56 protein-coding genes and 2 tRNA genes (1 of these 58 cut by a window edge) are annotated in these 55,354 nt (G+C 67.7%); 23 read left to right on the top strand and 35 right to left on the bottom strand.

Going from position 1 to position 55,354, the window contains the following annotated elements; genetic code table 11:
- The 3 genes in view from CON77_RS00585 to CON77_RS00575 are tightly spaced (at most 15 nt apart) and all read left to right on the top strand, a layout consistent with a single transcriptional unit that may run on beyond the window.
- On the top strand, positions 1-606 hold the 3' portion of the coding sequence (locus CON77_RS00585) for an energy-coupling factor ABC transporter permease (RefSeq protein ID WP_101046765.1). It extends 33 nt beyond the left edge of the window; only the last 606 of its 639 coding nucleotides appear in the window; the start codon falls outside the window, past its left edge; the stop codon is at positions 604-606.
- An 8-nt stretch (positions 607-614) separates the two neighbouring features.
- Positions 615-1,340, top strand: a complete 726-nt coding sequence (gene serB / locus CON77_RS00580) for a phosphoserine phosphatase SerB (RefSeq protein ID WP_101046763.1) — start codon at positions 615-617, stop codon at positions 1,338-1,340.
- Positions 1,341-1,355: 15 nt separating this feature from the next.
- Positions 1,356-2,642: a DEAD/DEAH box helicase gene (locus CON77_RS00575; RefSeq protein ID WP_101046761.1), complete on the top strand. Its 1,287-nt coding sequence runs from the start codon at positions 1,356-1,358 to the stop codon at positions 2,640-2,642.
- A 66-nt stretch (positions 2,643-2,708) separates the two neighbouring features.
- On the opposite strand, the gene CON77_RS00570 is transcribed toward CON77_RS00575, so the two are convergent.
- Positions 2,709-3,038 carry a DUF6172 family protein gene (locus CON77_RS00570; protein ID WP_101046759.1) on the bottom strand — a complete coding sequence of 110 codons (330 nt, stop codon included), beginning with the start codon at positions 3,036-3,038 and terminating at the stop codon, positions 2,709-2,711.
- A 99-nt stretch (positions 3,039-3,137) separates the two neighbouring features.
- Here CON77_RS00570 and CON77_RS00565 point away from each other — a divergent pair, with 99 nt between their 5' ends.
- On the top strand, positions 3,138-3,737 hold the full coding sequence (locus CON77_RS00565; protein ID WP_101046818.1) for a 3'-5' exonuclease: 600 nt from the start codon (positions 3,138-3,140) through the stop codon (positions 3,735-3,737).
- A 9-nt stretch (positions 3,738-3,746) separates the two neighbouring features.
- Here the strand turns inward: CON77_RS00565 and CON77_RS15310 are convergent, their stop codons facing one another.
- Positions 3,747-3,914, bottom strand: coding sequence for a LiaI-LiaF-like domain-containing protein (locus tag CON77_RS15310; RefSeq protein WP_198552226.1), 168 nt, complete (start codon positions 3,912-3,914; stop codon positions 3,747-3,749).
- Positions 3,915-3,932: 18 nt separating this feature from the next.
- Positions 3,933-5,123: an aminotransferase-like domain-containing protein gene (locus CON77_RS00560; RefSeq protein ID WP_101046816.1), complete on the bottom strand. Its 1,191-nt coding sequence runs from the start codon at positions 5,121-5,123 to the stop codon at positions 3,933-3,935.
- A gap of 34 nt (positions 5,124-5,157) precedes the next feature.
- Here CON77_RS00560 and nth point away from each other — a divergent pair, with 34 nt between their 5' ends.
- From nth to CON77_RS00540, 4 genes are all read left to right on the top strand, one after another.
- Positions 5,158-5,790: an endonuclease III gene (gene nth, locus CON77_RS00555; protein WP_101046757.1), complete on the top strand. Its 633-nt coding sequence runs from the start codon at positions 5,158-5,160 to the stop codon at positions 5,788-5,790.
- 18 nt (positions 5,791-5,808) lie between these two features.
- On the top strand, positions 5,809-6,573 hold the full coding sequence (gene aat, locus CON77_RS00550; protein ID WP_101046755.1) for a leucyl/phenylalanyl-tRNA--protein transferase: 765 nt from the start codon (positions 5,809-5,811) through the stop codon (positions 6,571-6,573).
- On the top strand, positions 6,570-7,313 hold the full coding sequence (locus CON77_RS00545; RefSeq protein WP_101046753.1) for an arginyltransferase: 744 nt from the start codon (positions 6,570-6,572) through the stop codon (positions 7,311-7,313). The genes aat and CON77_RS00545 overlap by 4 nt, the downstream gene beginning before the upstream one ends.
- A 63-nt stretch (positions 7,314-7,376) precedes the next feature.
- Positions 7,377-8,165, top strand: coding sequence for an IclR family transcriptional regulator (locus CON77_RS00540; protein WP_101046751.1), 789 nt, complete (start codon positions 7,377-7,379; stop codon positions 8,163-8,165).
- A gap of 69 nt (positions 8,166-8,234) precedes the next feature.
- Here CON77_RS00540 and CON77_RS00535 read toward each other — a convergent pair whose 3' ends face one another.
- From CON77_RS00535 to CON77_RS00510, 6 genes are all read right to left on the bottom strand, one after another.
- A complete protein-coding gene (locus CON77_RS00535; RefSeq protein ID WP_101046749.1) occupies positions 8,235-9,350 on the bottom strand; it encodes a serine hydrolase in 1,116 nt (371 codons plus the stop codon).
- Between the two features lie 138 nt (positions 9,351-9,488).
- Complete coding sequence (locus CON77_RS00530; RefSeq protein ID WP_101046747.1) at positions 9,489-11,030, bottom strand: 2-isopropylmalate synthase; 1,542 nt, start codon at positions 11,028-11,030, stop codon at positions 9,489-9,491.
- 253 nt (positions 11,031-11,283) lie between these two features.
- Positions 11,284-12,093, bottom strand: coding sequence for a CDP-diacylglycerol--serine O-phosphatidyltransferase (gene pssA, locus CON77_RS00525; RefSeq protein WP_101046745.1), 810 nt, complete (start codon positions 12,091-12,093; stop codon positions 11,284-11,286).
- 114 nt (positions 12,094-12,207) lie between these two features.
- Positions 12,208-13,224, bottom strand: a complete 1,017-nt coding sequence (gene ilvC, locus CON77_RS00520) for a ketol-acid reductoisomerase (RefSeq protein WP_101046743.1) — start codon at positions 13,222-13,224, stop codon at positions 12,208-12,210.
- 111 nt (positions 13,225-13,335) lie between these two features.
- Positions 13,336-13,827: an acetolactate synthase small subunit gene (gene ilvN / locus CON77_RS00515; protein ID WP_101046741.1), complete on the bottom strand. Its 492-nt coding sequence runs from the start codon at positions 13,825-13,827 to the stop codon at positions 13,336-13,338.
- A gap of 110 nt (positions 13,828-13,937) precedes the next feature.
- Positions 13,938-15,719, bottom strand: a complete 1,782-nt coding sequence (locus CON77_RS00510; protein WP_101046739.1) for an acetolactate synthase 3 catalytic subunit — start codon at positions 15,717-15,719, stop codon at positions 13,938-13,940.
- A 262-nt stretch (positions 15,720-15,981) separates the two neighbouring features.
- Between CON77_RS00510 and CON77_RS00505 the strand changes: the two genes are divergently transcribed.
- From CON77_RS00505 to CON77_RS00495, 3 genes are read left to right on the top strand one after another with little or no spacing between them, the layout of a single operon-like run.
- Positions 15,982-16,503: an RDD family protein gene (locus tag CON77_RS00505; protein WP_101046737.1), complete on the top strand. Its 522-nt coding sequence runs from the start codon at positions 15,982-15,984 to the stop codon at positions 16,501-16,503.
- Positions 16,504-16,506: 3 nt separating this feature from the next.
- Positions 16,507-16,899 (top strand): diacylglycerol kinase, encoded by a 393-nt coding sequence (locus tag CON77_RS00500; protein ID WP_101046735.1) that lies wholly within the window; start codon positions 16,507-16,509, stop codon positions 16,897-16,899.
- A gap of 31 nt (positions 16,900-16,930) precedes the next feature.
- Positions 16,931-17,524, top strand: a complete 594-nt coding sequence (locus tag CON77_RS00495; RefSeq protein WP_101046733.1) for an LOG family protein — start codon at positions 16,931-16,933, stop codon at positions 17,522-17,524.
- A 53-nt stretch (positions 17,525-17,577) separates the two neighbouring features.
- On the opposite strand, the gene CON77_RS00490 is transcribed toward CON77_RS00495, so the two are convergent.
- Entirely contained in the window at positions 17,578-17,916 is a 339-nt protein-coding gene (locus CON77_RS00490; protein ID WP_101046731.1) for a P-II family nitrogen regulator, read from the bottom strand.
- A gap of 87 nt (positions 17,917-18,003) precedes the next feature.
- A complete protein-coding gene (locus CON77_RS00485) occupies positions 18,004-19,701 on the bottom strand; it encodes an NAD+ synthase (protein ID WP_101046729.1) in 1,698 nt (565 codons plus the stop codon).
- On the opposite strand from CON77_RS00485, the gene CON77_RS00480 reads away from it, so the two are divergent.
- Positions 19,700-20,899, top strand: coding sequence for a GNAT family N-acetyltransferase (locus CON77_RS00480; protein WP_439650493.1), 1,200 nt, complete (start codon positions 19,700-19,702; stop codon positions 20,897-20,899). The two genes, CON77_RS00485 and CON77_RS00480, sit on opposite strands and share 2 nt — an antisense overlap.
- A gap of 43 nt (positions 20,900-20,942) precedes the next feature.
- On the opposite strand, the gene ppa is transcribed toward CON77_RS00480, so the two are convergent.
- Positions 20,943-21,482, bottom strand: a complete 540-nt coding sequence (gene ppa / locus CON77_RS00475) for an inorganic diphosphatase (protein WP_101046727.1) — start codon at positions 21,480-21,482, stop codon at positions 20,943-20,945.
- Between the two features lie 314 nt (positions 21,483-21,796).
- Between ppa and CON77_RS00470 the strand changes: the two genes are divergently transcribed.
- The 4 genes from CON77_RS00470 (at position 21,797) to moeA (ending at position 26,989) form a co-directional block, all read left to right on the top strand.
- Positions 21,797-23,854: a sodium-translocating pyrophosphatase gene (locus CON77_RS00470; protein ID WP_101046725.1), complete on the top strand. Its 2,058-nt coding sequence runs from the start codon at positions 21,797-21,799 to the stop codon at positions 23,852-23,854.
- Positions 23,855-23,926: 72 nt separating this feature from the next.
- Positions 23,927-25,066: a GTP 3',8-cyclase MoaA gene (moaA, locus tag CON77_RS00465; RefSeq protein ID WP_101046723.1), complete on the top strand. Its 1,140-nt coding sequence runs from the start codon at positions 23,927-23,929 to the stop codon at positions 25,064-25,066.
- Positions 25,063-25,686, top strand: coding sequence for a molybdenum cofactor guanylyltransferase MobA (gene mobA / locus CON77_RS00460; RefSeq protein ID WP_101046721.1), 624 nt, complete (start codon positions 25,063-25,065; stop codon positions 25,684-25,686). The genes moaA and mobA overlap by 4 nt, the downstream gene beginning before the upstream one ends.
- A 25-nt stretch (positions 25,687-25,711) precedes the next feature.
- A complete protein-coding gene (gene moeA / locus CON77_RS00455; protein WP_101046719.1) occupies positions 25,712-26,989 on the top strand; it encodes a molybdopterin molybdotransferase MoeA in 1,278 nt (425 codons plus the stop codon).
- Between the two features lie 61 nt (positions 26,990-27,050).
- On the opposite strand, the gene CON77_RS00450 is transcribed toward moeA, so the two are convergent.
- Both CON77_RS00450 and rnr read right to left on the bottom strand, forming a co-directional pair.
- The gene (locus tag CON77_RS00450) at positions 27,051-27,599 is read right to left on the bottom strand and encodes a YggT family protein (RefSeq protein ID WP_101046717.1); all 549 of its coding nucleotides are present in this window, start codon (positions 27,597-27,599) and stop codon (positions 27,051-27,053) included.
- A 1-nt stretch (position 27,600) separates the two neighbouring features.
- Positions 27,601-29,871, bottom strand: coding sequence for a ribonuclease R (gene rnr / locus CON77_RS00445; protein ID WP_232788349.1), 2,271 nt, complete (start codon positions 29,869-29,871; stop codon positions 27,601-27,603).
- 79 nt (positions 29,872-29,950) lie between these two features.
- Between rnr and CON77_RS00440 the strand changes: the two genes are divergently transcribed.
- A tRNA-Leu gene (locus CON77_RS00440) sits at positions 29,951-30,035 on the top strand.
- Positions 30,036-30,192: 157 nt separating this feature from the next.
- A tRNA-Leu gene (locus CON77_RS00435) sits at positions 30,193-30,277 on the top strand.
- A gap of 127 nt (positions 30,278-30,404) precedes the next feature.
- On the opposite strand, the gene rimO is transcribed toward CON77_RS00435, so the two are convergent.
- Positions 30,405-31,826, bottom strand: coding sequence for a 30S ribosomal protein S12 methylthiotransferase RimO (gene rimO / locus CON77_RS00430; RefSeq protein ID WP_101046713.1), 1,422 nt, complete (start codon positions 31,824-31,826; stop codon positions 30,405-30,407).
- 61 nt (positions 31,827-31,887) lie between these two features.
- Positions 31,888-32,400, bottom strand: coding sequence for a polyhydroxyalkanoate synthesis repressor PhaR (gene phaR / locus CON77_RS00425; RefSeq protein ID WP_232788348.1), 513 nt, complete (start codon positions 32,398-32,400; stop codon positions 31,888-31,890).
- A 219-nt stretch (positions 32,401-32,619) separates the two neighbouring features.
- Between phaR and fabG the strand changes: the two genes are divergently transcribed.
- From fabG to CON77_RS00410, 3 genes are read left to right on the top strand one after another with little or no spacing between them, the layout of a single operon-like run.
- Positions 32,620-33,363, top strand: a complete 744-nt coding sequence (fabG, locus tag CON77_RS00420) for a 3-oxoacyl-ACP reductase FabG (RefSeq protein WP_101046709.1) — start codon at positions 32,620-32,622, stop codon at positions 33,361-33,363.
- Positions 33,360-33,932: a chromate transporter gene (locus CON77_RS00415; RefSeq protein ID WP_101046707.1), complete on the top strand. Its 573-nt coding sequence runs from the start codon at positions 33,360-33,362 to the stop codon at positions 33,930-33,932. The genes fabG and CON77_RS00415 overlap by 4 nt, the downstream gene beginning before the upstream one ends.
- 13 nt (positions 33,933-33,945) lie before the next feature.
- Entirely contained in the window at positions 33,946-34,542 is a 597-nt protein-coding gene (locus CON77_RS00410) for a chromate transporter (protein WP_101046705.1), read from the top strand.
- Between the two features lie 6 nt (positions 34,543-34,548).
- On the opposite strand, the gene rlmB is transcribed toward CON77_RS00410, so the two are convergent.
- Together rlmB and CON77_RS00400 are read right to left on the bottom strand one after the other, a co-directional pair.
- The gene (rlmB, locus tag CON77_RS00405) at positions 34,549-35,295 is read right to left on the bottom strand and encodes a 23S rRNA (guanosine(2251)-2'-O)-methyltransferase RlmB (RefSeq protein ID WP_101046703.1); all 747 of its coding nucleotides are present in this window, start codon (positions 35,293-35,295) and stop codon (positions 34,549-34,551) included.
- A gap of 28 nt (positions 35,296-35,323) precedes the next feature.
- Positions 35,324-36,022 carry an ABC transporter ATP-binding protein gene (locus tag CON77_RS00400; RefSeq protein ID WP_101046812.1) on the bottom strand — a complete coding sequence of 233 codons (699 nt, stop codon included), beginning with the start codon at positions 36,020-36,022 and terminating at the stop codon, positions 35,324-35,326.
- Positions 36,023-36,082: 60 nt separating this feature from the next.
- Between CON77_RS00400 and CON77_RS00395 the strand changes: the two genes are divergently transcribed.
- Complete coding sequence (locus CON77_RS00395; protein WP_232788347.1) at positions 36,083-36,679, top strand: arylesterase; 597 nt, start codon at positions 36,083-36,085, stop codon at positions 36,677-36,679.
- Positions 36,680-36,690: 11 nt separating this feature from the next.
- Entirely contained in the window at positions 36,691-37,770 is a 1,080-nt protein-coding gene (mnmH, locus tag CON77_RS00390) for a tRNA 2-selenouridine(34) synthase MnmH (protein WP_101046701.1), read from the top strand.
- Here mnmH and CON77_RS00385 read toward each other — a convergent pair.
- From CON77_RS00385 to ndk, 17 genes are all read right to left on the bottom strand, one after another.
- Positions 37,746-38,942: a PLP-dependent transferase gene (locus CON77_RS00385; protein ID WP_198552224.1), complete on the bottom strand. Its 1,197-nt coding sequence runs from the start codon at positions 38,940-38,942 to the stop codon at positions 37,746-37,748. The two genes, mnmH and CON77_RS00385, sit on opposite strands and share 25 nt — an antisense overlap.
- Before the next feature lie 23 nt (positions 38,943-38,965).
- Positions 38,966-39,490, bottom strand: coding sequence for a phosphoribosyltransferase (locus tag CON77_RS00380; protein WP_101046699.1), 525 nt, complete (start codon positions 39,488-39,490; stop codon positions 38,966-38,968).
- Positions 39,491-39,524: 34 nt separating this feature from the next.
- Positions 39,525-40,913, bottom strand: a complete 1,389-nt coding sequence (locus CON77_RS00375; protein WP_101046697.1) for an adenylosuccinate synthase — start codon at positions 40,911-40,913, stop codon at positions 39,525-39,527.
- Between the two features lie 36 nt (positions 40,914-40,949).
- Entirely contained in the window at positions 40,950-42,116 is a 1,167-nt protein-coding gene (locus tag CON77_RS00370) for an ATP phosphoribosyltransferase regulatory subunit (protein WP_101046695.1), read from the bottom strand.
- Between the two features lie 89 nt (positions 42,117-42,205).
- Complete coding sequence (gene hflC, locus CON77_RS00365; protein WP_101046693.1) at positions 42,206-43,096, bottom strand: protease modulator HflC; 891 nt, start codon at positions 43,094-43,096, stop codon at positions 42,206-42,208.
- 21 nt (positions 43,097-43,117) lie between these two features.
- Positions 43,118-44,491 (bottom strand): FtsH protease activity modulator HflK, encoded by a 1,374-nt coding sequence (gene hflK, locus CON77_RS00360; protein ID WP_101046692.1) that lies wholly within the window; start codon positions 44,489-44,491, stop codon positions 43,118-43,120.
- 44 nt (positions 44,492-44,535) lie between these two features.
- On the bottom strand, positions 44,536-45,705 hold the full coding sequence (gene hflX, locus CON77_RS00355) for a GTPase HflX (RefSeq protein ID WP_101046690.1): 1,170 nt from the start codon (positions 45,703-45,705) through the stop codon (positions 44,536-44,538).
- A gap of 50 nt (positions 45,706-45,755) precedes the next feature.
- Positions 45,756-46,001, bottom strand: coding sequence for an RNA chaperone Hfq (gene hfq / locus CON77_RS00350; protein ID WP_407061938.1), 246 nt, complete (start codon positions 45,999-46,001; stop codon positions 45,756-45,758).
- Positions 46,002-46,084: 83 nt separating this feature from the next.
- A complete protein-coding gene (gene der / locus CON77_RS00345; RefSeq protein WP_101046687.1) occupies positions 46,085-47,416 on the bottom strand; it encodes a ribosome biogenesis GTPase Der in 1,332 nt (443 codons plus the stop codon).
- Positions 47,413-48,561 carry an outer membrane protein assembly factor BamB gene (gene bamB, locus CON77_RS00340; protein WP_232788346.1) on the bottom strand — a complete coding sequence of 383 codons (1,149 nt, stop codon included), beginning with the start codon at positions 48,559-48,561 and terminating at the stop codon, positions 47,413-47,415. The genes der and bamB overlap by 4 nt, the downstream gene beginning before the upstream one ends.
- Positions 48,558-49,235 carry a YfgM family protein gene (locus CON77_RS00335; RefSeq protein ID WP_101046685.1) on the bottom strand — a complete coding sequence of 226 codons (678 nt, stop codon included), beginning with the start codon at positions 49,233-49,235 and terminating at the stop codon, positions 48,558-48,560. Before CON77_RS00335 ends, bamB begins: the two co-directional genes overlap by 4 nt.
- Before the next feature lie 59 nt (positions 49,236-49,294).
- Positions 49,295-50,590 (bottom strand): histidine--tRNA ligase, encoded by a 1,296-nt coding sequence (gene hisS, locus CON77_RS00330; protein WP_101046683.1) that lies wholly within the window; start codon positions 50,588-50,590, stop codon positions 49,295-49,297.
- Between the two features lie 35 nt (positions 50,591-50,625).
- Positions 50,626-51,897, bottom strand: a complete 1,272-nt coding sequence (ispG, locus tag CON77_RS00325; protein ID WP_101046805.1) for a flavodoxin-dependent (E)-4-hydroxy-3-methylbut-2-enyl-diphosphate synthase — start codon at positions 51,895-51,897, stop codon at positions 50,626-50,628.
- A gap of 13 nt (positions 51,898-51,910) precedes the next feature.
- A complete protein-coding gene (locus CON77_RS00320) occupies positions 51,911-52,801 on the bottom strand; it encodes a helix-turn-helix domain-containing protein (RefSeq protein WP_101046681.1) in 891 nt (296 codons plus the stop codon).
- Positions 52,794-53,585, bottom strand: a complete 792-nt coding sequence (pilW, locus tag CON77_RS00315; protein WP_101046679.1) for a type IV pilus biogenesis/stability protein PilW — start codon at positions 53,583-53,585, stop codon at positions 52,794-52,796. The genes CON77_RS00320 and pilW overlap by 8 nt, the downstream gene beginning before the upstream one ends.
- Positions 53,582-54,730 carry a dual-specificity RNA methyltransferase RlmN gene (gene rlmN, locus CON77_RS00310; RefSeq protein WP_101046677.1) on the bottom strand — a complete coding sequence of 383 codons (1,149 nt, stop codon included), beginning with the start codon at positions 54,728-54,730 and terminating at the stop codon, positions 53,582-53,584. The genes pilW and rlmN overlap by 4 nt, the downstream gene beginning before the upstream one ends.
- Before the next feature lie 7 nt (positions 54,731-54,737).
- On the bottom strand, positions 54,738-55,163 hold the full coding sequence (gene ndk, locus CON77_RS00305) for a nucleoside-diphosphate kinase (RefSeq protein WP_101046675.1): 426 nt from the start codon (positions 55,161-55,163) through the stop codon (positions 54,738-54,740).
- Positions 55,164-55,354 lie beyond the last annotated feature (191 nt).

The following is a 55,354-nucleotide window of genomic DNA, read 5'->3' as shown; positions in this document are numbered from 1 at the left end:
CTGCTGGTCGCGCTGTGGCTGCGCCCCTGGCGTCTGCTGGGCGATGGCGTGCTGCTGTCCCCACTGCTGGCCCAGCTGTCCCTGCTGTCCGTCTTGTGGAGCCTGCCGTTCTGGCACCACATGCCCTTGCAGGTGCATTGGTCGGGCGCCCCATTGCTGACCCTGATGCTGGGCTGGCCCCTGGCCGTGCCCGCCCTGGTGGCCGTCGGGCTGGTGGTCTGGGGCCTGTCCCCGGCCGATTTCGCCCAGGCGCTCGGCCTGGTGGTGTGGAAAGGGTTGGCCCCCGCCACCTTCACCCTGCTGCTGGGGGCCGCGCTGCGCCGCTGGTTGCCCCAGCACCCCTTTGTCTACGTGCTGGGCCGCGGCTTTCTGGGCTCGGTGGTCTGCGTGTTCGCGGGCAGCCTGCTGGGGCAATGGCTGGGGCACGGGCTGCCCCACGTGCCCGCCGGCCTGTCCTCCGTCGCCCACTGGCTCATGGCCTGGGGCGACGCCTTCATCACGGGCATGTTGTGTGCCATCTTCGTCGCCTTCCGGCCCCAGTGGCTGGCCACCTGGTCGGACCGGCTCTACCTGCAGCCCGGCACCCCACCCGAACGCCCCCGATAATCCCCACCATGACTTCCGCTTTCGAATTCGCCCCCGGCCTCGTCGTCCAAGGCTTCACCGCCCCGCTGCAACTGAGCAACTTCAAGCTCATCGCCTTTGACATGGACTCCACCCTCATCAGCATCGAGTGCGTGGACGAGATCGCCGACGCGGTGGGCCGCAAGGCCGAGGTGGCCGCCATCACCGAAGCCGCCATGCGCGGCGAAATCACCGATTTCAAAGACAGCCTGCGCCGCCGCGTGGCGCTGCTCAAAGGCGTGACCGTGGCCGACATGGAGCGCGTCTACACCGAGCGCCTGAAGGTCAACCCCGGCGCCGCCGAACTCATCGCCGCCTGCCAAGCCGCGGGCATGAAGGTGCTGCTGGTGTCCGGCGGCTTCACCTACTTCGCCGACCGGGTCAAGGCGCGGCTGGGCATCGACTTCGCCCGCTCCAACATTTTAGAAATCGAGAGTGGCCCGCATTGCGGCGCGCTCACCGGTCGCCTGGTGGACCAGTGCTGGGGCGACATTTGCGACGGCACCGAAAAACGCCGCACGCTGCTGGAAGTGGCCTCGCTGCTGGGCATCGAGCCCCAGCAATGCATTGCCATGGGCGACGGCGCCAACGACCTGCCCATGATGGCCGCGGCCGGCCTGTCCGTGGCCTACCACGCCAAGCCCAAGGTGCGCGAGCAGGCCATGGTCGCCATCAACGACGGTGGCCTGGACCGCCTGCTCGAAGTGCTGCGCTGAAGCGCCCGGACCGCCATGCCCTTTGCCACCCTCGGCCTGCACCCGGCCTTCTTTGAAGCCATCCAAGCCCTCGGCTACGCCGCGCCCACCCCGGTCCAGACCGAGGCCATCCCCGCCGTGCTGCGCGGCACCGACGTGCTGGCCCAGGCGCAAACCGGCTCCGGCAAAACCGCCGCCTACGCCCTGCCGCTGCTGCAGCGCCTGTGGGAACACCCCATGGCCCGCGGCCCGCACCCGGTGCGCACCCTGGTGCTGGTGCCCACGCGCGAACTGGCCCAGCAGGTGGGCGACCTGCTGCGCGAGGTGCTGCGGCACCTGCCACGCAGCACCACCGACGGCCCGCCCCCGCTGAAAGTGGCGGTGGTGTTCGGCGGCGTGTCCATCAACCCCCAGATGATGGGCCTGCGCGGCGGCGCCGACCTGGTGGTGGCCACCCCCGGGCGCCTGCTGGACCTGGTGGACAGCGGCGCCCTGTGGCTGAACAAAGTCCAGCATCTGGTGCTGGACGAAGCCGACCGCCTGCTCGACCTGGGCTTTGCCGACGAACTGCGCGCCGTGCTGGCCCTGCTGCCCGCGCGGCGCCAGAACCTGCTGCTCTCGGCCACCTTCCCGGCCGAGGTGCAAGGCCTGGCCGATGCCTTGCTGCGCGCACCCCAACGCATCCAGGTGCCCGAAACCGCCGCCGACCTCAGCCGCATCGAGCAGCACGCCTACCGGGTCGACACCGCGCGCCGCGCCACCCTGCTGCGCCACCTGATCGACGCCCGCGGCTGGAGGCAAACCCTGGTGTTCGTGGCCAGCCAGTACGCCGCCGAACACCTGGCCTTCAAACTCAACCGAGGTGGCTTGAGCGCCACCGCCTTCCACGGCGGCCTGACCCAGGGCGCCCGGCGCGAGGTGTTGGCCGGCTTCAAACACGGCGAGGCGGACGTGCTGGTCACCACCGACTTGGCCGCCCGCGGCATCGACATCGCCCAGTTGCCGGTGGTGGTCAACTTCGACCTGCCGCGCTCGGCGGTGGATTACGTGCACCGCATCGGCCGCACCGGGCGCGCGGGCGCCTCGGGCCTGGCCGTCAGCCTGGTGACCGCGGCCAGGCTGGCGCACTGGCAGCTGATCCAGAAGCGCCAGCAACTGGCGCTGCCGCTGGAGGTGGTGCCGGGCTTTGAACCCACCGAGGCCGATGTGCCCGCGGCCCAGGACGGCGACGGCAACGGTGGCGTCAAAGGCAAGCGGCCCAGCAAGAAAGACAAATTGCGCGCAGCGGCCGCGCTGGCGGCCCACTCAAACGGCCCGCGCTGAACCGACCCAGCGCCGGCCTCACGCCCACCCAAGCCAGGCGCCCCAGGCCGCCCCTGGACGGCCGCGTCAGTCGTCTTCGGCGTCGGCAGGGGCGTCGCCCGCGTCCGGCCGCGCCTGGAACTGGCGCACCCCGGCCCGGGCTGCAATGGCCACATACACCTGCTGGGCACCGCCCTGCGCCAGTTCGTCCAGGCGCGCGCTCAGGGCCTTGACGTGCACCGCTTCGGCGCTGTCGGCGTCCGCGCCCAAGGTGCAATCGAAGTCCCAATAGTCCACGCCCGCGGGCAAGGCCTTGCGGCGTTCGCGCTTCACGTATTTGTGGAGTTCGTGCTTGACCGCGTCCAGCACGCGGTCCGGGTGTTTGCCCTCGATCTGGAGGGAGAAGGTTTTTTTCATGTCTGTCCTGCCCGCGGCGGTCGGCGCCGACATGGCGCCGTGGCGGGAGCGCGATTATGCGGCCAGATGCCGGCCTTGGGTTATGCTTGCCTGCACACCATGCGTTCCGTTCCCCACTGCCCCAGCGCCGAAGCCATCGCCCTGCTCGACCCGTTCGAGCGCCTGCCCCTGTCGCAGGTGCAACTGGTGCACAGCGCCGAGCAGGCCCGGCACGCCGCCCAGGCCCTGCAACAGGCCCAGGCCTGGGGCTTCGACACCGAATCCAAACCCACCTTCCACAAAGACCAGGTGTCCGACGGCCCCCACACCGTGCAGCTGGCCACACCCGAGCGCGCCTGGGTGTTCCAGCTGCACGACCCCGATTGCCGCGCCGTGGTGGCCGACCTGCTGGCCTGGCCGCACGCGGTGAAAGCCGGCTTTGGCCTGCGCGACGACCGCGCCCGCATCGAGCGCAAGCTGGGCGTCACGCCCAATCAGGTACTGGAACTCAACACCGTGTTCCGCCAGCGTGGGCACCGGCGCGAAGTCGGCCTGAAAACCGCGGTGGCCCTGCTGTTCCAGCGGCGCTTCCTCAAATCGAAGAAAACCGCCACCACCAACTGGGCCGCGCCCCAACTGAGCGAGGCGCAGCTGCTGTACGCGGCCAACGACGCCTACGGCGCCATCCGCGTCTACCACGCGCTCAAGCTGGCGCCCTGAGCAGCACCTTCAGCGCTTGCGCGACGAGAGCAGCCAACTCACCCCCACCGCGATCGGAATCAACGGCCACCAGACCCCGATGATCTGGCGAATGCTGACCGTGATCAGCCCCAGGTTGGACAGCAGGAAATAGACCCCCAGCAGGATCAGCAGCACCGCCACGGTGGGGTTTTTCATGTCAGGTCCTGACGGTGTTCACAGCGCCCGCGCCAGGCGCTGCACCCCCTCGCGGATCTTGTCCACGTCGGAAGTGGCAAAGCTCAGGCGGAAGCTGGCGCGGTCGGCTTGCTCGCAGTAGAACGGCGCGCCCGGAACAAAAGCCACACCCTGCTCGATGGCGCGCTGCGCGAACAGCTGGCTGTCCTGGACCTGGCCACGCGCGCCGGTCAGCCGCGCCCACACGAACAGTCCGCCCTGGGGGGCCACAAACTCCACCGCGTCGCCCAGCTCCTGGCGCAGCGCATCGCACATAGTGCGCGCGCGCTCGGCATACACCGCCCGGGCGCGCGCCAGGTTGGCGTCCATGCGGCCCGCCTTCAGGTATTGCGCGGCGGTGGCCTGGGCAAAGGTGCTCGAATTGGCGTCGCTGAACTGTTTGCACATCACCGCCTTGGACATCAAGGGATCGGGCGCGATCATCCAGCCCAGGCGCAAACCGGCCGACAGGGTTTTGCTCAACGAGCCGCAGTACACCAGGCAGTCGCGGCTGCCCGGCACCTGCTCGCTCAGGGCCAGCAGGCTGGGCGGCGGCGCTGCGTCAAAGTACAGGTCGCCGTAGGGGTCGTCTTCCACGATCAGGGTCTGGTGCTGGACCGCCAGCTCCAGCACGCGCCGGCGCCGCTCCAGACTCAGCGTGGCGCCGCTGGGGTTGCCAAAGGTGGGGATCAGGTACACAAACTTGGGCTTGTGTTCGACGATCAACTGCTCCAACCGGTCCACCTGCACCCCGTCGCCGTCGATCGGTGCGCTCACCAACTGAGCGCCGTACAGTCGGAAGCACTGGATGGTGGCCAGGAAGGTCGGTCCCTCCACGATCACCTTGTCGCCCGGCGACACCAGGGTCTTGCCCAGCAGGTCCAGCGCCTGCTGGCTACCGGTGGTCACCACCAGCTGCTCAGGCGTCAAGGCCTGCACGCCCTTGCCGGCCATGAAGGTGGCCAGTTGCTGGCGCAGCGGCAGGTAGCCCTCGGTGGCGCCGTACTGCATCGCGCCCGCCGGCTCTTGCTCCAGCGCCGCCAGGGTGGCCTGGCGGATGCCGTCCACGTCCACCAGGGCCACATCGGGAAAGCCCCCGGCGAAACTGATGATGCCCGGCTTGCCCAGCAGCTTGAACAGCTCGCGGATGGCGGAGGTTTCAACGTTGTTCAGGCGCTCGGCCAAGCGCACGGCGGTGGAGTCGCTCATGGGTCACAATTCGGGCATGAAGAAGGAACAGATTGAGCGGTTCTTCGCCACCTTGCAGGCGGCCAACCCACAGCCCAACACAGAGTTGGAGTATACGAGCGTGTTCGAACTGCTCACGGCCGTGCTGCTCAGCGCCCAAGCCACCGACGTGGGGGTCAACAAGGCCACCCGCCGCCTGTTCCCGGTGGCCAACACGCCCCAGAAGATCCTGGACCTGGGGCTGGAAGGGCTGGAAAACCACATCAAGACCATCGGCCTGTACCGCAGCAAGGCCAAGCACCTGATGCAGACCTGCCGCATCCTGGTGGACCAGCACGGCGGTCAGGTGCCCCGCACCCGCGAGGCGCTGGAAGCCCTGCCCGGCGTGGGCCGCAAAACCGCCAACGTGGTGCTCAACGTGGCCTTTGGTGAGCCCACGATGGCGGTGGACACCCACATCTTCCGCCTGGGCAACCGCACCGGCCTGGCCCCGGGCAAAACCCCGCTGGAGGTGGAGCGCCAACTGCTAAAGCGCATTCCCGCGCGTTTCCTGGAAGACGCCCACCACTGGCTGATCCTGCACGGTCGCTACGTCTGCCAGGCGCGCAAACCCCAGTGCGGGCGTTGCGCCGTGGCCTCGTATTGCGACTACAAGGCCAAAACCGCCTGAGCCGGGGCCCGAGAGCGCATGCCACCGACGCGCCACCTTCCCTGGCTGGAACCCGGCCAAGCCTTCCCCCCGGTGTCGTCGGCCTGGGGCCCCAGCGACCCGGTCCCTGGCCTGCTGGCGGCCGGCGGCGCCCTCGACGTGCCCACCCTTGTCGCGGCCTACCGCCACGGCGTCTTTCCCTGGTTCAGCGACGACCAGCCCATCCTCTGGTGGAGCCCCGACCCGCGCATGGTGCTGCGGCCTGAGCACTTCCGCCTGCACCCGTCCTTGCGAAAAACCGTCCGCGCTGCGCTGCGCCAGGGGCGGCTGGCCATCCGCATCGACAGCACCTTCGAGCACGTCATCCAGGCCTGCGCCCAGACGCCACGCCCCGGGCAACACGGCACCTGGATCGTCCCCGACATGGTGGCCGCCTACACCGCCCTGCACCGTGCCGGCCACGCCCACAGCGTCGAAGCCTGGTGGGACGGCGAACTGGTCGGCGGCCTGTATTGCGTCAACCTGGGGCGCATGGTGTTCGGCGAATCCATGTTCAGCCACCGCAGCGACGCCTCCAAAATCGCTCTGGCCGCGCTGGTGGCGTGCTGCCGGGCCTGGCAGGTGCCCGCCATCGACTGCCAGCAGAATACCCGCCACCTCGCCTCCCTGGGCGCCCGGGAGGAAGCCCGCGCCGACTTTGTGCACACCGTGCAACAGGCCGTGGCACACGCCGCCCCCGATTGGCGCTGGGACCCCCTATACTGGAACGGCTGCCTGGACCGTTCTCCATTGCCCCACGCGTGACCCACCCCAAAGAACTCCCGCTCGAAGCCGTCCAGTTCTACGCCACGGCCCCCTACCCCTGCAGCTACCTGGAAGGGCGCCAGGCGCGCTCCCAAGTCGCCACCCCCAGCCACCTGATCCACAACGGCACCTACTCCGAGCTGGTGGCCCTGGGCTTTCGCCGCAGCGGCATGTTCACCTACCGCCCGCACTGTGACGGCTGCCAAGCCTGCACCCCTTTGCGGGTCAAGGTGGACGGCTTTGCCCCCAACCGCAGCCAGCGCCGCGCCTGGCAGCGCCACGCCCACCTGCAGGCGCGGGTGCTGACACTGGGCTTTTCGCCCGCCCACTACGAGCTGTACCTGCGCTACCAACGGCAACGCCATCCCGGTGGTGGCATGGACCACGACAACATCGACCAATACAGCCAGTTCCTGCTGCAAAGCCGGGTGAATTCGCGACTGGTCGAATTCATCGATCCCGGGGTTGCAAACCCGTCCGACCAGCTCAAGATGGTCTCCATCGTCGACGTGCTCAACGACGGGCTCTCGGCCGTCTACACCTTCTACGAGCCGGACGACGCCGCCGCCTACGGCACCTACAACGTCCTGTGGCAGATCGAACAGGCACGGGCCTTGCACCTGCCCCACGTGTACCTCGGCTACTGGATCGAAGAAAGCCCCAAGATGCGCTACAAAAGCCGCTTCCAGCCCCACGAATTGTGGCTGGACGGCCATTGGGTGACCGGGCACGGCCATTGAGTCCCGCCACAGGCGCCCGGCCTGGATTTCATCCTATAAAATCGAGCGCCAACCGGATTGCCCATGACACGACGCCCAGACACCCTCCCCAGCCACCCCAGCGTCCAAGTGCTGGAGCGCACCTTCACCCTGCTGGAGGTGCTGGCTTCGCGCGAGGATCCGGTGTCGCTCAAGGAAATCAGCGAAAAAACCGGGCTGCACCCCTCCACCGCACACCGCATCCTCAACGACCTGACCATCGGCCGCTTCGTGGACCGCCCCGAACCCGGGGCCTACCGCCTGGGCATGCGCCTGCTGGAACTGGGCAACCTTGTGAAGGCCCGCCTGAGCGTGCGCGACACCGCCTTGGGCCCGATGCGCGAACTGCACAAGCAGATCCAGCAGCCGGTGAACCTCAGCGTGCGCCAGGGCGATGAAATCGTCTACGTCGAACGGGCTTACAGCGAACGCTCGGGCATGCAGGTGGTGCGCGCCATCGGTGGACGCGCGCCCCTGCACCTGACCTCGGTCGGCAAGCTGTTCCTGGCCGACGACGAGCCTCAGCGCGTCCGCGCCTACGCCACCCGCACAGGGCTGATGGGCAACACCCGCAACAGCCTCACCCAGCTGCCGACGCTGGAGCGCGAACTCAACCAGTGCCGGCGCCTGGGCATGGCCCGCGACAACGAAGAACTGGAACTGGGCGTGCGCTGCATGGCCGCCGGCATTTACGACGACCAGGGCAAACTGGTGGCGGGACTGTCCATATCGGCCCCGTCCGACCGCCTGGACGAAAGCTGGGCCCCAAAATTGCAGGCCACCGCCGACCAGATCAGCGCAGCCCTGGGCCACCGCAAACCCAGCGGCAACTGAACCACCACCACCGCCACATCGGATTCGCCTGAACGCGAACACATGCAGGCGGACGTTGGATAGAGAGACTCAGCTGCGTCCGCTGCCGTGCGCGCTCGGCCCCGAGAACAGCGCCGATTCGGCCCAACGGCGCAGGCGCTCGGCATCGCCGGTGCGGGCCGCCGGACCGGCCGCATCCAACAGCACCATGATGAGTTGGCGACCGGCCACGCTGACCTGCATCACCAGACAACGCCCGGCTTCGCGGATGTAGCCCGTCTTTTGCAGACCGATGTCCCAATTGGCGTTGTTGATCAGGCGGTTGCTGTTGCGGTACTGCAGCACGCGGCTGCCGCGCGCCACCTCGTAAGCGGGCGAAGTGGACAGGTCGCGCAACATCGGGAGCTGGTAGGCGGCCGACACCAGCAAGGCCAGATCGCGCGCACTCGAACGGTTGTCGCTGGACAGCCCGGTCGGATCGACGTAGCGGGTGTCGCTCATGCCCAATTCGGCCGCCCGACTGTTCATGCGCCGCACAAACGCCTGGATGCCACCCGGGTAGGTGCGGGCCAGGGCGTGTGCGGCCCGGTTTTCGCTGGACATCAAGGCCAGGTGCAGGGCTTCGGCGCGGGTCAGGCGGGAGCCCACGGTCATGCGCGAACCGCTGTTCTTCAGGCGGTCGACGTCGTCGCTGTCGATCGTGATGACCTCGTCCATGGGCAGGTTGGCCTCGGCCACCAGCAGACCGGTCATGAGTTTGGTGAGCGAAGCGATCGGCAACACCGCCGTGTCGTTCTTGCCGAGCAGGATTTCGTTGGTGGTCTGGTCCACCACCAGGGCCACGCTGGAATTCAGGTTGAGCGGGTCTTCGACCTTGCGCAAGCCGAGCTGCTCCCCCACGGATTCGGCCGGGGCCATGGCCGCCACGGTCGGCAGCGCCTTGGCCACCCGCTCCACCGGACGCACCTGGGCCAGTTTGGCGGCAGAACGGGTCTTCTTCGCGGCCAGGCGCTTCTTGCCGTCGCGCTCGGTCCGCTGCTTGACCACCTTGACGCTCTTGCCCTTCTTGGCGACCGCTTTCTTCTGCTGGACCACCTTGGTCTTGGCCGTGGCGGCACTGCCGACCACCGGCGCAGCCAGCCCGACGGACAACAGCAAGGCCACCAACCAACTGCGGCTCAAACAGGCAAAACGGGTGCGGTTCATGGTGTGGCCCTCAGAATCCAGTGCTGTGTGCGCAAAGTATAGAGGGAAAACCAGGAATCACAAGAAAAACATGGGGTTGCAGCCATTTTTTAAGCTTTTGCAGCAACACCCATGCCTTCCGCGAGGCCGACCGCCCCGTCAACCCTGGGCCGCGACCCGGTCGGCCTTGCTTTGCAGCTTGTTCAGGGCGCTCAGGTAGGCCTTGGCCGAAGCCACCACGATGTCCGGGTCCGCCCCCACGCCGTTGACGATGCGGCCGCTGTGCTGCAGGCGCACCGTGACCTCGCCCTGGCTCTCGGTGGACCCGCTGGTGATGGCGTTGACCGAGTACAGCTGCAGTTCGGCCCCGCTTTTCACGTGGGCTTCGATCGCCTTGAGCGATGCATCCACCGGCCCATTGCCATCGGATTGACCAACGAATTCCTTGCCATCGATGGTGAACACCACCTTGGCCTGCGGGCGCTCGCCGGTCTCGCTGTGCTGCGACAGCGACACCAGGCCGTACTGCTCCTTCTCGGGCGTCACGCTCTCGTCGCTGACCAGGGCCAGAATGTCCTCGTCGAAGATCTCGGCCTTGCGGTCGGCCAGTTCCTTGAACTTGGCAAAGGCCACGTTGATTTCGCCTTCGGACTCCATCTCGATGCCCAACTCTTCCAACCGCTGTTTGAAAGCGTTGCGGCCGCTGAGCTTGCCCAGCACGATCTTGTTGGCGCTCCAGCCCACGTCTTCGGCACGCATGATTTCGTAGGTGTCGCGCGCCTTGAGCACGCCATCCTGGTGGATGCCGGAAGCGTGCGCGAAGGCGTTGGCGCCGACCACCGCCTTGTTCGGCTGCACCACGAAACCGGTGGTCTGGCTGACCATGCGGCTGGCCGGCACGATCTGGCTGGTGTCGATGCCCACGTCGAGGCCGAAATAGTCGCGGCGCGTTTTCACCGCCATGACGATTTCTTCCAGCGAGCAGTTGCCAGCGCGCTCGCCCAGGCCATTGATGGTGCACTCCACCTGGCGCGCACCGCCCACCTTCACGCCGGCCAGCGAGTTGGCCACGGCCATACCCAGGTCGTTGTGGCAGTGCACCGACCAGATCGCCTTGTCCGAATTGGGCACCATCTCGCGCAGGGTCTTGATGAAGTTGCCGTACAACTCGGGGATGGCGTAACCCACCGTGTCGGGGATGTTGATGGTGGTCGCACCCTCGTCGATCACCGCTTCAACCACCCGGGCCAGGAAGGGCAACTCCGAACGGTAACCGTCTTCGGCGCTGAATTCGATGTCGGCCACCAGGTTGCGGGCAAAACGCACCGACTGCCGGGCCTGCTCCAGCACCTGCTCCGGGCTCATGCGCAGCTTCTTCTCCATGTGGAGCGGGCTGGTGGCGATGAAGGTGTGGATGCGGGCCCGGTTCGCGCCCTTGAGCGCCTCGGCCGAACGGGCGATGTCGCGGTCGTTGGCGCGCGAGAGCGAGCAGATGGTCGAGTCCTTGATCGCATCGGCAATGGCCTTGACCGACTCGAAATCGCCGTTGGAACTGGCGGCAAAACCGGCCTCGATCACGTCCACCTTCAGGCGCTCCAGCTGGCGCGCGATGCGCAGCTTCTCGTCCTTGGTCATGGAAGCGCCGGGCGATTGCTCGCCATCGCGCAAGGTGGTGTCAAAAATGATGAGTTTGTCGGTCATTCCAGTTCTCCGGTGGTCCGCCTCGTGGGCGGCACTGACAAGTCCCCCGCAGTGTCCAAAACAAACGGCCCGCTGCGGGTGCATACGGGCCGTTGGTTTGAAGAAGCGCGCGCTAGTCCACCTGCCCGTGTCGGCATAGGGCCAGTAGCAGGAAAGCGCGTGCGAAGTTCATGGCTGTCAATGTATCACAAAGCCGTGCGCCGCCCGATCGAGAAAAACCATGAGCGGCTTGGGCACAGGCGATGGCGCGGCCTCAGTCGTGCAGGCCGCGCTCGTCGGGTTCGTCGGTCGAGGTGCTGACCACACTGGCCGGACGCCCCTTGGCCTTGCGCCAGCCATAGACGGCATAGCCCGACAGACCGTAGCCCACAAACAGCCCGAACAGCACGGTCGGCGGGTGGATGTTGATGATGGCGATGCCCAGCGCGACCAGCACGATGGCCGCGAACGGCACGCTCTTCTTCAGGCTCAGGTCCTTGAAGCTGTAGAAGGGCACGTTGGTCACCATCGTCAAACCCGCGTAGAGGGTGAGGGCGAACATCGGCCATTCCAGGCTCAGGCCGTCGTAGCCGGCCTCGGTCGCCAGCCAAATGAAACCGGCCACCAGTGCCGCCGCCGCGGGCGAAGGCAAGCCCTGGAAGTAACGCTTGTCCACCACACCGGTGTTCACGTTGAAACGCGCCAACCGCAGGGCCGCACAGGCGCAGTACACAAAGGCCGCGATCCAGCCCCAGCGCCCCAGGTCGCGCAGTGCCCATTCGTAGGCGATCAGGGCCGGCGCAGCGCCGAAGGACACCATGTCGGACAGGGAGTCCATCTGCTCGCCAAAGGCACTCTGGGTGTTGGTCAGGCGGGCGACGCGGCCGTCCAGGCTGTCGAGCACCATGGCCACGAAAATGCCCACGGTGGCCAGGTCGAAACGGCCGTTCATGGCCATGACCACCGCGTAAAAGCCGCCAAACAGCGCTGCCAGGGTGATCATATTGGGCAACATGTAGATGCCCTTGTGGGGGTTTTTGTGGGCCGTGTCGTGGGAGCTCAAGGGATCGGTACCGTCGTGCATGGGTGGGAGTGTAAGCCAGCTGTCGGCCTGGGCATCGCGTCTGCGCCAGAAACGACAAAGCCGCCTTGCGGCGGCCTGTCGCGTCGGCAGCGGGCCACGGGGGCCCGCCAGCGATCAGTTGCGGCTCTGGTCGACCAGCTTGTTCTTGGCGATCCAGGGCATCATGGCGCGCAGCTGGGCACCCACGGTCTCGATCGGGTGCTCGGCGTTCAGGCGGCGGCGGGCGGTCATGCTCGGGTAGTTGGTGCGGCCTTCCAGGATGAACATCTTGGCGTATTCACCGGTCTGGATGCGCTTCAAGGCGTTGCGCATGGCTTCGCGGGACTTCTCGTTGATGACTTCGGTGCCGGTCACGTACTCGCCATACTCCGCGTTGTTGGAGATGGAGTAGTTCATGTTGGCGATGCCGCCTTCGTACATCAGGTCGACGATCAGCTTCAACTCGTGCAGGCACTCGAAGTAAGCCATCTCGGGGGCGTAGCCGGCTTCGGTCAGGGTTTCAAAGCCCATCTTCACCAGTTCCACGGCGCCACCGCACAACACGGCCTGTTCGCCGAACAGGTCGGTCTCGGTTTCTTCCTTGAAGTTGGTTTCGATGATGCCACCCTTGCCGCCGCCGTTGGCCATGGCGTAGGACAGGGCCAGGTCACGCGCCTTGCCCGACTTGTCCTGGTAGACGGCGATCAGGGACGGCACGCCGCCGCCTTTCAGGTACTCGGAACGGACGGTGTGGCCGGGGCCCTTGGGTGCGACCATGATCACGTCCAGGTCGGCGCGCGGCACCACCTGGTTGTAGTGCACGTTGAAGCCGTGGGCGAAGGCCAGGGTGGCGCCCTGCTTCATGTTCGGGGCGACGTTGTTGTTGTACACCTCGGGGATGTTCTCGTCGGGCAGCAGGATCATGACCAGATCTGCGGCCTTGACGGCGTCGTTCACTTCCATCACGGTCAGGCCGGCCTTGGCCACCTTGTCCCAGGAGGCGCCGCCCTTGCGCAGACCGACCACGACTTTCACGCCGCTGTCGTTCAGGTTTTGGGCGTGGGCGTGGCCTTGGCTGCCGTAGCCGATGATGGCCACGGTCTTGCCCTTGATCAGGCTCAGGTCACAGTCTTTGTCGTAGAAAACTTTCATGGTCTTGTCCTCGTTGGAATGGGGTTTGCCCGCTCGCGAAAGAGCCCGTCGAAGGGCTTCGACAGACCCAGCCCGAGCGGCGCCTCGGCTGAGCCCGAAAAACGTCGGATTTTATACGCGCAGGATGCGCTCGCCGCGGCCGATGCCGCTGGCCCCGGTGCGCACCGTTTCCAGGATGGCGGTGCGGTCGATGGCCTCCAGGAAAGCGTCATTCTTGCCCTGGTCGCCGGTGAGCTCGATGGTGTAGCTCTTCTCGGTCACGTCGATGATGCGGCCGCGGAAGATGTCGGCCATGCGCTTCATCTCCTCGCGCTCCTTGCCCACCGCGCGCACCTTCACCATCATGAGCTCGCGCTCGGTGTAGGCGCCTTCGGTCAGATCGACCACCTTGACCACCTCGATGAGGCGGTTCAGGTGCTTGGTGATCTGCTCGATCACGTCGTCCGAACCCGTGGTCTGGATGGTCATGCGCGACAGCGACGGGTCTTCCGTCGGCGCCACGGTCAGCGACTCGATGTTGTAGCCACGGGCCGAGAACAGGCCCACCACGCGGGACAAGGCGCCGGCCTCGTTCTCCAGCAAAACAGCGATGATGTGTTTCATGTGCGATTCCTCTTTTTGCTGCCCTCCCCCGCCACCGGTAAGCGGCGGGCTTGGCAGGCAATAGATTCGTCTGAGGGAAAGCAGACCCGGTGACGGGCCTGCCGGACAGGTCAGAGTTCCTCGGAACCCATCAGCATTTCGGTGATGCCCTTGCCGGCTTCCACCATCGGCCAGACGTTTTCCGTCGGGTCGGTGCGGAAGTCGAGGAACACACTGCGGTCCTTGATGGCACGGGCCTCGCGCAGGGCGGGCTCCACGTCCTCGGGGCGTTCGATCAGCATGCCGACGTGGCCATAGGCCTCGGCCAGCTTGACGAAGTTGGGCAGCGCGTCCATGTAGCTGTGGCTGTAGCGGCCCTGGTAGATCAGTTCCTGCCACTGGCGCACCATGCCGAGGTAGCGGTTGTTCAGGGAAATGACCTTCACGTGCGTGCCGTACTGCTGGCAGGTGGAAAGCTCCTGGATGTTCATCTGGATCGAGCCTTCGCCCGTGATGCACCAGCAATCCGCCTGCGGCTTGGCCAGCTTGATGCCCATGGCATACGGCAGGCCCACGCCCATGGTGCCCAGACCGCCGGAGTTGATCCAGCGGCGCGGCTCGTTGAACTTGTAGAACTGGGCCGCGAACATCTGGTGCTGACCCACGTCGGACGTGATGTAGCAATCGTCGTTCTGGGTCATGCTCCACAGGGCTTCCACCACGGCCTGCGGCTTGATCACCTCGGTGTTGCCACGGTCGTAGCGCAGACAGTCTTTGGCACGCCAGCCTTCGATCGTGTTCCACCAGCCCTGCAAGGCCTGGGCGTCGGGCTTCTGCTGGCTTTCCTTGATCATGGCGATCAGTTCGGTCAGCACGTCCTTCACATCGCCCACGATGGGCACGTCCACCTTCACCCGCTTGGCGATGCTGGACGGGTCGATGTCGATGTGGATGATCTTGCGCTCGTTCTGCGCGAAGTGCTTGGGGTTGCCAATCACGCGGTCGTCGAAGCGCGCGCCCACGGCCAACAGCACGTCACAGTGCTGCATGGCGTGGTTGGCTTCCACCGTGCCGTGCATGCCCAGCATGCCCAGGAACTTCTTGTCGGTGGCCGGGTAGGCACCCAAACCCATCAGGGTGTTCGTGACCGGATAGCCCAGCAGGTCCACCAAGGTTCGCAGTTCGGGCACCGCATTGCCCAGCAGCACGCCACCGCCGGTGTAGATGTACGGCCGCTTGGCGCCCAGCAGCAGCTGCAGGGCCTTGCGGATCTGGCCGCCGTGGCCCTTGCGCACCGGGTTGTAGGAGCGCATGGTCACCGACTCGGGGTAGCCGTGGTAGGCAGTCTTGTTGAAAGACACGTCCTTCGGGATGTCCACCACCACCGGACCGGGACGGCCGGTGCGGGCGATGTGGAACGCCTTCTTCATGATGTCGGCCATGTCGCGCACGTCCTTCACCAGGAAGTTGTGCTTGACGATGGGACGGGTGATGCCAACGGTGTCGCATTCCTGGAAGGCGTCGGAGCCGATGGCGGCCGTGGGCACCTGACCGGCGATGATCACCATCGGGATGCTGTCGGTGTAGGCCGTGGCAATGCCGGTGATGGCATTGGTCACCCCGGGGCCGGAGGTGACGAGCGCCACCCCCACTTCGCCGGTGGCACGGGCAAAGCCGTCGGCGGCATGCACCGCGGCCTGTTCGTGGCGGACCAGCACGTGCTGGATGGTGTCCTGCTTGTACAGGGCGTCGTAGATGTAGAGGACCGCGCCGCCGGGGTAGCCCCAGATGTAGTTGACACCTTCGGCCTGCAGGGCACGCACCATGATTTCGGCGCCCATCAGCTCTTCGGTAGCGGGAGTTTGGCCGGCGGCGGCCGCTGCGGAGGCCAATTCGGCCTTGTTGATTTCCATGTTGATGAACCTTTCGAGAATTTCTCTGACGAAAAACCTTGGGTGCCCCTCGATCAGCCCTTGTGAGGCCACCTTGGGACTTGAGGCCAAAGCCATGGCGGAACCCGTCCGCGCAACCTTGACCCGTTTGCCGGTGATGTGTTGTAACCCGGCATTATCGCACCACTGCCCAGGCAGACCGCCCAACCAGGCACTTTTTGTCGCGTTCGCAGGCCGCCCGGGGGCAAAATGAGACAATCGGAGGCTGTTCACCGCCCCCACCATGACCGCAACGGCCCTCGCCCCCTCTCCCACCCAATTCACCGCCCCACCCCTGCGCCGGCGCATGGCCTGCTGGCTGTACGAGGGCATGCTGATGTTCGGGGTGGTCTTCATCTCCGGCTACCTGTTCAGCACCCTGACCCAGACCCGCCACGCCCTGGACAACCGACACGAACTCCAGGCCTTTCTGTTCCTGGTGTTCGGCATCTACTTCACCTGGTTCTGGGCCAAGGGCCAAACCCTGGCCATGAAAACCTGGCACATCCGGGTGGTGGACCGCCACGGTCGCGCCCTCACCCAAGGCCGCGCACTGCTGCGCTACGTGCTGAGCTGGGTCTGGTTTATCCCCCCCCTGGCCGCCGGTTTCGTGGGCCAGCTGCCCGCGGTCGAGGTCAGCGTGCTGGCCGTGGGCTGGGTCGCCATCTGGGCCATCCTGTCGCGCTTCCAGCCCGAGCGCCAGTTCTGGCACGACGCTTGGGCCGGCACCCGGCTGGTGACCCACACCCTTGCCCGAAAGGCCTGAGACGTGTCCACACCCGAAGACCCCCTGGCCCAGAAGCGCCGCCACGGCCTGGCCCGCCTGTGGCACGCCACACGCTATTCCCTGGCCGGCCTGCAGGCGGGCTGGGGCGAGACGGCGTTCCGCCAGGAGGCCATTGCCGCCCTGCTGCTGCTGCCCGCCGCCCTGTGGCTCGGGCAAAGCTGGCTGGAGTCGGCCGTGCTGATCGCCACCGTGTGTGCGGTGATGGTGGTGGAGCTGCTCAACACCGGGATCGAAACCGCGATCGACCGCATCGGCCCCGAGTGGCACCAGTTGTCCAAGCGCGCCAAAGACATGGGCAGCGCCGCCGTGCTGCTCAGCCTGCTGCTGTGCATCGGCGTCTGGCTGGCGGCGCTGTACCACCGCTTCTTGGCCTGAAGCCCGGCAGGCCGCGTGCCACAATGCGGCCATGAGCCACCCCGCCCCCGCCTTTTCCCTCTGCGTCTACTGCGGCTCCCGGCCGGGACAGGACCCTCGCTTTGCCGCGGCCGCGCAGGCGGTGGGCCGCTGGATCGGTGCACACGGCGGCCAACTGGTGTACGGCGGTGGCAACAACGGCCTGATGGGGCTGGTGGCCGACGCCACCCTGCAGGCCGGTGGCCGGGTGGTCGGGGTGATCCCGCAAAGCCTGGTGATCAAGGAGTTTGCCAAACGCGACTGCACCGAACTGCACGTGGTGCAGACCATGCACGAGCGCAAACAGATGATGGCCGAACGGGCCGACGCCTTTCTGGCCCTGCCCGGTGGCATCGGCACGTTCGAGGAGCTGTTCGAAGTCTGGACCTGGCGCCAGTTGGGCTACCACGACAAACCGATCGGGCTGCTCAATGTGGCGGGCTATTACAACGCCTTGGCCGGTTTCATGGAGGAGACGGTGCGTGCCGGCTTTGTCGGCCCCTGGCAGATGGACCTGCTGCGCCTGGGCGAGGAGGTCGAAACTCTGCTGCCAGCACTGGTGCAGGCGGCGGGCTTCACACCGCCGATGCACCTGGAGACCGTGTGAACGCGCGGTCCGAGGCCCCGATGCTTCGAGGCCATTGAGAGAGAGGCGGCGGCTCAGATGGCCGCGTCGTCCTCTTCGCCGGTGCGGATGCGCACCACCCGCTCCACCGGGGTGACGAAAATTTTGCCGTCGCCGATCTTGCCGGTGCGGGCGGCGCGGATGATGGCGTCCACACAGCGCTCCACGTCGTCGGACTTGACCACCACCTCGATGCGCACCTTGGGCAGGAAATCGACCACGTACTCGGCGCCACGGTACAGCTCGGTGTGGCCCTTCTGGCGGCCAAAGCCCTTGACCTCGGTCACCGTGAGCCCCGTCACGCCCTGCTCGGCGAGGGCCTCGCGCACCTCTTCCAGCTTGAACGGTTTGATGACGGCGGTGATCTGCTTCATGCGAGGGGCTCCGGCAAAGGGGTTGACAGTGGCCGAAACTGTATCACGCCTGAGCGCCCGTCCCCGCCGGCCTTCACCCCACGCGGCTCAACCCCGAAAACGGTTGGTGTTGGGGTAGCGCCAGTCCTTGCCGAAACTGCGGTGGGTCACGCGAATCCCGACCGGGGCCTGGCGGCGTTTGTATTCGTTCAGTCGGATCAAGCGCACCACCTGCTCCACCGCGGCCTGGGGGTAGCCCGCGGCCACGATCTGGGCCGGGTCCTGGTCGTTTTCCATGTAGCGCTCGACGATGGCGTCCAGCACATCGTAGGGCGGCAGGCTGTCTTGGTCCTTCTGGTCGGGGCGCAGCTCGGCGCTCGGCGGACGGGTGATGATGCGCTCGGGGATGGGGTTGGCGCCGGTGCCGTAGGGGTCGTGGGCATTGCGCCACCAGGCCAGGCGGAACACCAGGGTCTTGGCCACGTCCTTGATGACCGCGAACCCCCCGGCCATGTCGCCGTAGAGCGTGCAGTAGCCGGTGGCCATCTCGCTCTTGTTGCCGGTGGTCAGCACGATGCTGCCAAACTTGTTGGACAGCGCCATCAGCAAGGTGCCACGGATGCGGGCCTGGATGTTCTCCTCGGTGGTGTCGATCGGCCGGCCTTCGAACAAGGGATTGAGCGAACCCAGGAAGGCGTCGAATTCGGGGCGGATGGAGATTTCGTCGTAGCGCACGCCCAGGCGCGCGGCCATGTCGCGGGCGTCGATCCAGGAAATGTCGGCGGTGTAGGGCGACGGCATCATGACCGCACGCACCCGGTCCTTGCCCAGCGCGTCGACCGCGATGGCCAGCACCAAGGCCGAATCGATGCCCCCGGACAGCCCGAGGAGCGCGCCGGGGAAACCGTTTTTCCCGATGTAGTCGCGCACGCCCAGCACCAGGGCGTGCCACAGGTCCGCCTCCAGGCTGCTCTCGGGCGCCACCGGCCCACGCAGACCCGCCACCTGGGCCGCACCCCGGCCCAGTTCACACGTCAAGGCGAACAGGTCGGGGCTGAAACTCGGGGCGCGGGCGGCCAGGCTGCCGTCGGCGTTCAGGGCGAAACTCCGGCCTTCGAAAACGATTTCGTCCTGCCCGCCCACCAGGTGGGCGTAAACCAGGGGCAGGCCGGTGGCCTGCGCACGCGCACGCATGGCCTGCTCGCGCTCGTCACCCTTGCCCACATGGAAAGGCGAGGCGTTGATCACGGCCAGCAGTTGGGCCCCCGCGTCGCGGGCGGCCTCGGCCGGGGCCGCGTGCCAGGCATCCTCGCAAATCAGCAGGCCGATGCGCACCTGCCCTCCCTGGGGCAGCGGCACGTCGAACACACAGCTGTCCTGGCCGGGCACGAAATAACGGCGTTCGTCGAACACCTGGTAGTTGGGCAGCTCCTGTTTGGCGTAGGTGTGGCGCACCTCCCCCTCGCAAATGACCGAGGCGGCGTTGTGGCACGGGGCCCGGCCCACGCTGCGGGAACGCTCGGGCGCCTCGGTCACCCGGGCCGGGTGGCCGACGACGATGTGCAGACCGGTCAACCCCGCGGTGTCGCGGGCCACCGTTTTCACGGCATCATCGCAGGCGGCAACGAAGGCTGGCCGCAGGAACAGGTCCTCGGCGGCGTAACCACAGATGGCCAGCTCGGGCGTGAGCAGCACCTGGGCACCCTCGGCATGGGCCCGGTGGGCGGCGTCGACGATCTGGCGGGCGTTGCCGAGCAGGTCACCCACCACGAAATTGAGCTGCGCAACGCAGAGCTTGAGCGTCATGAACATGAATAACGGTTGCAGTGCGGGGCATTATGTCACCCGGGTCGTCACCGACCCGGACGAACTGCCCGCCCAGGCCTGGGACGCCTTGCTGGCGCAGCAGCCGGGCGGTCTGGCCTGCGGCCCCTTCATGCGCCACGCCTACCTGGCCGCGCTGCACCGCAGCGGCAGCGCCGTCCCGGCCACGGGCTGGACGCCCCAGTGGATCACCCTGTGGCGGGATGAAACGCTCCAGGCCGCGGCGCCGCTCTACCTCAAATCACACTCCTACGGCGAATACGTGTTCGACTGGGCCTGGGCCCAGGCCTACGCCGAACACGGCCTGGCCTACTACCCCAAGGCGGTGGTGGCCGTGCCTTTCACCCCGGTGCCGGGGCCGCGGCTGCTGGCGGTGGACGCCCCGACCCGGGCGGCACTGGTGCAGGCCCTGATCGGGCACTGCCGCTCCACGGGCTTGTCGTCCCTGCACCTGCTGTTCACCGACCCCGCCGACAGGGCCGCCTGCACCGCCGCGGGGTTGATGGTGCGCCAGACCGTGCAATTCCACTGGACCCAGGCCGATCCGCCAGACGCGGACTTCGACGCCTTCCTGGGCCGACTGACCCAGGACAAACGCAAGAAAATCCGCCAGGAACGGCGCAAGGTGGAGGCCGCCGGGGTGCGCTTCGAACATCGGCGGGGTCAGGCCATCACGCCCGAAGACTGGGACTTCTTCTACCGCTGCTACGCCCGCACGTACCGGGAACACGGCAACGCGCCTTACTTGCAACCCGGCTTTTTCGAGGCCATGACCGGAGCACTGGCCGACCATTGGCTGCTGTTCGTGGCCCGGCGTGCCGACGGGCACCCCATCGCCTGCAGCCTGGTCGCCCTGAGCGACACCAGCGCACAGCCCCAGGCCGCTTACGGGCGCTACTGGGGCGCGCTGGAACGGGTGGACTGCCTGCATTTCGAGGCCTGCTATTACCAGCCGCTGCAGTGGTGCCTCGCGCACGGCGTGCAGCGCTTCGAAGGCGGTGCCCAGGGCGAGCACAAAATGGCGCGCGCCCTGCTGCCGGTCAGCACCCACAGCGCCCACTGGCTGGCCCATCCCGCCTTCGCCGATGCGGTGGAGCGGTTCCTGCAACGCGAAGGCGAAGGGATGGCCCACTACCTGGCCCACCTAGAAAGCCGAAGCCCCTTGAGGCACCCGGCCTGAGCCGGGCCCACAAGGGGCTTCTGGAGAAGAGCGCGGGGACCGATCAGGCCTGGGCGTCTTTCTCGTAGGCGGCGATGCCGTCGAGGATTTCCTGGTGGGCGGCGTCCTTGCCGTCCCAGCCCAGCACCTTGACCCACTTGCCCGGGTCCAGGTCTTTGTAGTGCTCGAAGAAGTGCTCAATGGCCTTGAGGCGCACCGGGTTCAGGTCTTCCAGGCCCTTCCACTGCGAGTACAGCGGCAGGATTTTCTCGGTCGGCACGGCCAGCACCTTGCCATCCACGCCGCCTTCGTCTTCCATTTTCAGGATGCCCAGGGCACGGCAGGGCACGACCACGCCGGGCGGCAGGGGCACGGGGGTGATCACCAGCACGTCCACCGGGTCGCCATCACCGGCGATGGTCTTGGGCACGTAGCCGTAGTTGGTGGGGTAGTGCATCGCGGTGTTCATGAACCGGTCCACGAAAATGCAGCCCGAGGCCTTGTCGACTTCGTACTTGATCGGGTCGCCGTTCATCGAGATCTCGATGATGACGTTGAACGATTCGGGCACTTTGCTGCCAGGGGAGACGTGATCGAGAGACATGTGGTTGTGGATCGGTTGTGGGAAAAACGGGACGGCACAGGACGCGCAAGCGCGCACCGCACCAAGCTTGCGCCCTGTATTAACCCGGATTTTACCGACGCCAAGCTGACGAAAGCGCCCCGCCCTGGGCAAAAGTGTGGCGGCCGGTGTGCACAAATCCCGGGAGTTGCGCTAAATTGGCCGCGTTGGCCAATCGCCCCATCGGCGCCTGCTCTACCGAGTGCAGGTTTCGGCGCGAGGAAGCAACGCAACGAAAGCCTGCGGCTTGGCGTGCGTGGGCTTCCTTCCCGTCCAAACGAACCGGAGAACACACGATGGTTGGAGACACTGTGCTGACGTTTGCGTTGGTGTGCGGGCTGGTGGCCGTGGCGTACGGCTTCTGGTCGCGCGGCTGGATCCTGGCCCAGGACCCCGGCAATGCCCGGATGCAGGAAATCGCCGGGGCCATACAGGCCGGGGCGGCGGCCTACCTGGCGCGGCAATACACCACGATCGGCGCCGTGGGCGCGGTGCTGGCGGTCTTGATCGCGACCTTCCTCGACGGCTGGACCGCCGCCGGCTTTGTGCTCGGCGCGGTGCTGTCGGGCGCCTGCGGATTCATCGGCATGAACATTTCGGTGCGGGCCAATGTGCGCACCGCGCAGGCCGCCACGCGCGGCATCGGCCCGGCCCTGGACGTGGCTTTCCGCGGCGGCGCCATCACCGGCATGCTGGTGGTGGGACTGGGCCTGCTGGGCGTGACGGGTTTCTTCTGGCTGCTGCTGGGCCGGAACACCGAGGCCGCCACGCCCCTGGCGCAAGTGCTCAACCCGCTGATCGGCTTGGCCTTTGGCTCGTCGCTGATCTCCATCTTCGCGCGTCTGGGCGGCGGCATCTTCACCAAGGGCGCCGACGTGGGCGCCGACCTGGTGGGCAAGGTGGAGGCCGGCATCCCCGAGGACGACCCGCGCAACCCGGCGGTGATCGCCGACAACGTGGGCGACAACGTGGGCGACTGTGCCGGCATGGCCGCCGACCTGTTCGAAACCTACGCCGTGACCCTGATCGCCACCATGGTGCTGGGCGCCCTGATGGTGGCGGCCGCCCCCATGCAGGCGGTGCTGTACCCGCTGGCTTTGGGCGGGGTGTCCATCCTGGCGTCCATCGTCGGCTGCTTCTTTGTCAAGGCCCGCCCCGGCATGAAGAACGTGATGCCGGCGCTGTACAAGGGCCTGGCCATCGCCGGCGGCCTGTCGCTGGTGGCATTCTGGTTCGTCACGGCCTGGGTCGTGCCCGACCACGCGATCGCCGCCTCGGGCAGCCAGTGGCGCCTGTTCGGTGCCACGGCGGTGGGCCTGGCGCTGACCGCCGCACTGGTCTGGATCACCGAGTTCTACACCGGCACGCAGTACAGCCCGGTGCGACACATCGCCCAGGCCTCCACCACCGGGCACGGCACCAACATCATCGCCGGCCTGGGCGTGTCCATGCGCTCAACCGCCTGGCCGGTGTTGTTCGTGTGTCTGGCCATCGCCGCTGCACACGGCCTGGCCGGCTTGTACGGCATCGCCGTGGCCGCGATGGCCATGCTGTCGATGGCCGGCATCGTGGTGGCCCTGGACGCCTACGGCCCGATCACCGACAACGCCGGCGGCATCGCCGAAATGGCCGAACTGCCGAGTGCGGTGCGCGACGTCACCGACCCGCTGGACGCCGTGGGCAACACCACCAAGGCCGTCACCAAAGGCTATGCCATCGGCTCGGCCGGCCTGGCCTCGCTGGTGCTGTTCGCCGACTACACACACAAGCTCGAAACCTACGGCCAGCAGGTGCGCTTCGACCTGAGCGACCCCATGGTCATCATCGGTCTGTTCATCGGCGGCCTGATCCCCTACCTGTTCGGCGCCATGGCCATGGAAGCGGTGGGCCGGGCGGCCGGCGCGGTGGTGGTCGAGGTGCGGCGCCAGTTCCGGGAGATCCCCGGCATCATGGAAGGCACGGCCAAGCCCGAATACGGCCAGGCCGTGGGCATGCTGACGGGCGCAGCCATCCGGGAAATGGTGGTGCCCAGCCTGCTGCCGGTGGTGGTGCCCATCCTGGTGGGCGTCTTCCTCGGCCCCAAGGCCTTGGGTGGCCTGCTCATGGGCACCATCGTCACCGGCCTGTTCGTGGCCATTTCCATGTGCACCGGTGGCGGCGCCTGGGACAACGCCAAGAAGTACATCGAGGACGGCCACCACGGCGGCAAGGGTTCGGACGCGCACAAGGCGGCCGTGACCGGCGACACCGTGGGCGACCCCTACAAGGACACCGCCGGCCCGGCCGTCAACCCCTTGATCAAGATCATCAACATCGTGGCCCTGTTGATCGTGCCGCTGCTGCCGCTGGGCTGAGTCCCGGCCACCCCACCGCAGGCAGGGCTTTACCGGGCACGGCCGGCGGTGGTCATGGTGTAATCTTGCCCCATGTCCGAACGCGTCATCCCCCTGGTCGACCAGCGCATCCGTGCCCTGCGGGCGGTGGTACCGACCACCCCGGTCGTGCCCAATGGCCTGCTCAGCGACGGTCTGGGCCGGCCCCTGCGCGACCTGCGCATCAGCGTCACCGACCGGTGCAATTTCCGTTGCAGTTACTGCATGCCCAAGGAAATTTTCGATAAGGACTACCAGTACCTGCCCCACAGCGCGCTGCTGACCTTCGAAGAAATCACCCGGCTCACCCGCCTGTTCCTGGCCCATGGCGTGCACAAGATCCGCCTGACCGGCGGCGAACCGCTGCTGCGCAAAAACCTGGAAATCCTGATCGCGCAACTGGCCGCCCTGCGCACGGTGGACGGCCAGCCCCTGGACCTGACCCTGACCACCAACGGCAGCCTGCTGGCGCGCAAGGCGCGGGCCCTCAAGGCGGCCGGACTGAACCGCGTCACCGTCAGCCTGGATGGCCTGGACGACTGCGTGTTCCGCCGCATGAACGACGTGGACTTCCCCGTGGCCAATGTGCTCGAAGGCATCGCCGCGGCCCAGGCCGCAGGACTGGGCCCGATCAAGGTGAACATGGTGGTCAAGCGCGGCACCAACGAGCACCAGATCCTACCGATGGCTCGGCACTTCCGCGGCAGCGGCATTGTGCTGCGCTTCATCGAATACATGGACGTGGGTGCGACCAATGGCTGGCGCATGGACGAGGTGGTGCCCAGCGCCGAAGTGCTGCGCACGCTGCAGGCCGAATTGCCGCTGGTGCCACTGCAGGCCAGCGCCCCGGGCGAAACCGCCGAACGCTGGGGTTACGCCGGCCCGGACGGGCGGCACGACCCGTCCCTCGGCGAGGTGGGCTTCATCAGCAGCGTCACCCAGGCCTTCTGCGGCGACTGCAACCGCGCGCGCCTGTCCACCGAAGGCAAGGTCTACCTCTGCCTGTTCGCCAGCCAGGGCCACGACCTGCGCAGCCTGCTGCGCGAGGGCGCCCACGACGCCGACATCGCCTCGGCGATCGGAAACATCTGGCAACAGCGCAGCGACCGCTACTCCGAGTTGCGCGCGGCCCTGCCGGCGGACGCGGGCATCGGCCCGGGGCGCCGCATCGAAATGAGCTACATCGGCGGATGAAGGTCGGACCGCACAGCGTCACCGGCGTCGTCTTGTCCGGCGGGCGGGGCTCGCGCATGGGTGGCGTGGACAAGGGCCTTCAGCCCTTTCACGGGACGCCCCTGGCGTTGAACGCCCTGCAACGCCTGCAGCGCCAGCAGGGTACGCGGCTGGCCGGCACCCTGGTCAATGCCAACCGGTACCTGGCGGATTACGCGACCTTTGGCGCACCGGTCTGGCCGGACGAGCTGCCGGACTACGCCGGCCCGCTGGCCGGCTTCCTCGCCGGGCTGGCGCACTGCCCCACCCCCTACCTGCTGACCGTGCCCTGCGATGTGCCCCTGTACCCGCTGGACCTGCTGGAGCGGCTGGCACTGGCACTGGAACACAGTGAGGCCGACATCGCCCTGGCCAGCGCCCGTGAGGGCAGCGACACCTGGCGCACCCAGCCCGTGTTCTGCCTGATGAAGACCGACTTGCGCGACAGCCTGCTGGCCTACACCCAGGCCGGCGGTCGCAAGGTGGAAGGCTGGACCCGCCAGCACCGCACCGTCACCGTCCCCTTCGACCAAGCGGGTGACGACCCGCAGGCCTTCTGCAACGCCAACACCCTGCCCGAGCTGCGCGCCCTCGAAGGCTGACGCGCTCGGCGCCACCCCATAGACCATGAAAACCCTGGACCAGATCGCCGCCGAACTGCAAGGCTACGACCCCCAAGCCCTCCGCGCGCCGGCGGTCAACGACTTTCTCAGCGCTTTGGTCGAACCCGTGGCCGACACCGAAACGGTCGGGGTGTTCCAAGCCCTGGACCGCGTGCTGGCCGCGGACGTGGTGTCGCCCATCAGCGTGCCGCCGCACGACAACTCGGCCATGGACGGCTACGCCCTGGCCAGCGCCGACCTGGCCACCGACCGCCCGACGGTGTTGACCGCCGTGGGCACCGCCTACGCCGGCACCGCCTGGAATGGCCCTGTCGCGGCGGGCCAGTGCGTCAAGATCATGACCGGCGCCATCATGCCCGCCGGGCTGGACACGGTGGTGCCGGTGGAGTTCGTGCAGGTCGAGCAAGACCGGGTGAGCGTGCCCCCTGGCGTGGTCCGCGCGGGCGACAACCGCCGCCTGCTCGGCGAGGACCTGATGCAAGGCCAGCCCGCCCTGCGTCGGGGCGACCGGCTCGGGCCGGCGGCACTTGGACTGATTGCCAGCCTAGGGCTGGCCACGGTGTCGGTGTACCGTCGGCTGAAAGTGGCCTACTTTTCCACCGGCGACGAAATCCTTAGCCTGGGTGAAGCGCCGCGCGAGGGCGCGGTCTACGACAGCAACCGCTACACCGTGTTCGGGTTGCTCACCCGCCTGGGTGTGGAGGTGATCGACCTGGGGGTGGTCCAGGACGAGCCGGCTGCACTCGAAGCCGCCTTCCGCCAGGCCGCTGCGCAAGCCGACGCGATCATCACCAGCGGCGGTGTGAGCATGGGCGAAGCCGACCACACCAAGGCCATGATGCGGCAATTGGGCGACGTGGCGTTCTGGCGCATTGCCATGCGCCCTGGGCGCCCGATGGCGGTGGGCCGCCTGTCCCAAGGCCACCACCCGGCCGTGCTCTTCGGCCTGCCGGGCAACCCGGTGGCGGTGATGGTCACCTTCCTCGCCTTCGTGCGCCCGGCCCTGCTCCAGATGATGGGCGCCCGCACCCCAGCCCCGCCCCTGCTCAAGGCGCACAGCCTGGAAGCGCTGCGCAAGAAGCCCGGGCGCACCGAATACCAGCGTGGCGTGGTCAGCACCGGCCCCGACGGCCGGCTGCAGGTGCGCACCACCGGGAACCAGGGATCGGGCGTGCTGCGCTCCATGGCAGAGGCCAACGGCCTGATCGTGCTGCACCACCAGCAGGGCCATGTGGCACCGGGCGACGAAGTCGACGTGATGGTCTTCGACGGCGTGATCTGACCCCCGCCATCCCACGCCGCGCGGCCGCGCCAGCAGCGTCCCACGCCCAGGGCGTCGGATCTCAGCCCAGCAGCATCAACCCGATCTGCAACAGCAGAATCAGCAACAGCGTGGACAGATCGAAGCCCCCGACCACCGGCACCCAGCGCCGGAACGGCGCCAGCAAGGGCTCGACCAGACGGGCCAGCGTGGCCTGCACCGGCGCCTGGGGCTGCACCCAGGACAACACGGCGTAGGCCAGGGTCAGCAGCATCAGCCCCTGCAGCACGGTGCGCAGCAAGAAGGTGATGGCCACCACCGGCAGGGTGAGCATCCACCCCAGGCTGGACAAGCCCGACAACTGGCCGCCGAACAGGGCGTGGAAGCAGAAGGAATAGGCCAGCGCCAGCGCCAGCCCCGCCAGGAAACTGCCCCAGTCGGCATTTGCCTGGGCCCAGCCCCGCGGCAGGACCTTGCGCATCGGGCGCACGATCCAGTCGGTGATGGCCATGACGAACAGCCCGGGCTGCTGCGTCATGCGCAGGCGGCGGGTGTTCATCCAGCCACGCAAGAGCGCGGCGCCAACCAGGAAGAAGAACAGGGTGTCCAGCAGAAACAACAGGATGCGCATGTCAACGTCGGCTCTTTTTCGTCTTGCCCGAGGGCGCACGGCCCTTGCGCCCGGCCGCGGACGGGCCCGTCCCGCGGGTGCTGGACCAGGCAGGCGCCCCGGCGGCAGTGCCCCGGCGTTCGGACGCGTACGGTGACGCCGACTTGCCCGAACGGCCAGCGCCACGACCGGTTTTCGGTGGCCTGGTGGTCGGTGGCTCGGCCTCACCACCGGTCTTGTCGCGCAGGGCACGCATCACCAGATCGTCTTCGCCGCGCACCAGACGGAAGTCGATGCGGCGCCCGTCCAGATCGACCCGGCTGACCTGCACGTTCACCCGGGAGCCCAGGGCGTAGCGGATGCCGGTGCGTTCGCCGCGGAGTTCCTGGCGGGTCTCGTCAAAGCGGAAGTACTCGCCGCCCAGTTCGGTGATGTGGACCAACCCCTCGACATACAGGCTGTCGAGGGTGACGAACAAACCGAAACTGGTGACGGCGGTGACCACGCCACCGAACTCCTCGCCCAGGCGCTCGCGCATGTATTTGCACTTGAGCCAGGCCTCCACGTCGCGGCTGGCCTCGTCGGCACGGCGCTCGTTGGCACTGCAATGCAGGCCCGCAGCCTGCCAGCCCAGCATTTCGGCGGTGGGCTTGGCCTTGCTGGCCTTGTCCGGCGGTTTGCGCGTGGCCAGGCGCTTGGCCAGTTTGGCGTGGGCCTCGCCCGGGGTGGGCAGATTGGGCAGGTGGTATTTGCGTTCCAGCAGAATGGCCTTGATCACCCGGTGCACCAGCAAGTCCGGGTAGCGGCGGATGGGGCTGGTGAAATGGGTGTAGGCCTCGAACGCCAGGCCGAAGTGGCCCTGGTTCTGCGGCGCGTAGATGGCCTGCGACATCGAGCGCAACAGCATCTGGTGGATCTGGGCGGCGTCCGGACGCTCCTGGGTCGCGTGCGCGATCTGCTGGAAATCCATGGGCCGGGGCAGATCGCCCACCGTCTGCTGCACCCCCAGCGCCTTCAGGTACTGGCGCAAGGTTTCCAGTTTTTCCGGGGTCGGGCCGTCGTGCACCCGGTACAGCCCCAGGTGCTTGCTTTGGGCGATGAACTCGGCCGAGCAGACGTTGGCCGCCAGCATGGCCTCCTCGATCAGCTTGTGCGCGTCGTTGCGGGTGCGCGGCACGATGCGTTCGATGCGACCGGACTCGTCGCAGACGATCTGGGTTTCGGTGGTCTCGAAATCGACGGCGCCGCGGCGCTCGCGTGCGCCCAGCAGGGCCCGGTACACGTCGTGCAGGTTCAGCAGGTGCGGCACCAGCGATCGCCGCTGCTGGGCCTCGGGGCCACGGGTGTTCTGCAGCACCGCCGCGACCTCGGTGTAGGTCAGTCGGCCGTGGCTGAACATCACCGCCGGGTAGAACTGGTAGGCATGGATCTCGCCCTTGGCGTTGATCAGCATGTCGCAGACCATGCACAGGCGCTCGACCTCGGGGTTGAGCGAACACAGGCCGTTGGACAGCTTTTCCGGCAGCATCGGGATGACGCGGCGCGGGAAGTACACGCTGGTGGCGCGGTCGTAGGCGTCCACGTCGATGGGCGAGCCGGTTTCTACGTAGTGGCTCACGTCGGCGATGGCCACCAGCAGGCGCCAGCCCTTGCCGCGCCCAACCTTGGCCGGCTCGCAATAGACCGCGTCGTCGAAATCACGCGCGTCTTCGCCGTCGATGGTCACCAGCGGCACGTCGGTCAGGTCGATGCGAGCGCGCTTGTCGCTGGCCCGGACCTTGTCCGGCAGGCCGCGCGACTGGGCCAGGGCGGCTTCCGAGAACTCGTGCGGCACGTCGTATTTGCGCACCGCGATTTCGATCTCCATGCCCGGGTCGTCGATGTCGCCCAGCACCTCTTTCACCCGACCCACCGGCTGGCCATACAGGGCCGGCGGCTCGGTCAGTTCCACCACCACCACCTCGCCCGGTTTGGCCGAGCCGGTCGCGCCCTTGGGAATCAGCACGTCCTGGCCGTAACGCTTGTCTTCCGGCGCCACCAGCCAGACACCGCTTTCCTGCAGCAACCGGCCGATGATGGGCGCGCGCGAACGCTCCAGAATCTCGGTCACCCGGCCCTCGGGCCGTCCGCGCCGGTCCTGCCGCACCACGCGGGCCTTGACCCGATCCTTGTGGAGCACGGCGCGCATCTCGTTGGGGGGGAGGTAGAGGTCGGGCTGGCCGTCGTCGCGGACGACAAAACCGTGGCCATCGCGGTGGCCGGCCACCACCCCTTCGAATTCGGACAACAACAAATTGGGATTTTTTTCTTTCACTCGTCTCTTTGCACTCGCTGCAGTGTTTTCGCGTGCTATACTTTCAGCTTATCTGAAAGCCCAGGTGGCGGAATTGGTAGACGCACTAGTTTCAGGTACTAGCGCTGAGAGGCGTGGAGGTTCGAGTCCTCTCCTGGGCACCAATCATAAAGACTAAAGCTTGTGGATTCCGATCCACAAGCTTTTTTCTTTTCCAGACCCCAATCCCCCCAACAATACCCGGCAGGCAATCGCCCGAAATTTCTTCAGCACCGCCCAAAACCCCAAAAATCCCGTGCTAGAATAGTGGCTTCCTGAGATGCCCAGGTGGCGGAATTGGTAGACGCACTAGTTTCAGGTACTAGCGCTGAGAGGCGTGGAGGTTCGAGTCCTCTCCTGGGCACCAAAAATACAAAAAAGGCTTGCAGCGATGCAAGCCTTTTTTCTTGCCCGAACGGCTCAGCCCGGCAGATTCTGTGCGCTCGCGCTGCATGAATGCCGGCGCAGCCCCAGAGGGCTGCGCCGGCATTCCCTCACACCGGTTGCCCGATCAGGTCGTGTCCATCGGCCCCGACGATGCGGACCTTGACAAAATCGCCCACCTTGTAGGTCTTGCTCGCCTTTTCCGGCGGCAGCAGGCGCACCTGGCCGTCGATTTCTGGGGCGTCGGCATAACTGCGACCCACCCCACCCTTTTTGCCCAGACTCAGCGCCTGGTCCACCAACACCTGCATGGTGGCACCCACGCGGCGCTGCAGGCGCTCGGCCGACACGCGCTCGGCCACGGCCATGAAGCGGGCGCGGCGCTCCTCGCGCACCGCATCGGGCAAGGCCCCAGGCAGGTCGTTGGCGGCGGCCCCCGTCACCGGGGAGTAGGCGAAACAGCCGGCCCGGTCGATCTGGGCCTCGGCCACGAAGTCGAGCAGGTGCTGGAACTCGGCCTCGGTCTCGCCCGGGAAACCGGCGATGAAGGTGCTGCGCACCACGATCTCGGGGCACACTTCGCGCCAGCGCTGGATGCGCTCCAGGTTGCGCTCGCCGCTGGCCGGGCGCTTCATGCGCTTGAGCACGTCCGGGTGGCTGTGCTGCAGCGGCACGTCCAGGTAGGGCAGGCACAGGCCCTCGGCCATCAGGGGAATCACGTCGTCCACGTGCGGGTAGGGGTAGACGTAGTGCAGGCGCACCCAGGCGCCGTGCTGGCGCGCCAGTTCGCCCAGGGCACGCACCAGGTCGTACAGCTTGGTCTTGACCGGTTTTCCGTCCCAGAAGCCGGTGCGGTACTGCAGGTCCACGCCATAAGCAGAGGTGTCCTGGCTCACCACCAGCAACTCTTTCACGCCGCCCTCGAACAGCTTGCGGGCCTCGGTCAGCACCTCGCCGATCGGGCGGCTGACCAGGTCGCCGCGCATCGACGGGATGATGCAGAAGGTGCAGCGGTGGTTGCAGCCTTCGCTGATTTTCAAATAAGCGTAGTGGCGCGGGGTGAGCTTGACGCCCACACCCTCGATGGCGTTGGACAGGCGCTGCGGCACCAGGTCGATGAAGGGGTCGTGCGGCTTGGGCAGGTGCTGGTGCACCGCCTCCATCACCTCGTGGGTGGCGTGCGGACCGGTCACGGCCAGCACGCTCGGGTGCATCTGGCGCACCAGGTTGCCACCGCCCTCGCCTTCGCGGGCGCCCAGGCAGCCGGTGACGATGACCTTGCCGTTGTCGGCCAGGGCCTCGCCGATGGTGTCCAGGCTTTCCTGCACGGCGTCGTCGATGAAGCCGCAGGTGTTGACGATGACCAGGTCGGCGCCGGCGAAGGTCTTGCTGGTTTCGTAGCCTTCGGCGCTGAGCTGGGTGAGGATCAGTTCGGAATCGGTGAGTGCCTTGGGGCACCCGAGGCTGACGAAGCCCACCTTGGGGGCGGACGTGGGCGCCACGGGGGCGGCGGGGGAGATGGTGTCGCTCATCCCCCGATTGTCTCAGGTCCGGCGCGCCGGAGCACGGGACGCCGTCAGCAGGCCCCGACGCTCAGCGCTTGACGCCAAAGGCGCTCAGCATCTGCTCCTGCATCTGGGTGAAAGCATTCTGCGACTGGCTGAAGTAGTTGCCCATCATCAAGGGCGTCTGCGCGTTCATGAACTGCTGCCAGAGTTCGGGCGTCAGCCCCTTGGCCTGGTCGGTCATTTTCTGCTGCATTTCCATGAAGATCTGCAGGTTCTTGTCCAGGTAGGAGCCCATGAAGTCCTGCATGGAGTGGCCGTAAAAGCGGATCATGTTGGCCAGCATGTTCTCGGAGAACAGGGGCACCCCCGCGGTCTCCTCTTCCAGGATGATCTGCAACAGGATGCTGCGGGTCAGGTCCTCGTTGGTCTTGGCGTCGCGCACCACGAAGGGCTCGGCCCGCATGACCAGGGCCTTGACCTCGGCCAGGGTGATGTAGGACGAGGTGTCGGTGTCGTAGAGCCGGCGGTTCGGGTACTTTTTGATGACGCGCAGGGGCTTGCCGGCGGTGGCCGTGGGGTCGGCCTCTTTCGTTTGCACTGATCTCGCTCCTGTGAAAAGCCCGTCGGGCTTGCGCCCGCAGACCGGTGGTGTGGGTGTGGCCATTGTAAAAAGGAAATGACCCCACGGACACCCCGGGGCGGCTGGCGTTGCTGCAAAGCAGCACAGTCCCTGTCACCCGGGCAACGCCGGGGCGCGACCGACGCACGCCAACGGCTTAAGATGCCACGCACGTTCCACCCTCATCGCATTCGCATCATGAAAAGACTCGAGAACAAAGTCAGCATCGTCACCGGCGCAGGCCAGGGCATCGGCGAGGCCACCGCGCTGAAATTCGCCCAGGAGGGCGCCATCGTCGTCGTCTGCGACGTGCGCCAGGCCGCGGTGGATGCCGTGGTCGCCCGCTGCCAGGCCCTGGGCGCCACCGCCATCGGCTGCGTCATGGACGTGACCCAGCGCGCCATGGTGGACGCGGTGGTGGCCCAGGTGAAGGAGCGCTTCGGCCGCATCGACGTGCTGGTGAACAACGCCGGCATCACCCAGGACGCGCGGCTGCAGAAGATGACGCTGGAACAGTTCGACCGCGTGATCGACGTCAACCTGCGCGGCGTCTTCCACTGTGCGCAGGCGGTGGCCGACACCATGGTCGAGCAAGGCAGCGGCGTGATCCTGAACGCCTCCAGCGTGGTCGGCATTTACGGCAACTTCGGCCAGACCAACTACGCCGCCACCAAGTTCGGCGTGATCGGCTTCACCAAAACCTGGAGCCGGGAGCTGGGCCCCAAGGGCGTGCGGGTGAACGCGGTGGCGCCGGGCTTCATCGGCACGCCCATTTTGAACACCATCCCCGAGAAGGTGATCGCTGAAATGGCACACAAAGTGCCGCTGCGCCGCCTGGGCCGGCCCGAAGAGATTGCCAACGCCTACGCCTTCCTGGCCAGCGACGAGGCCAGTTACATCAACGGCACCGTGCTGGAAGTGGCCGGCGGCATGACGGTGTGACCGGGCAACCGCGCTCGCGCGCCGACTTGTTCTGGTCCTTCACCTGGCTGGCCCTGCAGGGCTTTGGCGGGGTGCTGGCCGTGGTGCAACGCGAGCTGGTGGAGCGCAAGCGCTGGATGACACGCGAGCAGTTTGTCGAGGAATGGGCCGTGGCGCAGATTCTGCCGGGGCCGAACGTGGTCAACCTGTCGCTGATGATCGGCGGGCGCTACTTCGGCTGGAGCGGCGCCCTGGCGGCCCTGGCCGGCATGCTGGCCCTGCCGCTGGTGGTGGTGCTGTTGCTGGCCGTGGCCTTTGCCAGCGTGGCCGATTCCGGGGTGGTACAAGGCGCGCTGCGCGGCATGGGGGCGGTGGCGGCGGGCCTGGTCACCGGCACCGGCCTGAAACTGATCGGCGCGCTGGGCAACAACCCCATGGGCCGACTCGCCTGCACCGGACTGGCCCTGGCGGCCTTTGTCGCCATCGCCTGGCTGCGGCTGCCGTTGGTGTGGGTGCTGATCGGCCTGGGCGGTCTGGCCTGGGGCTGGGCCTGGCACTGCCTGGGCCGACTGCCCGCGCGCGACGCCTGAAGGAGACGCCACCGTGGCCCTGACCCTGCACGCCGCCGACTGGATCGAACTGTTTCTGCACTTTCTGCTGCTGTCGCTGCTGGCGGTGGGTGGGGCCATCACCACCGCGCCCGACATGCACCGCTTCCTGGTGACGCAGCAGGCCTGGCTGACCGACGCGCAGTTCACCAGCGCGATCGCCCTGGCGCAGGCCGCGCCCGGCCCGAACGTGCTGTTCGTGGCCTTGATGGGCTGGTCGGTCGGCGTGAACGCCGCCGGCGGTGCGGCACTGGGGCCGGCCAGCTGGCCACTGGGCTTGCTGGGGGTGGCCGTCAGCCTGACGGCGATCCTGATTCCGTCGTCCACCCTGGCCTACGTCGCCGGCCGCTGGGCCCACCAGCGCCGGGACTGGCGCAGCGTCAAGGCGTTCAAGCAGGGCCTGGCACCGATCGTGATTGCGCTGCTGGTGGCCACCGGCTGGCTGCTGATCGCCGCCCACGACGAGCCCGCGCAGGACTGGCCGCTGTGGGCGCTGGGCGCCTTCACCACCTTGGCGGTGTGGAAAACCCGCTGGCACCTGCTCTGGTTGCTGGGCGCGGGCGCCCTGCTGGGCAGCCTGGGCTGGGTCTGAGGCGACTCAGCTGCGCTGGCGCAGGGCCTCGTACAGGCAGACTGCGCTGGCCACCGACACGTTCAGGCTTTCCACCGCCCCGCGCATGGGGATGCTGACCAGCTCGTCGCAGGTCTTGCGGGTGAGCTGGCGCATGCCCGGGCCTTCGGCCCCCAGCACCAGCGCCACCGGGCCTTTCAGGTCCACCTGGTAGATGGTCTTGGGTGCGTCGTCGCTGGTGCCGATGATCCAGATGTTGCGCTCCTTCAATTCGTTGAGGGTGCGCGCCAGGTTGGTCACCATGAAATACGGCGTGGTTTCGGCCGCACCGCTGGCCACCTTGGCCACGGTGGCGTTGATGCCGCAGGCGTGGTCTTTCGGCGCGATCACCGCCTGGGCCCCGGCCCCGTCGGCCACGCGCAGGCAGGCGCCGAGGTTGTGCGGATCGGTCACGCCGTCCAACACCAACAGCAAAGGGGCAATGCCTTCGCCCTGCTCCAGCTGGTCCAGCAGGTCGTCCAGGGAACGGGCCTGTTCCACCGGGTTCACCCGCGCGGCCACGCCCTGGTGGCCGTGGCTGCCGGCCAGTTTGGCGATGCGCAGGCTGTCGCCTTCGATCAGGCGGGCGCCGGCCTCCTTGGCGCGGTCGAGGAACTGCTTCATGCGCGCGTCGCGGCGCGTCGGGTCGAAGTAGATCTCGATGATGGAAGCGGGGGCGGTTTTCAGGCGCACGCCGACCGCGTGGAAGCCGAACAGGACTTTGGGTGAAGACATGGGGGGAATTATCCCCCCAAGCGCCGCTTCAGGCGCCGACCGGCTGCCGTGGCGGCTCGGCCGACACCCGCCCGGCTTCCACGGTGATGCGGCGTTCGCAGCGTTGCGCAATGGCGGGGTCGTGCGTGACCAGCACCAGCGTCGTGCCCTGCTCGCGGTTCAGGTCGAACATCAGCTGCATGACCCGTTCGCCGGTGGCAAAGTCCAGGCTGCCGGTGGGTTCGTCGGCCAGCAGCACGGCGGGGCGCACCACGAACGCACGGGCCAGGGCCACGCGCTGCTGTTCCCCGCCCGACAAGACCTTGGGGTAATGCCCCAAACGCTCGCCCAGGCCGACGCGCTGCAGCATCTGGGTGGCCTGGGCGCGGGCGTCGCGGCGCCCGGCCAGTTCCAGCGGCAGCATGACGTTTTCCAGGGCGGTCAGGTTGCCCAGCAACTGGAAACTCTGAAAGACGAAGCCCACCTTCTGGGCACGCAGGGCGGCACGCTGGTCTTCGCTCAAGGCGAAAATATCGGTGCCGTCGATGTGAACCGTTCCGCCCGTGGGCGTGTCCAAACCGGCAACGATGGACAGCAGCGTGCTTTTGCCCGAGCCCGAAGCGCCGACGATGGCCACGGTCTCGCCCCGGCGCAACTCGAAATCGACCCCGCGCAGGATGTCCAGCTGACCGGTCGCATCGCGCACCGATTTCGACACCTGACGCACCGCAATCACCACATCCGACATGAAAGGTCCACCGAGTTGAATCGCCGCCACTTTACCGCGTTCGCCACCCTCGCCCCCCTTGTGGGGTTTTGGCCTGGGGCCCAGGCCGCCACCGAACCGGTGGTGTTGGTGCTGGGCGATTCGCTCAGCGCCGAATACGGCCTGCGCCGCGGCAGTGGCTGGGTGGCCCTGCTCAGCGCACAGCTGGCCCAGGAACGGCGCGCGCTGCGGGTGGTCAACGCCAGCGTCAGCGGCGACACCACTTCGGGCGGGCGCTCGCGCCTGCCGGCCCTGTTGGCCCAACACCGGCCGGCGGTGCTGGTGCTCGAACTCGGCGGCAACGACGCGCTGCGCGGCCTGCCCCTGGAGATGACCCGCGCCAACCTGGCGGCCATGGCCCGCGCCGGCCGCGAAGCCGGCGCCCGGGTGCTGCTGCTGGGCATGGAGATGCCCCCCAACTACGGCGCCCGCTACGCCGCCGACTTCCGCCGCGTCTTCACCGATGTGGCGCGGCAGGAAGCCACCGGCCTGGTGCCGTTCTTCCTGCGCGGCGTGGCCGACGGCCCCAACCCGGTGGCGCTGTTCCAGGCCGACCGCATCCACCCCAACGAACAGGCCCAGGCGCAAATGCGGGACAATGTCTGGCCCGAGCTGCGCAAGCTCCTGCCCCGCCGCTGACCACCTCCCCCATGCCCCTGCACACCCTGCCCGCCCGCGACGTGGCGTCGCGCTTGGCCGATTTCGACACCGTCATCGACGCCCGCACCGAAGCCGAGTACGCCGAAGACCACCTGCCCGGCGCGATCAACTGGCCGACGCTGAACAACGAGGAGCGCATCGTCATTGGCACGATGTACAAGCAGGTCAGCGCCTTTGAGGCCAAGAAACGCGGGGCCGCGCTGTCGGCGCGCAACATCGCCGCCCACATCGAGCGCGAAGCCTTGGACAAGCCCAAGGGCTGGAAACCCCTGGTGTATTGCTGGCGCGGGGGCAACCGCAGCGGCGCGCTGGCCACCATCCTCGGCGCCATCGGTTTTCAGGTCACCCTGATCGAAGGCGGCTACAAAGCCTGGCGCGGCGCGCTGCTCGAGACCTTGCCGGCCTTGGCGCAGCGCTTGCATTACCGGGTGGTGTGCGGTCCCACCGGCACGGGCAAAACCCGGTTGCTGCACGCCCTGGCCGCCCAGGGCGCGCAGGTGCTGGACCTGGAAGCCCTGGCCTGCCACCGCAGCTCTGTGCTGGGCCTGGTACCGGGCCAGCCCCAGCCCAGCCAGAAGCATTTCGACTCGCTGGTCTGGGACGCGCTGCGCCGTTTCGACCCCAGCCGCCCCGTCTACGTGGAAAGCGAAAGCAAAAAAGTGGGCAACTTGCGTGTGCCCGACGCCCTGATGGACGCCATGCGCGCCAGCCCCTGTCTGGATGTGCAATTGGCCGAAGACGAACGCGTGGCCCTGCTGCTGGAGGACTACGCCTTTTTCCTGGAGGACCCGGAATTTTTCTGCCAGCGCCTGGACGCCCTGACCCAGCTGCAAGGCCGCGCCGTGATCGACGACTGGCAGGCCCAGGTGCGCGCGGGACAGGCCCCGGCGGTGGTGCGCGAACTGCTGGCCCGCCACTACGACCCGGTGTATGCGGCGTCGATCCGACGCAACTTCATCCAGTACGGGCAGGCCCAGGTCTGCGTGCTGAGCGATCGCTCGGCAGCGGCATTGGAGGCCCTGGCCGCGCAGATTTTGAACGAGGCTCAGGACAAGCCGGCCAGCGCCTGAGCGAGGTCGGCCTGCAGGTCGGCCACGTCCTCCAGGCCCACCGCGAAGCGCACCAGCGCCGCTGGATGCGGTCCCGGCAAGGTGCGCATGGCCGACAGGTCGTAAGGCACACACAGGCTGACCGGACCGGCCCAGCTGTAGCCCAGGCGGAACAGGCGCAGCCGGTCACAAAAGGCGTCCACCTGCGCGGGGGTGATGTGCGGCTGGAACACCACGCTGAACAGGCAGGCCGCGGCGCTGGCATCGCGCAACCAATGCGCGTGCCCGGGTGAGCCGGGCAAGGCCGGGTGGAACACCTGGGCCACGACCGCCTGCTGCCGCATCCAACCGGCCAGTGCACGGGTGGCGCGGTCCTGGGCGTGGTAACGCAGGGCGATGGAGGACAGGCCGCGCAAGACCAGCTCGGCGTCGTTCGCGCCCACCCCCAGGCCCAGGCGCATGTGCGTGAGCAGCAACTGGCGGTGCAGGCCGGCGTCGCGCGTCACCACCGAGCCCATCAGCACGTCGCCGCCGCCGCTGGGGTACTTGGTGAGCGCCTGCAGGGAGACGTCCACACCCAGCGCGAACGGCGCGAACGCCACCCCCGCCCCCCAGGTGTTGTCCAACGCGCTGACGATCGTGCGGGCCCCGGGGTCGCACTGGGCCCGCGCCGCGTTCGCGGCCTGCACCACCGCGACCAGGGCAGGGATGTCGGGGAATTCGAGGGTGACCGATCCCGCCGCTTCCAGCCAGACCAGGCGCGTGGCTGGGCCGATCAGCTCGGCCAGGTGCTGCGGGCGCATCGGGTCGTAGCGGCGGTGGGCAATGCCCCAGCGGGCCAGTTCCACCTCGGCCAAGGACAGACCGGGGCCGTAGGCGTTGTCCGGCAACAGCACCTCGTCGCCGGCGCGCAGGAAGGCCATGTCGACCAAGGCCAAGGCGGACAGACCGCTGGGCGCCAGCACGCAGTGGGTGCCGCCCTCCAGCGTGGCGATGCGCGCTTCCAGCGTGAAGGTGGTGGGCGTGCCGTGCAGGCCGTAGGTGTAGGCCGACTTGTCTTTCCAGTCGCGGGCGCGCATGGCGGCGACGTTCGGGAAAAACACCGTGGAGGCTTTGTGCACGCCCGGGGCCGGTGCCTCGAATTCGGCCGGTGGCCGGTAGGCGTGGTGCAGCAGCCGCGTGGAGGTGGCCACGGGCGGCGCCACCTCGCTGGGGTTCAGACCTTCCACTTGGCCAGCAACTGCGCCGGGCGCATGCTGTCGTAGCCTTCGAAGGGCTGGTGGATCCAGGGGTTGGTGGCCAAGTACTCCACCGAATAGTCGGGGGTGAAAACCGACACCTGCTTGGTCCAGATCACCGCACTGCGCAGTTCGGTGATGGGCGGGTAGCCGTTCTTCAGCAGGTCGATGACCGCGCGCAAGGTGTGGCCCGAATCGGCCAGGTCGTCCACCAGCAAGACCTTGCCCGCGATCTCGCCCTTGGGCGTGGTGATGTAGCGGGCGATGTCGAGCTGGCCCTGCAACGTGCCGGCTTCGGCGCGGTAGGAACTGGTCGACATGATGGCCAGCGGCTTGTCGAAGATGCGGCTGAGGATGTCCCCCGGCCGCATGCCACCGCGGGCCAGACACAGGATGGTGTCGAATTCCCAGCCCGACTGGTGCACCTTGATCGCCAGCTTCTCGATCAGGTTGTGGTACTCGTCGTAGGACACGTACAGGTGTTTGCCGTCTTCGGTCAGCATGCAGTTTCCTTGGAGCTTGGTGGAGGGCCTGCGCTCAACCGGCGTAGGGGTGGTGCAGCAGGATGGTGTGGTCGCGGTCCGGGCTGGTCGACACCACGTGCACCGGCACCCCGGTCACCGCCTCGATGCGGTTGAGGTAGTGCTGGGCGTTGGCCGGCAACCGGTCGTAATCGGTCACACCGACCGAAGACTCGCTCCAGCCCGGCAGGGTTTCGTAAATCGGCTCGCAGCGGGCGATCTCGTCGGCGCCCATGGGCAGGATGTCGATGATCTCGCCGTCGAGCTTGTAGCCGACGCAGAGCTGCAGCTCGCTCAGGCCGTCGAGCACGTCGAGCTTGGTGATGCACAGACCGCTCAGGCCATTGACCTGGGCCGAACGCTTGAGCAGCGCGGCGTCGAACCAGCCGCACCGGCGCGAACGACCGGTGGTCACACCCTTTTCGGCGCCCACGGTGCTCATGTGGTAACCCGGGGTGCCCGGGGTCTCCCAGTCGAGTTCGGTCGGGAACGGCCCCCCGCCCACCCGGGTGCAGTAGGCCTTGGTGATGCCCAGCACGTAGTGCAGCAGTCCCGGGCCCACGCCGGCACCGGCGGCGGCGTTGCCGGCCACGCAGTTGCTGGAGGTAACGAAGGGGTAGGTGCCGTGGTCGATGTCCAGCAGCGTGCCCTGGGCACCTTCGAACAGCAGGTTCACACCGGCCTTGTGGGCCTCGTTGAGTTCGCGCGAGACGTCGGCGATCATGGGCTTGAGCTGTTCGGCCTGTTCCATGGCCTGCTGGTACACCGCGTCAAACTGGAGCTGACCGTCCTTCATGAAACCTTCGAAGGCCGGGCCCCAGTCCATGGTGGCCGAGCCCAGGTAGCTCACCAGCAGGTGGTTGTGCAGGTCCAGCAGTTCGCGCAGCTTGGCGGCGAAACGCTCGGGGTGTTTCAGGTCCTGCACGCGCAGGGCGCGGCGGGCGATCTTGTCCTCGTAGGCCGGGCCGATGCCACGGCCGGTGGTGCCGATCTTTTCCACCCCGGCCTTGACCTTGGCGGCCTCGCGGGCGATGTCGATGGCGGCGTGGAACGGCAGGATCAGCGGGCAGCCTTCGCTGACGCGCAGGCGCGAACGCACCTCCACCCCGGCTTTTTCCAGGCCGGCGATCTCTTCCAGCAACTTGGTCACGGACAGCACCACGCCGTTGCCGATGTAGCACTTGACGCCGGCGCGCATGATGCCGCTGGGAATCAGGTGCAGCGCCGTCTTGACGCCGTTGATGACCAGCGTGTGCCCAGCGTTGTGACCGCCCTGGAAACGGACCACACCGCGGGCGGTTTCGGTCAGCCAGTCGACCAGTTTGCCCTTGCCCTCGTCACCCCACTGGGTGCCCACGACCACGACGTTGCGCCCGGCGGGGGCCTTGAAAGTGTTTACGCTCATCTTGTACCGTTCAAACTGTGGGAGATGTCGGGAGGGTCAGGCCGCCAGCGGCTCCACCACCCAAACGCCACCGCGCTCCACCAGGGCACGGTTGCAGTGGAATTCATCGACCTCGTGGCCGTGGCCGGGCAAGGCACAGACCACGGTTTCGCCCGCGGCGCGCAAGGCGGCGATGGCCTCGCGCAAGCCGACCGCACTGCCCCAGGGTGCGCGGATGGCGGGTTGCAGCACCGGGGCCGCCACAGCGCCCACCAGCTCCTTGAGGTCCAGGCTGAAGCCAGCGGCCGGGCGCTTGCGGCCAAACACGGCGCCGACCTCGTCGTAGCGGCCACCGCGCACCAGTTCCACCGGGGTCTGCTGCGCCGTCTGGGCGGCAAAAACCGAAAAGCGCACGCCGGTGTAGTAGGCGTAGCCGCGCAGGTCGGCCAGGTCCAGCGACACCTGGGCGCCGCTCAGGCCTTGGGCCAGGCCGCGCAGATCGGCCAGGGCACGGTCCAGCAGGGGGCTAGGCGGCAGGCAGCGGGCGGCTTCGTCCAACACCGACATGTCGCCGTACAGACCCGGCAAGCACAGCAAGGCCGCACGCGCCTCGGCCGGCAGGTCGCGGCTGACGTCGGCCAGGGTGGCCGTGTCCTTGGCGGCCAGGGCCTGGTGGATGCGGGCCACCGCGTCGGCAGACAGGGCCTGGCCGGCCAGCACGGCATCGACCACGCGCACATCGCCCAGGTCCACCACCTGGTGCTGCAAACCGGCGGCGCGCAGGCAGCTTTGGGCCAGCTCCAGCACCTCCAGGTCGGCCTCCAGGCCGGCGTGGCCGTACAGTTCGGCCCCCAGTTGCAGGGGCTCGCGCGTGCCGTGCGGCCGGTCCACCCGGGCGTGCAGCACCGGGCCGCAATAGCACAGGCGGGTCACGCCGCGGCGGTTGAGCAGGTGGGCGTCGATGCGCGCCACCTGGGGCGTGGTGTCAGCGCGCAGTCCGAGCGAGCGCCCGGACAGCTGATCGACCAGCTTGAAGGTTTGCAGGTCGAGCGCTTCGCCGGTGCCCGTCAGGAGCGAGTCCAGGTGCTCGAGCAGAGGCGGCATGACCAGCTCGTACCCATAACGGCGCGCCGTGTCGAGCAAGGCGCGGCGCAGGTCTTCGATGTGCCGTGCCTCGGAGGGCAGGACATCGGCGATTTGATCCGGTAGGACCCAGGCAGACATGGATGTGACGGTGCTGTTAAAACGGAGATTTTACCGGCAGCACAAAAGCGACCCACCACCGGGTGGGTCGCCCTGCCGGCGGGAAGGGGTCAACGCCCGCCCGGAGCGCTGCTGCGCAGCCCCTTGAAGAACTCGGACGAGGGGTCCACCACCAGCACGTCGCTCTTGCTGGCGAAGCTGGCCTTGTAGGCTTCCAGGCTGCGGTAGAACTGGGCGAAGGCCGGGTCGCGTCCAAACGCCTCGTTGTAGGCGCGGGCGGCTTCGGCATCGCCTTCGCCCTTGATCTTTTGGGCGGAACGGAAGGCCTCGGCCACGATCACTTCGCGCTGGCGGTCGGCATCGGCCCGGATTTTTTCGCCTTCTGCAAAACCGGTGGAGCGCAGCTCGTTGGCCACGCGCTTGCGTTCGGCCTCCATGCGGTCGTACACCGAACGGGTGATGGTTTCGGCGTAATCGATGCGGCTGATGCGCACGTCCACCACATCCATGCCCCAGGGCTTTTCGGCCCCGCGCACGGCGGCCAGCACCTCGCGCTTGACGTCGGCCATCAGCTCCTCGCGGCTGCTGGAGAGCAATTCGCGCACCGTGCGCTTGTTCACTTCCTGCTGGAAGGAGTTGCGCACCACGCGGTTGAGCTGCACCGCGCCGGCACGCTCGTCCACCCCGACGTTGCGGATGTAGGCCGAGGGATCGGCGATGCGCCAGCGCACGTACCAGTCGATCACGACACGCTGTTTTTCAGCGGTCAGGGTCGGCTCGGTGTCGCTGTTTTCCAGGGTCAGCAGGCGCTTGTCGATGTAGGTCACGTTCTGGAACGGCGGCGGCATCTTGAAGTTGAGGCCGGGTTCGGTGATGACGCTCTGGATCTGACCGAGCTGGTAAACCACGCCAAACTGGCGCTGGTCCACGACGAACAGCATGGAGCTGCCCAAGGCCAGGGCGACCAGCAGGGACGAGAGGATGAAACCGATTCTGTTCATGGGGCAAAGGTCTCCGTGCGGTCAGCGGGATTCGCGCTCGCGCGAACGGGCGTCTTCCCGGTTGCGGGCGTCGCTGGGAGTTGGCGGCGCGGCCGTCCCGGCACTCGGGGCCGGCGACACGGCGGCCGCACCGACCGCCGCGGCCGGGCTGGCATTGGCCACGGATTGCATGATCTTGTCCAGCGGCAGGTACAGCAGGTTGGAGTTCTGGCGGGTGTCGATCAGCACCTTGGTGACGTTGCCATACACCTGCTGCATCGTCTCCAGGTACAGGCGCTCGCGGGTCACCTGCGGGGCCTTGGCGTGCTCGGTCTGGACCAGGCGGAAACGCTGCGCGTCACCCTGGGCCTGGGCCACGATGCGGGCCTTGTAGCCCTCGGCCTCTTCGATCAGGCGCGACGCCGCACCGCGCGCCCGGGGCACCACGTCGTTGGCGTAGGCCTCGGCCTCGTTCTTGGCGCGCTCGCGCTCCTGGCCGGCCTTCAACACGTCGTCGAAAGACGCCTGCACCTGCTCGGGCGGGCGCACCCCACCCTGCTGCAGGTTGATGCCCACCACCTCAATGCCCACGCTGTAGCGGTCCAGAATGGTTTGCATCAGGGTGCGCACGCGCGGCGCGATCTGGTCGCGCTCCTCGGCCAGGGCCGCGTCCATCTTCATGTTGCCCACCACCTCGCGCACCGCGGTCTCGGCGGCGCGGATGACGGCGGCGTCCGGGTCGCGGCTGGCAAACAGGTAGGCGCGCGCGTCGTTCAGGCGGTACTGCACCGCGAACTTGATCTCGACGATGTTCTCGTCCTGCGTCAGCATGGCCGACTCGCGCAGACCGGTGGCCGGCACGATGGCGTCGCGCCCCACATCGACCGAGCGGATCTGCGTCACGAACACAGACTCGTGGCGCTGCACCGGATACGGCAGGCGCCAGTTGAAGCCGGCGCCCACGGTGCTGTGGTATTTGCCGAACTGGGTGATGACGGCCTGCTGGCCTTCCTGCACGATGAAGAAACCCGTGCCCAGCCAGATCAGCGCGGCCACGCCGGCGATCAGACCGACGCCAATGCCGGTGCTCTTGGGATCGGGCTTGAACGCGGGCGGTGTGCGCCCGTTCGGCTCACCGCGCCCGCCCCGACCGCCGCCAAAGAAGCCGCCGAGCTTGCGGTTGAAGTCGCGCCACAACTCGTCCAGATCGGGCGGCCCCTGGTTGGCCCCCTGCGGACGTTGGCCCTGGCGCGGCGGCGTCTCGCGCGGCCGATCGCCCTCGTTCTGGTGCCCGCCGGGGGTGGACTCCCGGGGCGGCGCATCGTCGTCTCGCCCCCAGCGCGGATCGTTGAGGTTGAACATGCCCTTCACGCGGCTCCAGAGGGGCAGATGAAGGTGCAGGGGATTCAATTTCATGGATGGCGTTCTTCGTAGGATGGCGATGGGTGTATTGTGCCGAATCAGGCCTGCCCCTCACCCGGCGTCGGGTCCAGGGGCATGGGTCCGGTCGTCGAGCGCAGGCGGTCGGCCAGCAGGTGCCGCAAACCGTCCAAGCCTTCACCGGTGTGCGCACTCAGGAAGATACGAGGCACGCTCTGGCCGTCCAGTTCCATCAGGTCCACCGATTGCAGCGGGCGCAACGCCGGGTCCACCGCGTCGAGCTTGTTGAACACCAGGATTTGCGGAATGTCGGCCGCGCCGATGTCGCGCAGCACGGCCAGCACGTTCTGGATCTGCTCCGGGTGGGCCGGGTTGGCGGCATCGACCACGTGCAGCAGCAGGTCGGCGTCGTGCGCCTCCTGCAAGGTCGCGGCAAAGGCATCGACCAGGGTGTGCGGCAGGTCGCGGATGAAGCCCACCGTGTCGGACAGCGAGACGCTGCGCCCGACCTCGCCCAGGTACATCTGGCGGGTGGTGGTGTCCAGGGTGGCGAAGAGCTGGTCGGCCGCGTAGGTGCGGGCCTTGACCAGTGCGTTGAACAGCGAGGACTTGCCAGCGTTGGTGTAGCCCACCAGCGAGATGTTGAACGCCCCGCGGCGCTCGCGCTGGCGGCGCTGGGTGCTGCGCTGGCGCTTGACCTTGTCCAGGCGCTCGCGGGTGCGCTTGATGGCGTCGCCGATCATGCGGCGGTCGAGTTCGATCTGGGTTTCCCCGGGACCGCCGCGCAGGCCAATGCCGCCGGTCTGGCGCTCCAGGTGCGACCAACGCCGCACCAGGCGCGTGGACAGGTACTGCAGGCGCGCCAGCTCAACCTGCAGCTTGCCTTCGTGGCTGCGGGCGCGCTGGGCGAAGATTTCGAGGATGAGCAGGATGCGGTCGTTGACCGGCATGCCCAGGTAGCGTTCGAGGTTGCGCTGTTGCGCCGGGCTCAGCGCCTGGTCGAACAGCACCTCGGCGGCACCGTGGCCAAGGGCCAGGGCCTTGATCTCGTCGGCCTTGCCGGAACCGACGAACAGCGCCGGATCGGGCGCGCGGCGCTTGCAGACGACCTTGTCCACCACGGCGTAGCCGGCGGTGGCGGCCAACTGCGCCAGCTCATCGAGCTGGCCGTCAAAATGGGGCAATCCCAGGTCGACGCCGACGAGAACGACGCCGGGCAGAAGCCCGCTGGGAGAAGGATCGGGGTTCAATGTGCTGGAACGGGCCCGCCACGGTCAGGCCGGCGCAGGCCCGGCGCCACTCAGGCCGCGTCCGTCGGCTGGGCGCTGGCGAACTGCACCGGGCGGCCCGGCACTATGGTGGAGATGGCGTGCTTGTAGACCATCTGGGTCACGGTGTTGCGCAGCAGCACCACGTACTGGTCGAACGATTCGATCTGCCCCTGCAGCTTGATCCCGTTGACGAGGTAGATGGACACCGGCACGTGCTCGCGGCGGAGCTGGTTCAGAAACGGGTCCTGCAAGAGTTGGCCTTTGTTGTTGCTCACGATATGTTCCGTGTTCAATGAAAGTTGGGAAGATGCGACCTTACCACAGCGCGGCGCGGTTTGTGCAGCGCCGCAAAGCAGGCTCAGGTGTCGTAGGGGTTGGCCGAGGTCTTGAGTTCGATGCGCAAGGGGGTGCCCACCAGGTCGAAGGCCTTGCGAAAGCGCCCTTCCAGGAAGCGCTTGTAGGCGTCGCTCACGCCCTCGAGCGAGTTGCCGTGGATGACGATGACCGGCGGGCTCATGCCGCCCTGGTGCGCGTAGCGCATCTTGGGGCGGTACATGCCACTGCGTTTGGGCGCCTGGAAGGCGATCGCCTCCTGCAGCAGGCGGGTCAGCACCGGCGTCGGCATTTTCTTGGTGGAGGACGCGTAGGCATGGGCGATGGACTTCCACAGCGGCGCGATGCCCTGGCGTTTGATCGCCGAGATCATGTGCATGGGCGCGAACTTGAGGAAGGCCAGCCGGCTCTCGATGGAGCGCTGCAGCTGTTCGCGCTGGTAGCTGTCGATCGCGTCCCATTTGTTGATGGCGATGACCACCGCGCGGCCGCTGTCCAGCACAAAGCCGGCGATGTGGGCGTCCTGGTCGGTCACGCCCTGGGTCGCGTCGATCAGCAGCAGCACCACGTGCGCGCTCTCGATGGCCTGCAGCGTCTTGACCACCGAGAACTTTTCCACCGCCTCGAACACCTTGCCCTTGCGGCGCAGGCCGGCGGTGTCGATCAGCTCAAATTTTTGGCCGTTGCGCTCGAACGGCACCGAAATCGCATCGCGGGTGGTGCCCGGCATGTCGAAGGCCACCAGGCGCTCTTCGCCCAGCCAGACGTTGATCAGGGTGGACTTGCCCACGTTGGGCCGGCCCGCCACCGCCAGTTTGATGACGGCGTTTTCGGGCTCGGTCGGGGTGTCGTCCTCGTCGGGCCAGTGCAATTGGTCGAGCGCGGCCTCGACCATGGAGCGAACGCCCTGGCCGTGGGCGGCCGACACCGGGATCACCTCGCCCAGGCCCAGCTCGTAGAACTCCGACAGCTGGGCGCCGGCCTTCATGCCTTCGGCCTTGTTTGCCACCAGCAGGCAGGGCTTGTTCAGCTTGCGCAGGTAGTTGGCGATGTCGTGGTCCTGCGCGCTCAGGCCAGCCCGGGCGTCGAGGACAAAGATGACGACGTCGGACTCGGCCACGGCCTGCCGCGTCTGCTTGGCCATCTCTTTGTAGATGCCGCTGCCCGCGTCGGGCTCGAAGCCGCCGGTGTCGATGACGATGAACTCGCGCTTGCCCAGCCGCGCGCTGCCGTAGTGGCGGTCGCGCGTGAGGCCGGGAAAGTCGGCCACGATCGCGTCACGCGACTTGGTCAGGCGGTTGTAAAGGGTGGACTTGCCCACGTTGGGGCGGCCCACCAGGGCGATCACAGGTTTCATTCGGGGCGCCAGCCGTACACGCCACCGTTGCGGGTGACGGCGATGAGGGTATTGCCGGCCAGGAAGGGCCCGGCGACGATGGCCGAGCCGTCGGTGGACAGGCGGTTGACGAGCGTGCCGTCCTCGCGCGACAACAGGTGCACGTGGCCCTGGGCGTCACCGACCATGATGGAGCGGCCGGCGGCCAGCGGTGCGGTCACGCCGCGGTGCAGCAGGCGGTCGGTGGACCAGGCGCGCTCGCCGCTGCCGCGCTTCCAGGCCTGCACGCGGCCGTTGCTTTCCACGCCGTAGACGTGGTCGGCGTCGGCGTGGACGCCGGAGGCACCGTCGGCGGGCTGGGTCCATTGCACGGCGCCGCGCGCCGCGTCCACACAGCCCACGGCGGACTGGAAGGCACGGGCGCAGACCTGGTCGTCGGTGCGGCCGACGCGGCCGACCAGGTCGACCAGGCGTTCGATTTCGTTGATGCCGCGCGGGCGGGCAATCGCCGCGTCCCAGCGCACCGAGCCATTGGCCGGGTTCAGGCCCACCAGCCGGCCCGAGATGCCGGCCACCAGGGTGTTGCCCACCGCCAGCAGCACACCGGGCTGCTGCAGGATCAACGGATCGGCCCCGCGGGCCGCCTGCGACCAGAGGCGCGCACCGGTCTTGCCGTCGTAGGCCGACACGCTGCGGTCGGCCGCGAGCACGAACACGCGCTCGCCGGCCACCAGCGGTGGCGTGAAGACGCGCGCCGACAGGCGCACGCGCCATTGCTCGCCGGCAGCGGTCACGGCCACCAGCGCGTTGTCCCGGGTGACCACCGCGGCCTGACGGCCGTCGCTGCCAACCCCGGCGGACAAGGGCGCCTTGGCATCCACACGCCACAAGACCTGGCCACCACGCGCATCGACCGCCTGGACCACGCCGGCCGCATTGGCCAGGACCACCGTGTCGCCCTGGACCACCGGCGTCATCAGCGGATCGACCGCGCCCATGCCCAAGTTCCAGGCCAGTTTGGCCGGCACCAGGGCCGACACCGGCGCCAGCGGGGCCGGCTCAGGCCGTTTGGGGCCACTGGAGCAGGCCGCCAGGACCGCGGCCAAAGCCAGCCAAGACGCCCGGCGCAGGCCACGGGACAAAGGGGTGCAGACGGTCACTTTCACCGGGAAGTCTCCAATTGGGGGGCGGCACCGGCACCCGGGTTGACACCCAGGGTGTTGAGCTTGGCTTCGACGAGGCGGCGGTAATCCTGGGTTGCGTCCATGGCCGTCCAGGCCTGTTCGTACGCTTGGCGGGCCTCATCGGCCTTGCCCTGGGCCAGCAAGGCATCGCCCTGGCGGTCGGCCGCCAAGGCCTTGAAATCGGCCGAGATGCCCGAAGCCAGCCACTTCAGGGCCGCATCGGGCTGCTTGGCCTGCAACTCCAGGCCGGCCAGGCGCAAGCGCGCGACCGAAGCCAGGTCGGCGTCGGCCGAAGCTTCGGCCACGAACTGCAAGGCCTGGCGGGCAGCGTCCAACTGGGCCGCGGCCTCGAACACGCGCGCCGCCAGCAAACCGGCCTGCTGCGCCTGCACGGTGCGGCCGGCCTGGGCCTGCACATCGGCCCAGACGCGCTGGACGCGCTCGCGGTCCTGCGCCTGGGCAGCGCGGTCCAGTTCATCGTAGAGTGCGGCCGCCTCCAGCGCCGACTTGCGCTGCCAGTACTGCCAGCCATTCCAGGCGGCAAAAGCCCCCAGCACGGCGATCAGCGCCCAGGTGATGAGGTTGCCGTATTTCGCCCAGAAATGCTTCATCTGGGCGAGTTGTTCCTGCTCTTCGAGGTCGTAATGGGTGGCCATTCAGGGGCGGTACCGGTAAATGTTGCAACAACGCTGCGGTGGATTGTAGGCGCAGGCCTTCAGCGCAGCCGCGCGGCCCACCCAGCCACCTCGGCCAGTGGCAGCGAGGTCTGTTCGGTGATGCCCTGGGCCGCGACGTCGGCTCGCAAGGGTTTGACCGACACCAGGCCCGCCACCAGTTCGCTCTCGCCAAAAATCAGGGCGTAGCGGGCGCCACTGGCGTCGGCCTTCTTGAACTGGGACTTCATGCTGCCCTGCCCGTCCGGCCCGCCGGCGTGCATCTGCACCGACACGCCGGCCTGGCGCAGGCTGCGCAGCGCGCGCATCACCGCGTCCTGACCCTGGGCCTGCGGTACGATGGCGTAGCAGTCCGGCACCGGCAGCGCGGGCAGGCGGTGCTGCGCCTTGAGCAACTCCAGAATCCGCTCCACGCCCAGCGCCCAGCCCACGGCCGGCGCCGGCTTGCCACCGATCTGCGCGATCAGGCCGTCGTAGCGGCCGCCCGCGCACACCGTGCCCTGCGCGCCGAGCGAGGTGGTCACGAACTCAAACACGCTGAGGTTGTAGTAGTCCATGCCGCGCACCAGGCGCGGGTTGATGCGGTAGGCGATGCCCTGGGCGTCCAGCAGGCCGCGCAGTGCGTTGAAATGCGCCAGCGACTCGGCCCCCAGGTGGTCCATCAGCTTGGGGGCGGCTTCGACCAGCGCCTGCATCGCCGGGTTCTTGGTGTCCAGGATGCGCAGCGGGTTGCTGTACAGGCGGCGTTTGGCGTCTTCGTCCAGCTGCTCGGCGTGCTGCTCCAGGTAGGCGATCAAGGCGGCACGGTGCGCCTGGCGCTCGGCCGGCTGGCCCAAGCTGTTGATTTCCAGGGTCACGTCCGTCAGGCCGAGCTCGGCCCACAGGTCGGCGGCCATGACGATGAGCTCGGCGTCCACGTCCGGGCCGGCAAAGCCCAACGCCTCGGCACCGATCTGGTGAAACTGGCGGTAGCGACCACGCTGCGGCCGCTCGTGGCGGAACATCGGACCCATGTAGTACAGGCGCTTGGGGCCGTCGTACAACTGGTTGTGCTCGATCACCGCGCGCACCACACCGGCCGTGGCCTCGGGGCGCAGGGTCAGCTGCTCGCCGTTCAGGCGGTCTTCGAAGGAGTACATCTCCTTTTCGACGATGTCGGTGACTTCGCCCAGGCCGCGCACGAACAGGCCGGTGGGTTCGACGATGGGCGTGCGCACGTTGCGGTAGGCGTAGCGCGCCATCAGGCCGCGCACCTTCGCCTCCAGCCATTCCCAATGCGCCGATTCGGGCGCAAAAATGTCGTTCATGCCTTTGACGGCACTCAGTTTCTCTGCCATGTGTCTGGTTTCTGCGGACGTGGGCGCCGGGCCGGTCAGGCGGTGGCGCCGAATTTTTTCACAATGTAGTCTTGGACGATGCGCTGGAAATCGGTGGCGATGCCTTCGCCGCGCAAGGTCAGGGCTTTCTCGCCGTCGATGAACACCGGCGCCGCCGGGGCCTCGCCGGTGCCGGGCAGACTGATGCCGATGTCGGCGTGCTTGCTCTCCCCCGGGCCGTTGACGATGCAGCCCATCACCGCCACCTTGAGGTTTTCCACTCCGGGGTAGCGTTCGCGCCACTGCGGCATGGACGCGCGCAGGTAGTCGTCGATCTGCTTGGCCAGCTCCTGGAAGGTGGTGCTGGTGGTGCGGCCGCAGCCCGGGCAGGCGGTGACGCTGGGCACGAAGCTGCGCAGCCCCAGGGCCTGCAGGATCTCCATCGCCACCACCACCTCCTGGGTTCGAGCTTCGCCGGGCTGCGGCGTGAGTGACACCCGGATCGTGTCGCCGATGCCCTGCTGCAGCAGCACCGACAGCGCGGCGGCCGAGGCCACCGTGCCCTTGGTGCCCATGCCGGCTTCGGTCAGGCCCAGGTGCAGGGGGTAGTCGCAGCGGGCATGCAGCTGCTGGTACACCGCGATCAGGTCCTGCACCCCGCTGACCTTGCACGACAGCACGATGTTTTCCGGCGCCAGGCCCAGCTCCTGAGCCCGCTCGGCCGATCCCAACGCCGAGGCGATCAGGGCCTCGTACATCACCTGCTTGCCGTCCCAGGGTTCGGCGCGCTGGGCGTTGTCGTCCATCATCTGGGCCAGCAGCTCCTGGTCCAGGCTGCCCCAGTTCACGCCAATGCGCACCGGTTTGTTCCAGCGCACCGCGGCCTCGACCATCTGGCCGAACTGGCGGTCTTTCTTGTCGCCCTTGCCCACGTTGCCGGGGTTGATGCGGTACTTGGACAGGGCCTGCGCCATGTCGGGGTGCTGCGTCAGCAGGGTGTGGCCGTTGTAGTGGAAGTCGCCGATCAGGGGCACGTGGATGCCCATGCGGTCGAGCTGCTCGCGGATGTGCGGCACGGCCCGGGCGGCCTCGTCGTTGTTGACGGTGATGCGCACCAGTTCCGACCCGGCCAGGGCCAGTTCCTTGACCTGGATCGCCGTGCCGATGGCGTCGGCGGTGTCGGTGTTGGTCATGGACTGCACCCGCAGCGGGGCATCGCCACCGACGGTGACATGGTGGTCGCCCCAGGACACCACACCCTGGCGGGAGCGCCGCCGGGGGAAGGGGCTGGCCACGGGAGCGCCCGGCTCGGGGGTGGTGGTCGGCATCGCGTTCATGGAATCACTTGACCTCGAAACGGGCGACGTTGTTGCGGGTGTACGGAACCAGATCGAAGGGGGCGCCGCGCACGGTGACCTGGGTTTCGTCGGCGCGGCCCACCACCACGGTCAAGGGCAGGTCGGCCGAGAAGGACACCTGTTCGCCGGCCTGCAGGCCGCGTTGCAGCAGCACGCGCCCGGAGGCCCCCGTCACCTGCACCCAGGAGGCCCCACGGGCCTGCATCTGCAGCACGCTGTCGGCCGCCACCGGTGCGGGCGCGGCGGGGGACTCGACCGGCACCGGCACAGCCGGGACCGGGGTGACGGGCGCCGCCACCGGCGCGGGAACCACCGGGAGGGCGGGCGCCACAGGCACCGACACGGGCGCTGCCACCGGCACCGGTTCAACCGCCACCGCCGGGGCAACGGCCGCGGCAGGGGTCTCGGCCGGCGCGGTGGCCGGGACCTCGGCGCGCGGTGGCAGGAAGAACCAGAGCACCACGGCCACCACCAGTACCAGCACCGCCACCGCCGCAGGCAACGGCAGGCGGCGCTCATTCGGCACCGCTGCGCCCGCCAGCAACGGCGCATGGCGGGTCGGCATGGGTGCGTTCAAAGCCCCTTCCGGGGTGCCCAGGCGCACCGCCGCCGACGCCGGCAGAGACGCCAGCACCGGGGCCGGATCGATCTTCAGCACACGGCACACGCTCGACGCCAGGGCCCGGGCAAAGGTCAGATCGGGCAAATCCTGGTAGCGCCCCGCTTCCAGGGCCTCCAGGCGCTGGACCGGCACCTTGAGCATGGCGGCCAGCGCCACCACGTGCAGACCGGCCTGTTCACGGGCCTGGCGCAAGGCCGTCACCGGGGGCGACACCGCATCGGACTGGGCCTGCTCGACGACCTCATCACTCATTGAATGCTCCACGCTCGTAAGCACCGGCCTCGCGCGAATCGGGGAAACGGCGGCGCAACTGGACCCCCAGCTGGCTGGCGGCCTCACGGTTCTGTAAACGGTTTTCGACCTTGATGCCCAGCCACAGCGATTCGGCGTTGGCCAGCTCGGAATTGTTCAGGCGGCGCAGGTAAAAGCGCGCCCGCTCGGACTCGCCGCGCTGGTGCATCAGCAGTGCCAGGTTGTACACGGTGATGGGGTTGCCGGCATCCAGTTCAAACGAACGCATCAGGCTGCGCTCGGCGTCCTGCAACTGGCCGGCCTTGGCCTGGCACACCCCCTGGGCCATGAGGGTGCGCGCCGACCCGGGGTAGTTCGGGATTTGCAGCGCCCGCTGGAAGCTGTCGCTGGCTTCGGCAAAACGCCCGGCCTGGCAGTACATCCAGCCCAGGTTGTGCAGCGTGTCGGCGTCGCGCGGCGACACGCGCAGGGCCTGCTGGAAACTGTCTTCGGCCAGGCGCGGCTCGTTCAAGCGCATGTAGATGAGCCCGCGCAGGTTGTGGCCCGCGGCGAAGCTGGGGTCGATCAGCAGCGCCTGCTTGGCCTCGTCCAGGGCCACCGTCATCTGCCCCTGTTCGAAATAGCCGGCGGCCAGCTCCAGGCGCACCCGGGCCCGCTTGCGGGCGTCGGTTTCATCGGATTCGGTGACCAGGTCGCGGTCCCGTGGCCCCAGCGCGGCCCCGGCACAAGCGGTCAACACACCCACCAGGACCAGCAGGCCCAGCCACCACGCGACTCGTTTCATTCGGCAGCCTCCGGTTTTTGGACCCACACCACCCGCTGTTCGACCTGGCTGCGGCGTTCGGCCATGCGCGCCGCTGCGTTGGTGCGGTCGAGCACGTCGCCGGCCAGCTGGCCGCAGGCGGCGTCGATGTCGTCGCCACGCGTCTTGCGCACCGTGGTGACGATGCCGGCCGCGCTCAGCCGCTCGGCAAAGGCCTTGACCACTGGCTTGGCCGAGCAGGTCAGCCCCGACTCGGGAAAGGGGTTGAACGGGATCAGGTTGAACTTGCACGGCACGCCACGCCCGGCGTGGCCGCGCACCAGTTCGATGAGCTGCTGGGCGTGCTCGGGTTGGTCGTTCACGCCAGCCAGCATGCAGTACTCGAAGGTGATGAAGTCGCGCGGCGCGTGCGGCAGGTAGCGCAGGCAGGCGTCCATCAGCTCGGCCAGCGGGTACTTGCGGTTCAGCGGCACCAGGTGGTCGCGCAACGCGTCGTTGGGCGCGTGCAGCGACACCGCCAGCGCCACCGGACAGTCCTGGCTCAGGCGGTCCATCATCGGCACCACGCCGGAAGTGGACACCGTGAGGCGGCGGCGCGACAGGCCGTAGCCGTGGTCGTCCAGCATCGTGCGCAAAGCGGGCAGCAATGCGCTGTAATTTTGCAGCGGCTCGCCCATGCCCATCATCACCACGTTGGAGATGACGCGTTCCTGGGTGTTGAACTTGCGGCGCAAAAAATGTTCGGCGAACCAGAGCTGCGCGACGATCTCGCCCGTGCTCAGGTTGCGGCTGAAACCTTGGTGCCCCGTGGAACAGAACCGGCAACCCACGGCACAGCCGGCCTGGGAGGACACGCAAAGCGTGCCGCGGTCGTCTTCGGGAATGAACACCGATTCGACGGCATTGCCGTCACCCACGTCGAACAGCCACTTGATGGTGCCGTCGGCGGATTCCTGCTGGGTCAGCACCGGCAGGGCACGCACTTCGCACACGCCGGGGAGCTTCTCCCGCAGGCTGCGCGCCAGGTCGGTCATGTCCTCGAAACGGGACACGCCTTTCTGGTGAATCCAGCGGAACAGCTGGACGGCCCGGAAGCGCTTTTCTCCGAGCCGCTCACAGAAGGCGGCCAACCCGTCGAGGTCGAAATCGAGCAAATTGGCCGTCATCGCATGATCAACGTGCGTAAACGTTCATGCCGGGGAAGAAGAACGACACTTCCACGGCAGCGGTTTCGGCGGCGTCGGAGCCGTGCACGGCGTTGGCGTCGATGCTGTCGGCGAAGTCGGCGCGGATGGTGCCCGGAGCGGCTTTCTTCGGGTCGGTGGCGCCCATCAGGTCGCGGTTTTTGGCGATGGCGCCTTCGCCTTCCAGCACCTGGATCATGACCGGGCCGGAGACCATGAAGTCCACCAGGTCCTTGAAGAAGGGGCGCTCTTTGTGCACGGCGTAGAACTGCTCGGCTTCGGCGCGGGACAGGTGCACCAGCTTGGCGGCGGCGATCTTCAGGCCAGCGGCTTCAAAGCGGCTGTAGATCTGGCCGATCACGTTCTTGGCAACGGCGTCGGGTTTGATGATGGAGAGGGTGCGTTCGAGGGCCATGGAATGTCCTGCAATGGTTGAAAAAATGGAACGATCAGCAAAGCTTTTGATTTTAACCTGCGCGCCAGCGTCGGTCGGCCACACGCCCAGGAAACCCCAGCCGCCTCAGCCGCCACGGCCGGGCTTGCGCCCGCGACTGCCGGCCGGACCGCCACGCGGCCCACCCGACCCACCTGCACCATAGCGGCCAC

The sequence above is a fragment of the Macromonas nakdongensis genome, assembly GCF_002837145.1.
Classification (GTDB): domain Bacteria; phylum Pseudomonadota; class Gammaproteobacteria; order Burkholderiales; family Burkholderiaceae_C; genus Macromonas_B; species Macromonas_B nakdongensis.
Note: the sequence above shows the minus strand (reverse complement) of the source record. Positions and strands in the feature narration are given on the sequence as shown.

What these genes read in the sequence shown, in the direction of transcription:
- ispG (WP_101046805.1), bottom strand. Translation starts at nt 51,897, where the DNA reads ATGCCGACCACCACCCCCGAGCCGGGCGCTCCCGTGGCCAGCCCCTTC.
- CON77_RS00540 (WP_101046751.1), top strand. Translation starts at nt 7,377, where the DNA reads ATGACACGACGCCCAGACACCCTCCCCAGCCACCCCAGCGTCCAAGTG.
- CON77_RS00380 (WP_101046699.1), bottom strand. Translation starts at nt 39,490, where the DNA reads ATGCTGACCGAAGACGGCAAACACCTGTACGTGTCCTACGACGAGTAC.
- CON77_RS00510 (WP_101046739.1), bottom strand. Translation starts at nt 15,719, where the DNA reads ATGGAAATCAACAAGGCCGAATTGGCCTCCGCAGCGGCCGCCGCCGGC.
- CON77_RS00370 (WP_101046695.1), bottom strand. Translation starts at nt 42,116, where the DNA reads ATGTCTGCCTGGGTCCTACCGGATCAAATCGCCGATGTCCTGCCCTCC.
- hisS (WP_101046683.1), bottom strand. Translation starts at nt 50,590, where the DNA reads ATGGCAGAGAAACTGAGTGCCGTCAAAGGCATGAACGACATTTTTGCG.
- CON77_RS15310 (WP_198552226.1), bottom strand. Translation starts at nt 3,914, where the DNA reads ATGAAAAACCCCACCGTGGCGGTGCTGCTGATCCTGCTGGGGGTCTAT.
- CON77_RS00335 (WP_101046685.1), bottom strand. Translation starts at nt 49,235, where the DNA reads ATGGCCACCCATTACGACCTCGAAGAGCAGGAACAACTCGCCCAGATG.
- CON77_RS00495 (WP_101046733.1), top strand. Translation starts at nt 16,931, where the DNA reads ATGAGCCACCCCGCCCCCGCCTTTTCCCTCTGCGTCTACTGCGGCTCC.
- CON77_RS00535 (WP_101046749.1), bottom strand. Translation starts at nt 9,350, where the DNA reads ATGAACCGCACCCGTTTTGCCTGTTTGAGCCGCAGTTGGTTGGTGGCC.
- aat (WP_101046755.1), top strand. Translation starts at nt 5,809, where the DNA reads ATGCCACCGACGCGCCACCTTCCCTGGCTGGAACCCGGCCAAGCCTTC.
- CON77_RS00575 (WP_101046761.1), top strand. Translation starts at nt 1,356, where the DNA reads ATGCCCTTTGCCACCCTCGGCCTGCACCCGGCCTTCTTTGAAGCCATC.
- CON77_RS00505 (WP_101046737.1), top strand. Translation starts at nt 15,982, where the DNA reads ATGACCGCAACGGCCCTCGCCCCCTCTCCCACCCAATTCACCGCCCCA.
- serB (WP_101046763.1), top strand. Translation starts at nt 615, where the DNA reads ATGACTTCCGCTTTCGAATTCGCCCCCGGCCTCGTCGTCCAAGGCTTC.
- CON77_RS00320 (WP_101046681.1), bottom strand. Translation starts at nt 52,801, where the DNA reads ATGAGTGATGAGGTCGTCGAGCAGGCCCAGTCCGATGCGGTGTCGCCC.
- ilvC (WP_101046743.1), bottom strand. Translation starts at nt 13,224, where the DNA reads ATGAAAGTTTTCTACGACAAAGACTGTGACCTGAGCCTGATCAAGGGC.
- ndk (WP_101046675.1), bottom strand. Translation starts at nt 55,163, where the DNA reads ATGGCCCTCGAACGCACCCTCTCCATCATCAAACCCGACGCCGTTGCC.
- CON77_RS00570 (WP_101046759.1), bottom strand. Translation starts at nt 3,038, where the DNA reads ATGAAAAAAACCTTCTCCCTCCAGATCGAGGGCAAACACCCGGACCGC.
- rlmB (WP_101046703.1), bottom strand. Translation starts at nt 35,295, where the DNA reads ATGTCTTCACCCAAAGTCCTGTTCGGCTTCCACGCGGTCGGCGTGCGC.
- CON77_RS00490 (WP_101046731.1), bottom strand. Translation starts at nt 17,916, where the DNA reads ATGAAGCAGATCACCGCCGTCATCAAACCGTTCAAGCTGGAAGAGGTG.
- pilW (WP_101046679.1), bottom strand. Translation starts at nt 53,585, where the DNA reads ATGAAACGAGTCGCGTGGTGGCTGGGCCTGCTGGTCCTGGTGGGTGTG.
- CON77_RS00480 (WP_439650493.1), top strand. Translation starts at nt 19,700, where the DNA reads ATGAACATGAATAACGGTTGCAGTGCGGGGCATTATGTCACCCGGGTC.
- fabG (WP_101046709.1), top strand. Translation starts at nt 32,620, where the DNA reads ATGAAAAGACTCGAGAACAAAGTCAGCATCGTCACCGGCGCAGGCCAG.
- mnmH (WP_101046701.1), top strand. Translation starts at nt 36,691, where the DNA reads ATGCCCCTGCACACCCTGCCCGCCCGCGACGTGGCGTCGCGCTTGGCC.
- moeA (WP_101046719.1), top strand. Translation starts at nt 25,712, where the DNA reads ATGAAAACCCTGGACCAGATCGCCGCCGAACTGCAAGGCTACGACCCC.
- CON77_RS00375 (WP_101046697.1), bottom strand. Translation starts at nt 40,913, where the DNA reads ATGAGCGTAAACACTTTCAAGGCCCCCGCCGGGCGCAACGTCGTGGTC.
- CON77_RS00485 (WP_101046729.1), bottom strand. Translation starts at nt 19,701, where the DNA reads ATGACGCTCAAGCTCTGCGTTGCGCAGCTCAATTTCGTGGTGGGTGAC.
- CON77_RS00565 (WP_101046818.1), top strand. Translation starts at nt 3,138, where the DNA reads ATGCGTTCCGTTCCCCACTGCCCCAGCGCCGAAGCCATCGCCCTGCTC.
- CON77_RS00450 (WP_101046717.1), bottom strand. Translation starts at nt 27,599, where the DNA reads ATGCGCATCCTGTTGTTTCTGCTGGACACCCTGTTCTTCTTCCTGGTT.
- ilvN (WP_101046741.1), bottom strand. Translation starts at nt 13,827, where the DNA reads ATGAAACACATCATCGCTGTTTTGCTGGAGAACGAGGCCGGCGCCTTG.
- rimO (WP_101046713.1), bottom strand. Translation starts at nt 31,826, where the DNA reads ATGAGCGACACCATCTCCCCCGCCGCCCCCGTGGCGCCCACGTCCGCC.
- mobA (WP_101046721.1), top strand. Translation starts at nt 25,063, where the DNA reads ATGAAGGTCGGACCGCACAGCGTCACCGGCGTCGTCTTGTCCGGCGGG.
- moaA (WP_101046723.1), top strand. Translation starts at nt 23,927, where the DNA reads ATGTCCGAACGCGTCATCCCCCTGGTCGACCAGCGCATCCGTGCCCTG.
- rlmN (WP_101046677.1), bottom strand. Translation starts at nt 54,730, where the DNA reads ATGACGGCCAATTTGCTCGATTTCGACCTCGACGGGTTGGCCGCCTTC.
- nth (WP_101046757.1), top strand. Translation starts at nt 5,158, where the DNA reads ATGAAGAAGGAACAGATTGAGCGGTTCTTCGCCACCTTGCAGGCGGCC.
- hflC (WP_101046693.1), bottom strand. Translation starts at nt 43,096, where the DNA reads ATGAACAGAATCGGTTTCATCCTCTCGTCCCTGCTGGTCGCCCTGGCC.
- ppa (WP_101046727.1), bottom strand. Translation starts at nt 21,482, where the DNA reads ATGTCTCTCGATCACGTCTCCCCTGGCAGCAAAGTGCCCGAATCGTTC.
- der (WP_101046687.1), bottom strand. Translation starts at nt 47,416, where the DNA reads ATGAAACCTGTGATCGCCCTGGTGGGCCGCCCCAACGTGGGCAAGTCC.
- pssA (WP_101046745.1), bottom strand. Translation starts at nt 12,093, where the DNA reads ATGCACGACGGTACCGATCCCTTGAGCTCCCACGACACGGCCCACAAA.
- CON77_RS00400 (WP_101046812.1), bottom strand. Translation starts at nt 36,022, where the DNA reads ATGTCGGATGTGGTGATTGCGGTGCGTCAGGTGTCGAAATCGGTGCGC.
- CON77_RS00530 (WP_101046747.1), bottom strand. Translation starts at nt 11,030, where the DNA reads ATGACCGACAAACTCATCATTTTTGACACCACCTTGCGCGATGGCGAG.
- CON77_RS00470 (WP_101046725.1), top strand. Translation starts at nt 21,797, where the DNA reads ATGGTTGGAGACACTGTGCTGACGTTTGCGTTGGTGTGCGGGCTGGTG.
- hflK (WP_101046692.1), bottom strand. Translation starts at nt 44,491, where the DNA reads ATGAAATTGAATCCCCTGCACCTTCATCTGCCCCTCTGGAGCCGCGTG.